We start from the raw sequence: 57,671 nt of genomic DNA, 5'->3' as shown, positions 1-57,671 counted from the left end.
TTAGAAGAGTCGCTGCGTGAAAGATTCAAAACGACAGTGAAGATTAAACAACAAAAAGATAAAGGTAAAATTGAGCTTCAATACTATAGTAAACAGGATTTGGAACGTTTGTTAGAGTTGCTTCAATACATGGCATAGACTTAACCAAACAATGGCATACCTAAGTTGTAATCTTGCTTTTGAAAGATTAAACTAAGGTATGCCATTGTTCTGATTAGATCACTTAGAAAGGTGTGGAATTTGTGAGTGAGAACGACCAATCAATCATATATTTGGACCATGCAGCAACTTCTTGGCCTAAACCTCCTTCGGTAACGGAAGCTGTTATAAATGCAATGTTAAATGACGCTGCTAACCCAGGCAGAGGCAGTCATGCTATGGCTGTTCGTGCTAGTCGTATCCTGTTTGAGACGCGTAAACAGTTGGCTAAGCTGTTTAATATAAAAAACCCCAATGATATTGCATTTACCTCAAATACGACAATGTCATTAAATATGGCGATAAAAGGTTGGTTGAAACCGGGCGATCATGTCATCGCTACTTCAGTAGAGCATAACTCAGTTAGAAGACCATTGTATTTTCTGGAACAAACGGTAGGTATTGAAGTGACTTATGTAGAGTCGGATGAACGGGGCAATATAAATATTGATGATGTTGCATTAGCGATACGACCCAATACAACGTTAGCCATTGTCAATCACAGTTCAAACCTATTAGGCACAATTATGCCTGTAGCGGAAATAGCTGAACTGACAAGGAAACACGGGATTAAGCTCCTTGTTGACGCTGCGCAAAGTGCAGGGATTTTGCCTATCGATGTAAGGTCGATGGGTATTCATATGCTGGCCTTTCCAGGGCATAAAGGTTTGCTTGGCCCTCAAGGCACAGGAGGCTTGTACATCGATCCTGAGCTCAATCTAGTGCCTTTATTGCATGGAGGAACAGGGAGTCAATCAGAGGCCCTTGAACAGCCTCAAGTGAGACCGGATCGATATGAGGCAGGCACGCAAAATACACCAGGCTTGGCGGGACTCAAAGCCGGTGTTCAGTATGTACTGAATGAGACGGTGCACAATATCCATACTAAGGAATGGATGCTTACTCAGAGGCTTATTCAAGCACTCGAACCAGTTAAGGGGATTAAAATACTGGGACCAAAACTTGGTGAACAGCGAACAGGAATTGTAGCCTTCAATATGGAAAGTGTTGATCCATCGGAATTATCTTTTATTCTAGATCAACATTATCGAATTGCTGTGCGAGCTGGTTTTCATTGCACACCACTCGCACATGCTTGTGCTGGAACATCAGAAACAGGTGCTATACGTGCAAGTGTAGGCATATTTACAACGAATGATGAAATTGATGCGTTAACAGATGCGATTAAAGAAATCGCATTGCAATATGGGGTTTAGTTATGAACTGGGGGCGGAATAGCTAAGATGGAAGATTGGACATCGAATCCAATGAATGCTGTTACGGTGGGCTTAGCTTTATTTGTCATCGTATTATTTATTTGGATAACAGTCATAGGCGGGCGGCTGAAAAAGCTGAGAAAGCAATATACAGCGGTCATGGGGAACACGGGAGTAACGAATATAGAGGACGTCATTGTTGATCTAAAGGAAGGTTTAACTGAACAGCAGGATGCAAATAAGCAGTTAAAGGCGCAGCTTATGGATATGCAAGCCGCTTTGGTACAGCAAAAAGGAAAAGTAGGAATCATCCGTTACAATGCTTTTGCCGAACATGGGAATAATCTTAGCTTCTCAATCGCCATTATCAATGAACAAAAAGATGGGGTTGTCTTTTCTGGTATCCATAGCAGAGAAAATACTTACATCTATGCGAAGCCGCTTGAAAAAGGTGAATCAAACTACCCATTATCCCCAGAAGATTATAAAGCTATTTTAGAAGCAAAATAGGTATCGCTATAATTTATAGGTTATCGGAAGCTGCGGTCTGATCACGAACGTCGGTTGTAAGATGAGCATTGTTGGCAATAGCAGTAAATAGGCTGAGTGAGATGATGTCGGACATTTTCATGACAAGATGAAGACGAGTATTTTGCAACACGAAATATTCCATAAACCCGCCTACATTAACGACACCTGTAATATGAATGTCGCCGACAGGCGGAAGATCCTTATTTACGCCAGCACCTGGTCGAACAGGGCCGACACCAACTTGAATGCTTCCAACGCTGGATACTTGGCCGAGGCAGGCATCAATTCCGATAACAAATGGTTTATGGAAACGACGATTGATCTCGATGAGAGTATCATCTAAATTCATAGCATGAACCGGATTTTCTAATGTACCAAATAGTGAAAAATGAGTGCTGCGATACTTCGATAATGAGGTACCAATAAGAGGTCCCAAAGCATCACCCGTGGAGCGGTCGGTTCCAACACAGACGACTACGATAGGGCGGTTAGCAGCCATCTCTTCGAGCATTACTGTAAGGCGGTTAACCAGCATACCAGTAACGTTTGCGGTGGTGTAGGGTACCTTCAAAGGCGTCTCTTTAATAAATGAAAGCTTCATAGAATCCCTCCGATTATACCGATATGCTACTAGTATATGGATAGGACAACCATTTTATACTTCAGATAGTTTTCATATTTTGATTGCTGAGTAAGTTAGTCATGATAATCTAATGGGGGTCGTGCTTGTGTTAATTGCTTTCGATTCAACTCAGCAAGCATTGCGTGCAGAAATGCTGCTCGAATACGCAGAAATTGAAATTGATATATGTCCTACGCCGAAGGAAATAACGGCAGGCTGTGCGTTATCGATACATTTTCCAGAAGAAGATTTATTGATGGTGAAAGAAGTTATTGTGCAGGAGAACGTAGAAGTTAGAGGTATATTTAAAGAAGTTGATAAGGGCTATGATCAAGTCGATATGTAGCTTAGATTTAGATTCAAGGTTGATGAGGAGGAATAGCGATGTCAATCACGGAACGATATAATAAAATTGTTGATTGGTTGACAAATAATGAAATATGGCAGGCATTCGGAAGCTCAGCGCTGCGTGTAGCCATGTTTTTATTCATTGGGCGCTTCGTCGTATGGGTGATACATAAAACCATTGACCGAATTATTTTAGAGCGTGAGAACAAAAGGTTGATCATCCATGCAAGGCGAATGACAACAGTGGGCAAGCTTTTGAAAAATGTAACCTCCTACGTCGTTTATTTTATTTCGGGTATGCTTATTTTAGCGGAATTCGGAATTAACTTAGGTCCATTGCTTGCTGGTGCTGGCGTGCTAGGATTAGCTATCGGCTTTGGCGCTCAAAGCTTGGTGAAGGATATTATTACCGGATTCTTCATTGTATTGGAGGATCAATTCGCGGTTGGCGATGTGATCCAGACGGGTCAATTTAAAGGAACAGTGGAAGTCATCGGTCTGCGTACGACCCGCATTCAAAGCTGGACTGGGGAAGTTCATATCGTTCCTAATGGTATGATTAATGAGGTAACAAATTTCTCGGTCAACAACACCATTGCGGTAGTTGATATTTCTATCGCATTTGAGGAAGAGGTTGATCGAGCTCTTGAAGTTATTCGCCATACTATGATAACGATGCAAGACGAGAATTTAATTAACGCACCAGAAGTATTAGGTATTCAGGCCATTGCTCCGACAGGGGTAACGCTTCGGGTAATTGCTGAATGTCGTCCGAATACGCATCCCATTGTGTCGCGTAAATTAAACATGGAGCTTAAGCGAGCATTAGATGCGAGTGGAATTGAAATTCCATATCCTCGAATGGTTACGTATCATCGCAATGAAAAGGGAGGCGAAAAGGATGGAGCGTAAGCAGTTTGAGCTAGGTGATGTTGTTCAAATGAAAAAACAGCATCCATGCGGCTCTAATGAAATGGAAGTCATTCGAATGGGGATGGACATCCGTATTAAATGCGTTGGCTGTAAACATAGCGTTCTAATACCAAGAGCGAAATTCGAGAAAAATATGAAAAAGGTGCTTCGTTCCAAAGCGTCTGAAGAAGGTTTAAATTAAGTGAAAGCATACGAACCAATAAACAATTTTTAGGAAATACTTGCGCCTTGATAAGCTCTATGATACAATAATTTTTACATGCGGAGAGGTACCCAAGAGGCCCAAGGGGGCTGACTCGAAATCAGCTAGGCGGGTCAAACCGTGCGTGGGTTCGAATCCCACCTTCTCCGCCATTATATTAAATATGTAACGGTTCCTTAAGAGGAACCGTTTTTTTGTGTTTAAATAATCGTGTGTGAATTAAAAAGGGTTAGACAATATAGAAAGGAGAGCTCTCGCGAGCTCTCCTTCTGACGGTGAATAATGGCTGAGTCGATCAATTCTCACTACAAGCTTATGAAACTCCATTCGTCAATCGGAACAAATCAGCAATAGCATCATTAAATCCTTTTGAGCACAATCATACGCGACCGGGTTAATGGTATGGCGTATCAATGCTCGAATGCGCGTGTGTTACAGACAAGTGTCTTTGGCACAACCCTCCGCTTCTCTACTGAGTGGACGAAATCCTCCTGCGCAGCGAGTGCTACTATGTCATAAGACAGTTATAGTCTCGGCGCTTGCCTGAATGGTTCAATGGAACCACACCTCTCTTGCACCGTCGATAATTAGAATGGCCAAAACGAAACTTTATTATTCATGAAATAAAAAAAAGTTAATGGCCCATTCGTTTCCATTTGCGCTCGTGATTAGTTGTGTCAGGGAAACGCTGCCCTTTGCTCAACTTGACCTTCTTCGGATTATTAATCCCCATATGAAATGAATTTACACCGTCCTCGATGTATGTGCCATCATTCGGAGCTTTGTCGCCCGGCGAAAACATTGTACCTTCACCCATCATGATCACCCTCCAGTGTATAATGTAGAGCGGACAGAAAGAATCGATTGATCTATCCCGTTATGTAGTATCTACAGCGAACAGTCATTGCATGAGTAGCAGATAACGGCTAAAAAATGCATTAGCTGCTTCCATATGTTACCCCTGCGGAATCTGCCGTGATTTCCGCTTGTAATAGGCGATTCGATTTGGTATAGTATAGAGATGCGAGCAGAAGCTCGTTCCTTGCTCCATTTATGGGGCCGTTAGTCCAAGAGGAGGTGAAACAATATGCGCAAATATGAAGTAATGTACATTATTCGTCCAGACGTTGAGCAAGAAAACCTTCAAGCTATCGTTGACAAATTCCATGGCATTATCTCCAATGGCGGAGAAGTCATTAAGCAAGATGTGAGCGGTAAACGTCGTCTTGCGTATGAAATCAACAAGCTACGTGATGGGTACTTTGTACTGGTACATTTCAACGCAACTACTGAAGTTGTGAATGAACTTGACCGCATCATGAAGATTACGGATGAAGTTATCCGTTCGTTGATCGTTAGAGACGCCGCTTAATCTAGGCTGGATTGTTCGATTGGGAGGTCAGAAACGATGTTGAATCGTGTTATACTAATTGGTAGATTGACGAGAGACCCAGAGCTTCGCTATACGCCTGCTGGTGTCGCAGTTACACAATTTACGTTAGCGGTAGATCGTCCGTTTACGAGCGGTGGTCAAGGTGAGCGTGAAGCGGATTTCATTCCGGTTGTAACATGGCGTCAACTGGCCGAGACTTGCGCAAACTATTTGCGTAAAGGCCGCTTAACAGCGGTTGAAGGTCGCATTCAAGTTCGGAATTACGAGAACAACGAAGGCAAACGTGTCTACGTGACGGAAGTTATCGCTGATAACGTTCGGTTCTTGGAATCCAACAAAGATGGCGGAGGTTCACGAGAAGAAGGCGGAAGCAGCTACAGCGGCGGTACAAGCACCGGTGGAGGATCTTTCGGCGGTAATGCTTCCCAAAGCGGCGGTAACCGTCCATCTGGTAATAATAACTCACGTAACGACAGCCGTGATCCGTTCCAGGATGACGGACGCCCGATTGATATATCAGAAGATGATTTGCCATTTTGATATTAGTGTAGCCTAGGCTGCACGTATCAATGGAGCAGTTGCACAGCCTTTATTGGAATATAGAGCTGTTGTGTAATTGTAATATTTTCAACGATAAGGAGGATACCTATCATGGCTTTCAAACAAAGAGATAATGGTGGAGACGAGCGTCCAGAGCGTAAGTTCAGCGGACGTAAAGGCGGACGTAACAAACGCCGTAAAGTATGTTTCTTCACTGTAAACAAAATTTCTAAAATTGACTATAAAGATGTTGATTTGTTGAAAAAGTTTATCAGCGAGCGCGGCAAAATCTTGCCACGTCGTGTAACTGGAACAAGCGCGAAATACCAACGCTTGCTTACTGTTGCAATTAAACGTTCACGTCAAATCGCATTGCTTCCTTACACGACTGAATAGGTCGTTGTTGGAACGGAAGAGCCTACTGAGCATGCTCAGTAGGTTCTTTTTTTTGTTTCTAATCGTCTGTATTTATACGAATAATACGCATATATTCACGAGGAAGATAAGGAATAAAGAGGGATCCAGATAATATGTGGAGTTAGATGTTGAAAATATTTTATAGTTTGTTATGGGTGATGTAACGAGCGGTTTACTCCGTCGTTTATCTAATTGTTTATCGAGCTGCCATGAACTAACGAAGATTAATATAAAGAGCAGCGAACTTACCGCTATTTTTAATTTCAGCATGATGATCACTCCTTTAGTAAGAGTAATCCCCATTCCATTGGTTTTCATTCTTTTAGCTAGGACATTTCCTAATTTGTTTTTGACAATATTAAACTCGAAAGCTATACTAAAGTGTAGTCAAAACACAACTAAATGAACTTTTTTATCGGAGGAGCCTGCCAACAGCGGGCTCTTTTTGCGTTTTTTAAGGTACCAGCCGCGATGTAAGTACTTTTATGGAAAAATGGAAAAGCTTAAGAGGTTATTTGTTTTGGAAGGGGAGATTGTCTTTGCTGTCTATTGTCATCATTTTACCATTTTTAATGGCCGCTATTAGTCCAATGCTGCGAAGACTGCTGCATGAGGTTCATACGGGATGGGTGATCCTTCCCTTGCCCGTACTGCTGTTTGGATATTTTCTATGGCAAATTGCTGCAGTCCAGAACGGAGAGAGCTTAACCGAGTCAATTCCATGGATTCCTTCGCTTGGAGTCGACTTTACCGTTTATTTGGATGGGTTAGGGTTATTGTTTTCACTATTAATTACAGGTATCGGCTCGCTAGTTGTTCTTTATTCGATTTACTATTTGGATAAGAACAAAGAGGCAATTACTTCGTTTTATGTTTATTTGCTTTTATTTATGGGGGCAATGCTGGGGGTTGTGCTGTCGGATAACCTCATCGTCTTGTATGGGTTTTGGGAGCTAACAAGCATTTCCTCTTTCTTGCTCATTGCTTTCTGGAATCAGAGAGAGAAATCTAAGTATGGTGCACTTAAATCTATGCTTATTACCGTATTTGGCGGTCTATCTATGCTAGCCGGATTTGTTCTGTTGTATGTCATGTCAGGAACGTTTAGCATTCGTGAGATTATCGGCAGTGTTGATATGCTAACGAGTCATACGTTATTTTTGCCGGCTATGCTGTTGGTTCTAGTAGGTGCATTTACGAAATCAGCACAGTTTCCATTCCACATCTGGCTGCCAGATGCGATGGAGGCACCAACTCCAGTTAGTGCTTATCTCCATTCGGCAACGATGGTTAAAGCAGGTCTATACTTAGTGGCAAGGTTTAGTCCGATCTTCTCCGGAGAAGCAGCCTGGTTCTGGCTTATATCCTGCATTGGATTATTAACGATGATTTATGGCTCTTTCCGAGCGATGAAGCAAAAGGATTTAAAGTCATTGCTGGCGTTCTCAACGATTAGCCAGCTCGGCCTGATTATGAGCTTACTTGGGCTTGGTTCAGCGGCAGCATTTTTCACGGGGAGCACAGACTCTCTCTTTTATGCCAAAGCAACAATGGCAGCGATATTCCACTTGATCAATCATGCCGTGTTTAAAGGCGCTTTGTTTATGGTTGTCGGCATTGTAGACCACGAAACAGGAACGAGGGATATTCGCAAGCTAGGCGGACTTATGTCACTCATGCCGGTGACCTTCTCTATTGCACTCATTGGAACCTTCTCAATGGCAGGCTTGCCACCGTTTAATGGTTTTTTGAGTAAGGAAATGTTCTTTACAGCGGTACTGAATATTAGGGAGCTGGATATTTTCAATGTATCCTCTTTGCTAGTTATCATCCCTGTCATTGCATGGGTCGCAAGCATATTTACATTTGTGTACAGCATGATTTTATTATTTAAAACATTTACGGGACCAGCACAATTGGAGAAGCTGCCGAGAAAACCGCATGAAGCGCCAATCGGGATGCTTATTTCCCCGGTAATACTTGCTTCCTTAGCGATTGTCATTGGTTTATTCCCAAATCTGGTTGCGTACTCTTTAATTGAACCGGCGATGGCAGCTATTCATCCAGCTTTGCTGCTTCCGGGAGAGAATTTTGTGGTGTCGATTGAATTCTGGCATGGCTGGACAACTGAGATCTATATGACCATCGGGGTCGTTGCAGCAGGTGCTCTATTGTTTAAACTTCATCATCGGATGAAATGGATCAATGAGCCGCTGCTCCATAACATATCGGTGAACCAGATGTATGATGGAGGACTTCGTATGTTGGACAGAGGTTCCAATCGGTTGACCAATCGTTATATGACCGGCTCCATTCGGCATTATTTAATATACATCTTTATGTTTCTCATCGTTTCGCTTGGCATAACGATGATTCAATCCAACGTGAACTTATTTGATTTCTCAGATTTTGCACCTATGTCTATATATGAAGCTGTTATTATCATCGTCTTGGTAATATCGGTTATTGCTATTCCATTCACGAAGTCGAGAATGATGGCGATTATTTTAACGGGTGCTGCAGGGTATATGGTCACTTTGTTTTTTGTCATCTTTCAAGCGCCGGATCTTGCTTTGACACAGATGATCGTGGAAACAGTATCGGTAACACTGTTTCTACTTTGCTTTTATCATTTGCCGAAGCTAAGTAAGGAAATAGCCGCATTGCGTTTTCGACTATCTAACTTTGTGATCGCGCTTGGTGTTGGGGTCATAATGACGTTAGTAGCTCTTGGAGCAAGCGGAAGCCGTTCATTCGATTCTATATCGGAGTATTTTTTGAAGGAAAGTTACCTCTTAGCTGGCGGTAAAAATGTCGTAAACGTTATTCTCGTAGATTTCCGCGGATTCGATACGATGCTTGAAATCGTGGTGCTTGCTATCGCTTCGTTTGGTATTTATGCAATGATCAAGTTGAATGTGGAATCAGAAGGCAACGGTGTATTGCTGCCAAAACATAGCCATAGAGGCAAGTTGGCATTTCCAGTCATAAAGAGTAATGACGTTATTCTGAAGACGATATCAAAAGTCGTTATTTTCATCATCCTAACGTTTTCGTTGTACCTGTTCTTTGCAGGGCATAACGAGCCAGGCGGAGGATTTATTGGAGCACTGATGGCGTCGGCTGCATTTATATTGCTGGCTATGGCTTTCGGATTGCAGACCATTCGTGAAGTTATCCCTATCGATTTCCGAAAATTGACCGCGATTGGACTTGTGATTGCTCTTCTGACGGGAATTGGATCTTTCATCTTTGATGTACCGTTTCTCAGTCATGCTTTTGGTCACTTCCAGCTGCCATTGCTTGGAGACACGGAGCTTGCTACGGCGATGCTATTCGATTTAGGTGTGTATTTGACCGTCATAGGTGTGGCAATGACCATCATTCTAACAATAGGGAGGGATAAGTAGCTATGGAATTATATATGTCGCTGGCAATCGGTGTCATTTTTACAGTAGGGGTCTATCTCATCCTATCAAAGAGCCTATTGCGTATCATTTTGGGAACCTCTATTCTTACACATGGTGTTCATTTGCTGCTGCTGACGATGTCTAAGCTAAAAACAGGTGCTGCGCCGGTTCTGGGGCAGAAAGCGGAGTCGTATGTTGATCCGCTGCCTCAAGCGCTCATTCTAACCTCTATCGTAATCAGCTTCGGCATCACTTCTTTTTTTCTTGTACTTGCTTATAAGGCGTACCTGAAGCTTGGTACTGACGATATGGAACAGTTAAGGGGGAATGAAGATGAATAATCTGCTCGTATTTCCGCTTCTCATCCCTTTATGTACGGCGGTAATCCTTTTGTTTATTAAAAATAATGTCATTGTACAGCGTTGGATTAGCTCGATTGGTATGCTGCTTAATGTGGCAGCGGCAACCCTTATCGTGTATCAAGTGAAAACGGCTGGCATTCAAACGCTGCACATGGGGGGATGGCTTCCTCCTTATGGCATCGTATTCGTAGCTGATATGCTTGCAGCATTGCTTGTACTAGCAACCTCTGTTATTGGATCGTGCTGCTTGTTCTTTGCTTTTGGTACGATTGGCAAGGAAAGAGAAAAATATTACTTTTATCCGTTTTTTCAATTTTTGTTAGTAGGGGTAAGCGGATCTTTTCTTACAGGGGATTTGTTTAATTTGTTCGTTTGCTTCGAGGTAATGCTCATTTCATCCTATGCTCTAATTGTACTCGGAGGGACGAAGCGCCAGCTTCGGGAAACCTTGAAGTATATATTAATTAATATTTTATCATCAACGTTATTTGTAGCAGCTGTAGCGTATTTATACGGTGTAGTTGGCACATTGAATATGGCGCACCTATCTCAGCGAATTGCTGAAGCGGGACAGACGGGTGTATTGAACGTGATTGCGATATTGTTCCTGATCGTATTCTCACTAAAAGCCGGCTTGTTCTTATTTTTCTGGCTGCCAGGCTCTTATAGTGCGCCCCCAGCAGCAGTATCTGCTTTGTTCGGAGCCTTGCTCACTAAAGTAGGTTTGTATGCACTCATACGCACATTTACACTCATTTTCTACAATGAACCAGCTATTACGCATGGTTGGATTGCTTGGATGGCGGCTGCCACGATGATATTAGGAGCGTTTGGCGCAGCTGCCTATTCCGATATTGGTCGTATTCTGAATTACAATGTCATCATCAGTGTAGGCTTTCTTGCATTTGGCTTAGCGGTCAGCTCGAAGGATGCATTAGACGGGGTCGTATTTTATATGCTGCATGATATGGTTGCGAAGGCACTCCTGTTTATTGTGGGAGGAATGCTCATGTATGTGGCAGGAACGGGTCAATTAAAGGAAATGGGAGGCTTAATTAAACGCTATCCATTGATAGGGTGGATGTTTTTTATAGCCGCATTAGCGATTGCAGGTATTCCTCCGCTTAGCGGGTTTACAGGTAAATTGCTTATGTTAATGGGCGGCTTTCAAGAAGGATACTACTGGTTAACTGCTATTTCACTTGCATCGAGCTTTATCGTTCTTTATTCCTTGATCAAAATATTTATGGCTGCCTTCTGGGGTACAGAGATGAAAAATGCGGCTTCACTGCCTGCGATTAATAAGGGGTTCATCGTCTCGGCTGCAGGATTGTGCATCATTGTGATCGTTATGGGTTTTGGCTCAGAATGGGTATACCAATTTGTTTCTGAGGCAGGGCATACGCTTGTCAATCCGGCGCAATATATTGATGCCGTATTAAAGGAGTAGTTGAGATGGCTTTGCAAATCTTATTAAACTTAATCATTTCTTTGGTATGGATGTTTCTTCATAACGATTGGTCGGCTCCAAGGTTTATTGTCGGCTACTTAATCGGTATTTTATTTATCGGATTGCTCAGCCGGTTCTGGCCGCATGACTTCTATATGAAGAGAGTATGGGCAATCATCAAGCTGCTTGTATTGTTCATTAAAGAATTATTTGTTTCAAGCTTTGTTGTAATTGGATTAATTATTCGTCCTAAGCTGGCGATACGCCCGGGAATCTTTGCGCTGCAAACTGAACTTAAATCAGATTGGGAAATAACGATACTATCCTGCCTCATTTGTTTAACACCAGGGACACTGACACTGGACGTATCAAGAGATGGACGGACATTGTATATTCATGCGATGGATATAGAAGATGCGGAAGTGATCTCTCAGCAAATTAAGGACTCTTTTGAAAAAGCGATTATGGAGGTGACTCGGTAATGCTAAATACGCTGCTTCTTGTATCGTTAATCATTTTATCACTGGCGATCTTAGGATGTATGTACCGACTGCTAAAAGGACCTTCGATAACGGATAGAATTGCTGCTTTAGATACGATCGGTGTTATTTTATTATCGATGATTGCGGTCATTTGCATGCTGCTTCAAACCAAAACTTATTTCGATATTATATTGTTGATTGGGATATTGACCTTTATTGGTACAACCGCTTTTGCAAGATATATTGAAAGAGGAGCTGTCTTTGAACATGGAGATGATAAGTAAGCTGGGTGAGCTGATTATTGGACTGATGGTATTGTTCGGTGCTCTAGTTGCCGCGTTAAGCGCATTTGGTCTTATTCGACTTCCCGACGTTTATTTAAGATCGCATGCTGCAACCAAAAGCGCTACTTTAGGGGTATTATTCATACTCGCAGGCGCCTTCCTATATTTTATGATTTACTTGGAGCATACGAGTGCGAAGCTGCTGCTCGGTATCTTATTCGTATTCATAACGGGACCGGTAGCGGGACATTTGAATGGAAGAGCAGCATACCGATCCGGTGTACCTTTATGGGACCAAAGCGTTCAGGATGATTTGAAGAGTAAGTATCAGAAGGAACAAAAATAAAAAAGCAGTATCCTTGATGTTGAGGATACTGCTTTTACTAATTTAAAAGGAGCTGCAAAGATTTCTTTACCGTCGTCGTGAGATTCTGCTTTTGCCAACCTTGACGGATGGTTTGGATGTTCGAGGCTTGGTGAATACTTTGCTCGAGCTGCTCTTTTTGTTATTGTCTTTCACGATCTTGCCTTTAGTAGCGGGTTTGGTCGTAATACTGTTCTTGCTTTCCTTGGCGGATGGGGATGGGGCGGTGACATTGGCATCCTTGGAGCGTCTCATTACCGAGCCTGTGCGATTAACAGTAGCGGGAGGCGCAACCTTCTTATCATCGACGGTAGGCACACGGTAAGTTGTCTTAGGCTTGTATGTATCCTTAGAAGAGTAGCCGCGGTACTTGCCGTTGCCGTATTTGCCCTTATCAAACAGATCATCGAGAACACTAGCTATTAGATAGGCTTGGAGAAAGCTGGAGCTATAATTTTGACGTACATATTCCGTAGAATTAATTTCAATTAACGTATCCTCCGATGCATCAGGAGCCTGCTGCAAATCGATGACTTCATCGGAGTAGACAAGAAACATCCGCTCTGTACTTGCTTCGCTCTGCTGCTTCGGTTTACGCTGCTCGACAAAATCTGAAGCAACATCAGGAACAGATCGATTATCGGCACGATACACGTAAGAAGTCTCATTGCCAGAGCCGTTGACTGATTCTAATGGATATTGCTCCTTAACCGTATCCGTTACGGCGCAAGCTGTGAGAAGAGGAACGATAAAGCTTAGAAGAAGCAAATATTTCAAAGATTGATGCCACCATTTGTTCATCGTTATCCTCCTATCCGCCGCGCAGCACGCGTACATCGGCAGGCAGAACACTTTCTCCTTCATAGAGCATGAAGCGCCCGTTTTGCCATTCGATACGAAGCAGCTTCATATCATCCGATTGGTATTGCCAGACGTGTTGTTCGCCTCCCTGCATGTAAGGCGTTTTGCCGACCGCTGTAATTAAACCGGAGAATTGCTCCTCCATATGATAAGTGCGTTCATCCAGTTCTAAGATGGTAGGGACTTCATCAATCGATTCTAAACGTCCGTCAATGGAGTCATATAGTGCAAACACCGTCTTCTCACGTTCCTCTATCGTCAAATAGCGGATCGTTATGCCATCCTGCAGCGTAAGGACAATAGCGTTGCGTGCACGGTTATGTGTTCGGCCTGTTACGTTATAGGTGATTAAGGAAACCTCGCAAGCGTCGCCAGGGGATAGGGTCATGATGCTCTTCTCAGCAATGGGCGGTTCCACGGGGGTGATCAGGTTCTTAATTCTTTTGAACAAACTCATCTTATAGGCTCCTTCTTCAAAGTTAAATAGACCCGATAATCAATGCACCGGCGACATGAAGGGAACCTGCAAAGAGGGCATAACTGACTTTGCCTTCATGAATACCTTGCTCCAGCTTCATACCGCTTATAGCGATGACGACTTTCTCGACGATCCACTCCAGCAGGAGCAATAGAACGAAGGAAATGAGCGAGATGGCGAGGGCTTCCCACATTTCACTTGATTTACTGATGGATTGGGACAAAATATACGCTTGGGCAAATAACTTGAGTGCAAAACGAGTCGTTACTGCGGTATTCCCTTTTTTTATTTCCTGCAAATCATTGTACTTCGTGAAGCGTGAATCCAAGAACATGATGATGACGAGTAAAATGGCTCCAGCACCTGTCCAAACCGGAATTCGAATAAGATCAATCCAAGACATCGTGAGTACCTCCAACGTTTCTAATTTATAAAAATAACCGCTGTCAGTTAAAACCGGCAATCCGATTCCTAACACCAGCGGTCACACTATACGATGTTTGTAATCAAAAGTAGTAGCTATTGCTTCTCGTATTGCTTCATGAGAGCCGCGAGCTCATCCTCGACGGCTTTGTCCTTACCGAGCTTCTCGAACTCATCATCAAGTGATTTCCCTCTGGAGCTCATTTCATTGCTCGCTTCGGCTTGTGCTTCCATTTGCAGCATTTTTTCTTCCATGCGCTTCATGCCTGCAGCAGCTGAATCGGTACCGAAGCCTGACATGGCTTTATTGATCTCTGTTTGTGCTTTGGCCGCGTTGTAACGAGCGACGAGCGTTTCACGCTTATTCTTAAGGTCGGTAAGCTGCTTACGCATCTCATCAAGCTTGCCGCGCAGATTATCCGCTAGCAATTTATTCTGATCAAAGCTTGCTTTGTATTCGGTAGACTTCTGCTCAGCTGATTTCTTCTCCTCAAGGGCGCGCCGTGCGAGATCAATGTTTTGGGATTGTGCTGCAAGGTGTGCTTGCTCGCCGCGCTTCTCTACAAGCTGAGCTTGCTCTTCATATAGCTGCTTGAATTTCTTCTCAATAGCAATCTGCGCCGCGACTGCTTTCTCCGCATCTGCAAGATCCTCTTGCATATCGCGAATATATTGATCGGTTAGCTTAACAGGATCTTCTGCTTTCTCAATTAAGGTATATACATTCGATAAAGTAAGGTCACGAAGTCGTTTAAATATAGACAATGAAATCCCTCCTAGAATCGTTGTTAACATAAGATATGATACGCGATGGAGAAGCGGGAAGTTGCATATAAAATGTTGTAAGCCTGTCATTCGCGTTTTTATTTAAAGTAATGCTACAATTAGTCAAAATAATCACTTGTATGAGAAGAACAGAGAGAGGGAGCATAACGATGGAAAATAACAGAACAGGAACCGAGCGGTTTAAACGATTTATTTTAAATAACAAATTCGTATTATTCCTGCTTGTTTTGTTACTCATTGGACTTAATATTATGGTGCTGACTAAAATTTCATACATTTTCACACCCGTAACGGTGCTGCTAAAAACGTTGCTGCTGCCTGTCATATTGGCAGGGATTGCTTATTATTTGCTCAATCCAGTAGTTGATTTTTTGGAGCGTAAGGGTGTAAAGCGGATATTCTCTATTGTTATGCTCTTCTTGCTTGGCGCAGGACTAATCACCATATTATTGGTCGCAGTTATTCCATTTCTTAATGGGCAAGCAGTAGGTTTCGTGAACAGCTTTCCTAAGTACGGGGAACAATTACGGCATAAATTTGAGGACTTTATGGACAGTGCGGGATTTATTCAGATGCAAGAATGGTTTAATTTAAATCCTGAGAAGTTAACGTCCAATATTACGGAGCAAGCGACTGCTCTGCTCAACGGAACATTAGCGAGCGTAGGCTCATTTGTAGGGGCGCTCAAGGAGGTTATTCTCGCAATATTGATGCTTCCGTTTATATTATTTTACCTGCTGAAGGATGGCAAAAAACTGCCGCAAACTATCGTCAGTGTCCTGCCAAGCAAGCTGCAGGAGCAAACGAAACGAATCATGGCAGAGATGAACGGTCAAATTAGCAGCTATATAAGGGGGCAAATCATCGTAAGCTTCTGTATTGGGCTGCTGCTATATATCGGATACCTGGTTATTGGACTGGAGTATTCACTTGTACTTGCCTTAGTTGCTGCCTGTACAAGCGTTATCCCATACCTAGGACCTGCAATCGCCATCACACCGGCCTTAATTGTGGCAATGGTTACTTCACCTGTCATGCTTCTAAAAATGGTGGTCATCTGGACTATCGTTCAGTTTATTGAGGGTAAATTCATTTCACCGCAAATTATGGGCAAAAGCTTGCAGATTCACCCAATCACCATTATTTTCGTTATTTTGACGGCAGGTAATTTATTTGGTCTCGCAGGTATCGTTCTTGCGGTTCCTGGATATGCGGTAATCAAGGTTATCGTGATTCACTTGTTTGATTGGTTCAAAAACCGATCCTCCCTGTATCATGAGGAGAAAAAAAGAGAACGGTCCTTAGATTAAGCGATATTTCATTAGCAGTTTGAAATAGATAAATACGATGCCGAAAGCGAGTAAATAGGATAGGAACTAAAAAAGGAGGGCACCGGAGTGGAGTGCCTTCCTTTTTTTGTTATTAGCCTGCTTTAGGTTCGAGTCGACGAAGGGCGGGGCCAATCGTTAGCTCTACTTTGTTGATACGATGCTTGCTTACTTCTCGAATGGTAAAGGTTAGATTATGAAATCCGAATTGTTTGCCCGGTTTAGCATCGTCCATTTCACTATAGAGCCAGCCGCCGACGGTATCGACTTCTTCACGCTCAAGCTCCGCACCGATGAGGTCGCCAAGCTCTACAAGTGAAACTTTACCGTCCAAAAGATACGAGGTATCTGACAGTATTTCGATATCTTTTCGCTCATCAGCATCAAATTCATCACGAATATCACCGACAATTTCTTCTAAAATATCTTCAATGGTTACAAGGCCGGATGTACCGCCATATTCATCAACGACGATGGCAAAGTGTACACGTTCCTGCTGCATCCGTTTCAACAATGTTTTTACAGGCAGAACTTCGGATACAGACATTACCGGCTGAATAAGTGTTTGCAAATCGATTTCTTTGTTTACTTGATATTGAAGAAATAATTGTTTCGTATTGATCATCCCGACAATCTGGTCTTTGCTGTCACCAGCAACAGGGAAGCGGGTGTACTGCTCCTTACGAATAATATCCATATTTTGTTGAAGTGTATTGTTCTTATATAGGACGGTCATATCGGTACGCGGAACCATAATTTCTCTGGCTAAAATTTCGTCAAAAGCAAAGATCCGATTTACGTAGCCATATTCCGTATTGTTAATTTTTCCGCTTTCTAGGCTGTCTGTCAGAATGATTTGAATTTCTTCTTCTGTATGAGCATTTTCATGCTCCTTGGCTGGTTTTAAGCCGAACAAACGAACCAAAGCATTAGCGGAGCCGTTCAATACCCAGATGAAAGGGTACATGATTTTATAGAAGAGAATAATTGGCTTTACGACAACGAAACTGACAAGCTCTGCCTTCTGAATGGCGACAGACTTTGGAGCAAGCTCACCTACAACAACATGAATAAAGGTAATGACTAGAAAGGCGATTAGAAACGACAAAATGTGACTGACATCATCGTTGAAATTCCAATGCTCGAATAAGGGAAGAAGAAGTTTTTCAACGGTAGGCTCTCCGAGCCAACCAAGTCCAAGCGCTGTAATCGTAATGCCAAGCTGACAGGCAGATAGGTATCCATCCAAATTGCTTGTAACCCGTTGAACGGCAATGGCGTTTCTCTTACCTTCAACGACTAATTGGTCGACACGGCTCGAACGAAGCTTAATGATTGCAAATTCAGTAGCTACGAAAAAAGCAGTTAACACAATTAGTAAAGCAAACAAAAACAGATTAAGTCCTATACCCATAATTAGTTTTCACAATCCTTCATCTTCATATTTTTTTGTTGTCACTTAATAGTACGAACTTTCTGCCTATTCATCAAACCGCTGAATAAGTGGTAAAAGGCTGCAAAAGCTCAATTTTACCGATTTAGAGTAGCTGGCTAATTGATATTAGCCGTTCTCTAGCATTTGCGAGTTAATTGGCATGGTTTATTGAGTAGTTCTTATGAACTTTTAGTTATAAATAAAAAAGAACGGCAAAGGCCGTCCATTTTTTGAGGTTGATAATTAGAACTTGCTCGCTTGCTGTTCTGACCAATCTCCGATTACAGGCAGTTTATTTAGCTTTCCTTGCAGCGTAAGAAGCATGAGACCGATCCACAAGACGAAACCGATCGGAATAAGCAGTATGCCTAGCAGCCAGCCGATAATTGGAATAACGCCTAATATTAGATTAGCAACGATGAAAACGACGGACACGACGATCGATTGTACGGCATGCAGTCTGACGAAGCGGCTTTTCTTCTCCAGCACAAGGAATAAAATGCCGGTAATAAAGCCTAATAGATAGCAAAGCAAGCCAGCAACTTTCGGGTCAAGTCCCGTTGATGAGTGGTCTGGATGTATGATTGGGGGTTGATTCAAGAGGTTCACCCTTTCTATTTTACCTACTCTTGCAATGATTGTATTCGTCATACGAATCCGATAGACCTCTTTGTTTTATTAAAAAATATCCAGAAATGGAATCAATACTTTGTAAAAGATTTGTAACTTGTTTCGACATATTATCGTCTAAACTTAGTATGCGTATTTATAAAAGAATTGATAAGATAGGAGAGGCCATCATATTATGAATAGACGTAAATGGTTATACACGGCATCCATTGCCGTGCTCATTCTTGGCGTAGTTGGTTTTTTTAATCGCGGGACATTGGCTATGCTAGGGTTTGACTGGTTCTTTGAGGGCAGTGTTAAGAAGCAATTAGAACAAACGTATAAACCAATCGATGGACGGGAGCCCGTTCCGGTTAGTACAATAAAAAAGAAGCAAGATCCATTCTCTATCCTGCTGCTTGGTGTCGATCAACGCGGCAAGGAAACGGGACGATCCGACACCATGATCTATACGGTCGTACGTCCGAATGACGGCGAGATGCTTATGGTCTCGATTCCTCGCGATACTTACGTGGAGATTGTCGGAAGGAACAAAGAGGATAAAATCACGCATGCTTACGCATTTGGCGGAGCAGGAATGGCGATGGATACGGTCGAAAAGTTTCTTGACTCGCCGATTCAGCATTACGCTTCTATTAACTTTGAAGGTTTCCGTGATGTGATAGACACGCTTGGAGGAATCGCACTCCCTATTGAAGAAGATATGGTTAATGATGATGCTGATCATGAGAAGTTTGTCATTAAAGCAGGCCAGGACACTTATAATGGCCAGGATGCGCTTAATTATGTACGATACCGTGAGGATGCTGGCGGTGACATAAATCGTACAGAGCGGCATCAGATTTTTTTGAATCAGCTAATGGATAAAGCGAAGCAAATGAATCAATGGTCCAAGGTGCCAGAGCTCTTCGATATTATGGGCGATAATTTCAGTACGGATATGCGTCCTCAGCAGCTAGTAGACTTAGGTCAGAGCATGCTGCAAGCGAAGGAGCGTCAGATCTACAGTCATTCGTTGACTGGTGAAGGGCGTCGTTTGCACAGCGGAGGGGCATGGTATTATTTTGCCGATGATGATGACTTGGCGAAGGTACAGACGATGATTAAGAACTGGTTAGACGCAGATACACCTGCATCCAGCCTTATATTGCCGGATAAGTACACAGTGGATAAGGTAGAAGAGGTAGATATGCTGTCGAGCAGCGAATCTACAACGAAGCAGAAATAATGCTGATTGCTCTGAACCGCGCTGTTGCCTTCGACCAATTGGAATGGAAACAGCAAACGGAACGGAGTGGTTGGAAAATATGAATATTGCGTTTTTTTTGTTGCCGAAGCAAGAGGTCGTATGTGTAACCCAGGATGTAACATTACGACAAACGCTTGAGCGTATGGAATACCATCGCTACACGGCAGTTCCTATCATTACTAATGACGGGGGATATGCAGGTACGGTTACGGAAGGCGATCTATTGTGGTATTTTAAGAATCATTCGGATATGTCGCTGGAGCAAACCAATAAGGTGAAGCTTATCGATGTACCGCTTCGATTGAATAATAAGACCGTGCGGATCGACGCCAATATGGATGATCTGATCTCGCTGGCGAAGGTGCAAAACTTTGTTCCCGTTGTTGATGATATGAACCGATTTATCGGAATTGTTCGCAGGAGCGAAATCATTGATTACTGTCAGAAAATTATTATGGAGCAGCATAAAGTGCTGCATGATCAATAAAAAGCGGCAGCTAATGCGTCCTTATTTAGGTACTATTTTCAAACTCAGCAGGGCAATATAATAAGATGTAAGGCGGAATAAGCTAGGCGTTCCGCCTTTTTCTTATATAGGGAGCTCCAAAGCAGCACGTTCGGCAAAAGAGTGTGCCTATGGGAATGTGCGTGATATGTACAGCTTTTATGTTATAATGAGTTGTAAAAGTTTCGTAAGAAACCAGATTAAATAAGCAAGAGGTGAACGGTTTGAGAACCGGCTTGAAACCAGTGCTGTGGAGCTTTACGGCACTCCTTTTATTATTGTCCCTTCTAGTACCGCTATTTAACATTATTTCAATGTTGCTGCTCATGGTGCCGTATGTCGTGCTTTATACGACGCTGTCGCCAAAGTCATTTGTGCTGCATTTGCTTCCAGTATGGGCGCTATCCTTCATTATCGGCGGACCAGCTACGCTTATTATTGGATTGTTTTTCCTCATACCGTCTATTGTGATGGGTCACTTGTTCAAGAAACAAGCACCCGCCTCTAAAGTCGTTCGGACGGTCAGCGTCGTGATTCTTGCTCAATTAATGCTTGAGCTTGTTATATTCGAGGTGCTCTTGAATATATCACTCATCAAAGAATTACGAGCATTTATCCGGTTAACTGTTGAGGAACTAATGACGAAGCAATACCTGCCTACAGAATGGAATTCGGACCTAACGGAAGCTGTTATTACCACGATGGTCAATTCTATTCCTGTAACCTTCATTATGATTGCGTTTGTTGTCACTGCTGTCTCGCAATTTGCAGCTCGCAGAGCTGTAAAGTGGAGCGGCGGACCGGACTTACCTAGATTTACGCGTGCTAGAGAATGGCGTTTGCCTCGCATACTCGTTTTTTTGTATTTAATTACTTATGTGATGGAGCTGTTCTCGTCGACGACGAACGATTCTTTTTTTTCAGTGGCTTTAATGAACTTGGTTCCTTTGCTTAGTTATGTTTTTGCGTTTCAGGCTGTCGGATTTTTCTTCTTCCTTGCTCATCAACGAGGATGGAATAAAGCGGTGCCGATTATTATTGCGATTCCGGTGCTTTTGATCCCGCCGCTCAGCTTAATTGGCGTGCTGGATACTGCTTTCCCAATCCGTAAGTCGTTTACGAAACCATAGCACAGGAGCGGATAGGAAATGCCGAAGTTTTTGGTTACACGCTGGCACGGAATGCATCAAATATGGGCATTTGCATTGATGGTGCTTATGACTGTAGGGCTTGCTTGGTTCGAGTGGCTGCTTGGTCTGCTCGGATTACTGCTCACAGGAGGCGTTTTGTTCTATACCATATTGGCAGAACGCGCTTTCCGCAAAGATTTGAAATCGTATTTAGGCACGTTGTCATACCGAGTTAAGAAGGTTGGCAATGATGTCGTCAGCGAGCTTCCTTTCGGAATTATTTTATATAACGAAGATCGAGTTGTAGAGTGGCATAACCCTTATATTTCCAGTGTGGTAGATAAGGAATCCGTTATTGGTATTCCGCTTGCGGAGATTTTCCCAACCTTACAGCAAGTTAAGGAACGTGAAGGCACGATTGAAGCGGCTGTGGGCTCACAGGTTTACCAGCTGATCTTTAAGCCGAAGGAACGTATTCTCTATGTGAAAAACATAACCGATCTCTGGCAGCTTGGCCGCAAATACGATGATGAGAAGCTCGTACTCGGTGTTGTGATGATTGATAATCTAGAGGAAGTTACGCAGGGCCTCGATGATCATCAACGCAGCTCCATGCTGGCCAAGGTTACGACAGAAATTACGGAATGGGCTCAAAAATATCATATTTTTTTAAAAAGGCTTACCTCAGACCGTTTTCTACTGGTGACAGATCAGAAAACGTTGAAGCAGCTTGAACAATCTCGGTTTGTCGTGCTCGATGAGGTTAGAGACATTACTGGTGATCACAAAATCCCAGTTACTCTAAGCATCGGTTTTGCAGCAGGGGCTGAGCATATTATTGAGCTTGGTCAATGGGCGCATATGAGTCTCGACATTGCGCTTGGACGAGGCGGAGATCAGGCCGCAGTGAAGGTTGGCAGCCGCCAGTCCTTCTACGGCGGAAAATCGAATGCAGTGGAGAAGCGGACACGCGTACGCGCACGGGTAGTCGCACATGCACTTCGTGATTTGATACGCGAGAGCCACAATGTAGTCATTATGGGGCACAAGATGCCCGATATGGATGCAATAGGGGCTGCCATCGGCGTCATGAAGGCAGCGCAGCTGTTCGGTAAAGAGGCATATATCGTGCTGGAGGGTGTTAACCCGGCGATTCAGAAAATGATGGAGCTCATCCGTGAAGACGAGAAGCTCTCTAAGCGGTTTGTCTCACCGGAGCAGGCTTCGGCATTAATAACGCCTCAGACGCTGGCTGTCGTAGTTGATACGCATAAAGTGTCCATGGTGAAGGAGCCTAAGCTGCTTACTCAAACCGACCGTATCGTCGTTGTCGATCATCATCGCCGCAGTGAGGAATTTATCGCGAATGCGATATTAATTTATATGGAGCCTTACGCTTCATCAACTTGTGAACTCGTAACAGAGCTTCTGCAGTATATTCATGACCGTGTCGTACTTGATGTACGGGAATCAACGGCGCTGCTTGCCGGCATCACAGTAGATACGAAGAGCTTCTCGCTTCGCACGGGTGCGAGAACGTTCGAAGCAGCATCCTTCCTGCGCCGTAATGGCGCAGACTCGATGATGATTCAGCGGATGCTGAAAGAGGATCTTGAGGAATACGTGCGCAAGGCGGAAATCATTAAGCATGCCGAGGTGCTATATGAGCACGTGGCCATTGCAGTTACCGAAAGCGGTCGTAAATATTCACAGCTGCTCATCGCGCAATCAGCGGATACGCTGCTGAATATGACGGATATACTCGCTTCCTTCGTAATCGGGGAGCGTTCCGATGGTCTGATTGGCATTAGCGCACGTTCGCTTGGCCATATGAATGTACAGGTCGTCATGGAGAGAATGGGCGGAGGCGGGCATTTAACGAATGCTGCTGCTCAGCTCGAAGGATCAGTAGTCGAAGTAGCCGAACGTCTGAAACAGGTTTTAGACGAAATTGAAACAGAAGAGGGGTTATTTGAATGAAAGTAATCTTTTTGCAGGATGTTAAAGGACAAGGAAAGAAAGGGCAAGTGAAAGATCTTTCCGAAGGATATGTACGTAATTTTCTATTGCCGCAGGGACTCGCGAAGTTGGCTTCGGACGGCAACCTGAAGACGCTTGAGGTGCAGCATGCATCCGAGCAGAAGCGCAAGGAGAAAGAAAAAGAAGACGCGCAGACACTTGCCAAGAAGATGGAAGATATGACTGTCGTGATTAAGACCAAAGCGGGCGAAGGCGGCAGATTGTTTGGTGCCATCACGAGCAAGCAAATCGGTGAAGCGCTGGCAGCGCAAGGCATTAAGGTTGATAAACGTAAAATCGAGCTTGAAGATCCGATCCGTACGCTAGGCGTTACACAGGTGCTTGTGAAGCTTCATCCTGAAGTGAAAGCGAAGCTGAACGTGCAGGCGTCTGAAGAATAGAAGGCAGGCTTACGAAGTAGGTTTTCGAAGAAAACCTTTGGCCTATGCTTACGAAGTAGGTTTGCTACGCAAACCTTAGCTTATGCTTACGATGTGGTTTTCTTCGAAAACCTGTAGGCCTATGCTTACGAAGTGGGCTTTCGAAGAAAACCTTTAGGAGGTACCCATGAGCAATGAATTGATGTTTGATCGTGTTCCACCGCAAAACTTAGAAGCCGAGCAAGCCGTCATTGGAGCCATATTGCTGCATGCGGAGGCCCTTATCACAGCAATGGAGCGGGTGCGCAGCGAAGACTTCTATAGCGGTCCTCATCGACAAATTTATGAAGCGATGGTCGAGATTGCAGAGAACAACCAGCCGGTTGACCTCGTGACCTTGACCGCGCATTTGCAGGATCAGCATTTGCTTGAAGAAATAGGCGGAGTCAGCTATCTGGCGAAGCTTGCTAATTCAGTGCCTACAGCAGCAAACGTTGACTATTATGCACAAATCGTAGAAGAGAAATCGATGCTGAGACGGCTTATCCGTACAGCAACTAACATCGTATCCGATGGTTATGCCAATTCGGAGGATGTAGGCGTACTTCTCGGCGATGCAGAGAAAAAAATTCTAGAAATATCGAATCGACGCTCAGGCAGCGGTTTTATCTCCATAAGAGATGTATTGATGGAGGTATTCGAGAAGGTCGAGCAGTTGTATCAAGATAAAGGTGGAACGACAGGCATTCCATCCGGCTTTACGGATTTGGATCGCATGACGGCTGGTTTCCAGCGAAGTGACCTTATTATCGTAGCTGCTCGTCCATCCGTAGGTAAAACGGCTTTTGCGCTTAATATCGCTCAAAATGTCGGTGTTCGTGCTCGTGAGACAGTCGCTATCTTCAGTCTGGAGATGTCAGCGGCACAGCTTGTACAGCGTATGATTTGTGCGGAGGCTAACGTTGATGCACAGCGCATGCGGACAGGCCATCTCGAAGGCGATGACTGGGAGAAGCTGACGATGGCGATTGGATCACTCTCGGAAGCACAAATTTTTATTGATGATACGCCAGGTATTACCGTCGCAGAAATTCGTGCCAAATGTCGTCGTTTGAAAAAAGAAAAGGGACTCGGCATGATTCTTATTGACTACTTGCAGCTCATTTCCGGCCGCGGAAAAGCAGGCGAGAATAGGCAGCAAGAGGTATCCGAAATCTCGCGGACCTTGAAACAAATCGCACGTGAGCTCGAAGTTCCCGTAATCGCTCTTTCACAGCTCAGCCGGGGTGTTGAGCAGCGGCAGGACAAGCGTCCAATGATGTCTGACCTTCGGGAATCAGGGTCAATTGAGCAAGATGCTGATATCGTATCTTTCTTGTACCGTGATGATTATTACGATAAAGAGTCTGAGAAGAAGGATATTATTGAGATCATTATCGCGAAGCAGCGGAATGGACCGGTAGGTACAGTGGAGCTTGTCTTCCTCAAAAAGTACAATAAATTCGTAAGTATTGATCGCGCGCATCAAGATCCGATGCAAGCATCTTGAATATCCGAACAATTGCATAGGTAGGTATGCAATTGTTCGTTTTTCGTTTGACTTCTAGAAGTCGGACTGCTACACTATTAATGCTGTCTTTTGACTTGTAACACAGTGCCTTTGTATAAACGAAAGCTTGTGTATACATAACATTGCGATGGTAATTTTCGGTGCTTATAAACACCGGACGGGGGTATAATTATGTCTACGGTTGTTGTAGTTGGTACACAGTGGGGAGACGAAGGTAAAGGCAAAATCACTGATTACTTGGCAGAGGGAGCCGACGTCGTCGCTCGTTACCAAGGAGGAAACAATGCCGGACACACCATCCTTATTGATAACAAAAAATATAAATTGACGATGATTCCATCGGGTATTTTCAATCATGATAAAACTTGCGTCATCGGTAACGGAATGGTTATTAATCCGGAAGCGCTGATCGACGAAATTAACTATATTCACGACAATGGTTTCTCAACGGATAACTTGAAAATTAGTGATCGTGCTCATGTCATTATGCCTTATCACCTTGTACTTGATGGTCTTGAAGAAGATCGTAAGGGCGATAACAAAATCGGCACAACACGTAAAGGTATCGGCCCTTGCTACATGGACAAAGCGGCTCGTAACGGTATTCGTATCGCTGATCTGATGGATGCTGAAGAGTTTGAAACAAGAGTTCGCAGCATTATTATCGAGAAAAACCAACTGATTGAGCAAGTATACGGCGGAGCGCATCTTGATGCTGATTCCATCGTTAGCGACTATCTTGGTTATGCAGAGGTGCTTCGCAAATATGTAACCGATACTTCTGTTATCCTAAACGATGCTATTGATGCAGGTCAGAAAGTATTGTTCGAAGGCGCTCAAGGCGTTATGCTTGATATCGACCAAGGAACATACCCGTACGTAACGTCCTCCAACCCATCAGCTGGCGGCGTGTGCATCGGATCTGGCGTTGGTCCATCCAAAATTCAACAAGTAATCGGTGTTGCTAAAGCGTACACGACTCGTGTAGGCGATGGTCCTTTCCCAACCGAGCAAGATAACGAAATCGGTCAAATGATTCGTGACAAAGGTCATGAATACGGTACAGTAACAGGCCGTCCGCGTCGTGTAGGCTGGTTCGATACGGTGGTTGTACGTCATGCACGCCGTGTTAGCGGTATTACTGGTCTATCGCTCAACTCGCTGGATGTTCTTACAGGTCTTGAAACGGTTAAAATTTGCACAGGCTACAAATTGCGCGGCGAGGTTATCGATACTTACCCAGCTAGCCTCAAAATGGTTTCAGAGTGCGAAGCGATTTACGAAGAGTATCCGGGTTGGTCAGAGGATATCACTGGTGCAAAAACGCTTGATGATCTTCCAGAAAACACGCGTAACTACTTGAACCGTGTATCCGAGCTTACAGGTATTCCAATTGCGATCTTCTCAGTTGGCCGTAACCGTGAGCAAACAAATCCAGTTCGTCCGATTTACGAATAGAATATATAAAAGAAAAATGGGTGGCCTTCGGGTCATCCTTTTTTTGTTGTGCTTTCGTTTTGAATTTTTGAAACAAAAATTAGTGCATTAAATGGATAAAAACGTACGTAGATTGGGAATTTAATAGGTTTGGGAGAATGACAGCCCTTAATGTTGACCATAATGATATATAACAGATTATGGAGAGTCTAGCTGTTAAAGAGAATTTTGTCAGCTGCGGAACGAAGGGGTTGGTGTGAGTATGTTGAAAAAAATAGAATGGCTGGCGAAGATTGTCGCAGCAGGTTTAATCGTAAGCTTCCTATCTATTTGGACGACCGGGTATATTGTGACAAGTTATGTTGAAACGATATTAAAACAATTCAATTTGCCGCTTGAAGTACCGCCTATGGCGATGTCAGGGGTATGGGGGAAGTTATGGGGAGCAGATCCGCTAGTGAAAACGGATTTAGTAGAAAAAGAAGAGAATAAGGCGCCAGCTGAGGATACTCCAGAAGCAGAAGCGAATACGGGTAATAGCGATGAGGCTGAGCCTCCGGCGGCAATAGATGCGTTTGGTCAGGCAACGGACCCTCCGCTTACAGATATAGGTATAGGAGGCGGCAGTGAGGCAGGCAGCAGTGCTGCGACTGAGGCTGGGAGTGTTGAAGAAGGAACATCAGGTGTCGATAATACGGAGACAGCCATGACGACAGAGGATTTAACCGAGGTAAAGGATCAAATAAGCGATGAGGATAAGGAAAAATTGTTTGAACTTCTGATGAGTAAATTACCGCAAGAATCGTTGCAAACCATCTCTCAATATATCGAAAATGGACTGACGGAACAAGAACTGACAGCGATTCAACAAATAATGGCACAACATCTCGACAAGACCGAATACGGTCAAATGATGGAGATTCTGAAAAAATATTAATATTGTGAATGGCGTGTAAAGGTTGCTCCAATTGTTGGGCGTATGATAAAGTATTAGGCGAACGATCCGACAGGATTACTCGTCTTTTTTTATGTCGGATTTCACAAAAATAGTTGCATTAGCGCGAAAAGGAGACAATCATGACCGTTTTCAGGGACAAGGGTCGGATTCAGAAAGTATGGAATCAAGCGATTCATTACTTTCGGCATGACCGATCGCAACCAACGAATGGCAAGACACAGCAACAATCCGCAAATGATTTGGTAAAAACGCCTTTTTGGCGAAAAAAGCCGGTTCAGTTAGCGGGCGGGGCGCTCGTACTCCTCACAATAGCCGGATTTAGCGGAATCCAATACCTCCAAGCAAACACAGTCGAATTTTATAACGTATATATGAATGGAACAGCAGTTGGAACCGTAAGTGATCCAGAAGAAGTAGAGCAGCTAGTTTTGTTAGAAACCGAACAGGTTCAGCAAGCTAACCCAGGTATTAATATGGTGCTTGATACAGGAACGATTACCTATGAGCTTGATCAAGCATTCAAAGCAGTTCCTGAAACCGATGTAACGCTGGACAAGCTCGAAGGTTTGTTTACTTCTCATGCGGTTGGCGTCGAAGTCAAGGTTGACGGAAAAGTAGTGGGTATCGCGAAAGACCAACAGACTGCGGATGATATTTTGCTGCGCGTACAAAGCAAGTTTGCCCCTAAGCTTGCCGCAGCTAAGAAGAAGGAAAAAGAAGTAAAGTCTCTATCGTTTAATAATAGAGATGCGAATGAACCTGCGATTGCATCTAAGGCAGCAGAGAAAGTGCCAGGACGCGAGGTTACAGAAGTTGAATTCATTGAAGCTGTTATGATGGAATCGGTGGATACGGATCCGCAGCAAATTATGGAAGCAGAAGCAATTTACAAAATGCTCGTTCAGGGCAGCATTCAACCAACTAAATATACGGTACAAGCAGGCGATTGTGTAGGCTGTATCGCACAGAAATTTGATATTTCCCCTGAGGTTATTTATAAGAACAACGCGTGGATTGAAGATGATAAGCTTACGGTTGGCGATGTGCTCGACCTGACGGTGCTGCAGCCAGAGCTAACAGTAAAAACAACAGAAAACTTAATTGAAGTTGAAACGATAGATCCGCCAGTTGAAATAAAGAAAAATGAAAGCATGCGTGTCGGCGAGTCGAAGACATTGTCTAATGGTACACCGGGTTCTAAGCGTATGACTTATCGTATCGTGAAGCAAAATGGTTATGTCGTTACCGAAGAGCTTCTTTCAAAGGAAATTATTAAAAAAGCAACTCCAAAAATCGTTGAGCGTGGAACGAAGGTCGTTTTGGGTGAAGGATCAGGGCATTTTGCAATGCCTGTTACAGGCTCAAGATTGACAAGTAAGTATGGACAGCGCTGGGGACGTATGCATAACGGCATTGACCTCACAGGAAACAAGAACATTCATGCTTCTGATACAGGAAAAGTTGAGTTTGTAGGCACCAAGCCAGGTCTAGGCAAGACGGTTATTATTAATCACAAAAACGGATACAAAACCGTATATGGTCACCTCAGTTCTTACAAGACTAGTGTAGGAGATATTGTTGAGAAGGGTGACACAATCGCTATTATGGGCAGCACAGGCAATTCTACCGGTGTTCATTTACATTTTGAAGTGTACAAGAATGGTTCTTTGCAGAACCCATTAAAGTACTTATAATTTATACCCCAATTAAATCGATAAGAAACGCTTTCGCATTTGCGAAGTGTTTCTTTTTTTTGTTTGGCGTTAAGAAATAGCGGGGAGAAACGAGCCTTTTCTGCTGGTTTGACGCATTGGAGACAAACATAGGAAAAACCGTGCAACATGAGGGAAGTTTCATTGTGAAGGAAGGGATAACGTGTGCTAAAATAGAAGATATAACAAAGGACAAGCGACGGGCGGGTGTAACGATGCACGGAAAAATATTAGTGGTCGATGACGAACAGCCGATTGCAGATATAATAAAGTTTAATTTGGAGAAGGAAGGGCATCAGGTAATTTGCGCTTTCGACGGCGGTGAGGCGGTACGGCTTGCTTTCGAGGAGCTGCCTGACCTGATTTTGCTGGATTTGATGCTGCCTGTAAAGGACGGAATGGATGTATGCCGCGAGGTTCGTACTAAGCTGCAAATGCCAATTATTATGCTGACAGCTAAGGATACGGAGATTGATAAGGTGCTAGGCCTTGAGCTAGGCGCCGATGATTATGTGACGAAGCCGTTCAGCACAAGGGAACTGCTGGCAAGGGTGAAGGCGCATTTGCGTAGACAGCAGAAGCCTGGCGGTGCGCTGGGCAGCGATACTTCAGGCGGCGCTTCGGATAGTTCGGTAGAGCAAGAACAGCAGGGCTTTAAGCTGTTCAATCTATTTGTAGATACGGATATGTACGTAGTTTATAAAGATGGTGTACCGCTTGATCTTACTCATCGCGAGTACGAGTTGGTATATTATATGGCCCGCAACAGCGGTAAGGTTATGACGCGTGAGCATTTGCTTCAGGCCGTATGGGGATTTGAGTATTTCGGGGACGTGCGAACCGTTGATGTTACAATTAGAAGACTGCGCGAGAAAATTGAGGATGACCCAAGCCGCCCAGAGTATATTATGACTAGACGCGGTCTTGGCTATATGATGCGCAATTCCAAATCCGGGGGCATCGGCTCAGGATGAAGGGCAAAAGTTTTTTTCGCACAATTCAAGTAAAGCTGGTTATTATTTATTTGCTGCTTATATTAGTGGCGATGCAGTTAATCGGTGTTTATTTTATTAGTACGGTCAAAAACTCTTTAATCGACAGTTTCACGAAAAATTTGAAGGAGCAAGCGGATATTTTATCTAAGTTTGCTGCTCCGAGCCTAGCAGCTAAGCCTGATACGGAGGGGAATTCCGCGGAAAGCACGACGGAGGACCTCAGCTTAGTCGTTCGTAATCTGTTCAGTATTAGCGGAGCAGAGGTGCAGGTGCTTGATTCAAATGGAAGAATGGTGGCGACGTCTGTTCAAAGCAATGAGGCCTATATTGGCCAAAAGAACAAATCACTCGCCGTAAGCAGGGCGCTTCAAAACATTACCGATAATGAGCAAGAAATTATAGATGATGATAATACACGCAAGAAGATGATCGCTCAGCCAGTAACGATTAACGACAACAAAGTCGTAGGGGTCGTATATGTTGTAGCGTCTATGAATGAGCTGTATGAGACTGTGAATAGGGTTAATCAAATCTTTTTCTCGGGGACACTCATCGCGCTGGGATTGACCGGCGTGCTTGGCATATTGCTTGCACACACGATTACAAGCCCGATTAAAGGTCTGACAAGACAAGCAGAAGCCATTTCGCAAGGAAAATTTGATCTTCAGGTGCCGGTGCTCGGCGATGATGAGATCGGCAGCTTGAGCATCGCCTTTAATGATATGACGATTCGGCTCAAGGAAGCCCTATCGGTTAATGAAGAGGAGAATGAGAAGCTTGCTTCGGTGCTCTCCAACATGAGCGATGGTGTCGTCGCGGCAGATGAGAACGGAAAAGTAATCGTATGGAATCGTCGAGCGTTGGAGCTGCTTGATGTACATTCCTGCGAAGGACTCGAATTATCTGAGCTGTTCGAATTGTCGGAGCAGAAGCTGAACGAGCTGCAGCAAGGACGCGGACAAACGCTGCTCATTGAACGTGTTGCTGATGAGCGGGGGATGGACGATAATGATGAAGGTCTACTGAGAGTGACCTTCACACCTATTCATCGTCGTGATAAGGGGATAACAGGAACCATTGCACTCCTTCAAGATGTAACGGAGCAAGAAAAGCTGGAGCAATCACGGAGACAGTTCGTTGCGAATGTCTCACATGAGCTGCGGACACCACTTACGACGATTAAGAGTTACGCAGAAGCACTTAATGATGGTGCGCTTGAGGAACGGGAATTGTCGGAGCGGTTTGTTGGTGTTATTCGAAATGAAACGGAGCGGATGATCAGGCTCGTCACCGACCTGCTGCACTTGTCGCGGCTAGATTCCAATCAAGCCCCGTTGCGACGCAGACAAACCAACATTCATGACATGCTTGATGAAGTAGCTGATCGCTTCTCATTCCAGCTGAGACAGAAATCGATTAGAGCTGCAGTGAGTGTTGATCAAGGACTAGATTCCGCCTGGCTTGATCGCGATCAAATCGATCAAGTGCTGGATAATTTATTTTCTAATGCGATCAAATATACGCTCGATGGCGGAACGATTGAATTGACGGCTAAGAAGCAGGGCGATTCAACGTCGCTCGCCATTAGTGTGAAGGATACTGGTATTGGTATTCCGAAGAAGGATTTGAATCGTATTTTTGACCGGTTCTATCGGGTAGATAAGGCTCGTTCACGCAATATGGGCGGTACCGGCTTAGGACTTTCGATTGCCCGGGAAATTGTAAAGGCGCATAGCGGTACGATTTCTCTGCATTCTGAGCTTAATGAAGGTACTACGGTTACATTCACTCTCCCGCTGCTGCAGGAAGGGGGCGAGCTGGCATGAAAGAGAAAATAAAGACGACTACGCTTATTGCGCTTGTCGTGCTTAGCCTTCTGCAAAGCTACTTGCTTGCGTATAGCATGCCTGGACTTGGTGCTACGGTAAGGAGCGATCAAGATTATGTTAATGCTGAACCAATGGGGAAGGCTGCGAGTGTGGAGAGTGTTATTTTTCCAGAAGCGCTTGTTATCCATTTGGGAGGCAATAAGCATACCATTATTTATCCGGGTACACAGTTCTATGAGATGATTCTTAATCAGCGTATACAGGGCAGGGAATTTAAAGGATTTCAACGGAGTCCCTCGGATGTGCTGAACTGGGAAGAGATTCGGAAAAACGATATTGGAATTGAACTGCGGTTCGATCATGGTATTCCAGTGGAGCTTCTACAAAAGCTGCTGAAGCTGGAGGGGGATCTGTTGTTTCTGAACGAGACAATAGATCGGATTTGGATATTTAAGACGACAGGTACGGAGGAAATCCGCACCTTCTTCTTTAGTGCAGATGGTGAAATGGTCTATGAGTCAGTTCGGGCCGATCTAACGGTTCGTGATGTACAGGATTATGTTGAATTTGGACAGTTCCAGCCTAAATACTCTATGACAGCGGACGGTCTATACATTCCTCTTGCACCGATTCAGGCGACGGATATGGTGTTTCCTTATGAGACCTATTCGCCAGATTTGATGAAACGAAGCTTGTTCTTCGATCCCAGCACGACAAGAGCGATTGAAGACCGAGGCGGCTCACAAATTTATACCGATGGCAAACGTGGATTGCAGGTAGAGCAGAATGGAAAGTGGATTAGCTACACGGACCCAAGCGCGCCGCAAATTACGGAAAACCTGCTTAGTGATAACGTATATGCCTCTGTAGACTTTGTAAATCAGCATGGAGGCTGGGATGGTACCCATCGTTTTGTGAACGCTCTGCCAGGTGCCGAAGGCAAAGAGATTCGTTTTAAACAATATATCGAGCAGTATCCCATTATGGAGGCAAAGCCGTTCCGCTTCGGATATATGGAGCTTAGTCTTCAACAAGGTGTGGTAACGGAATATTCAAGATCGCTTATTACGCTTAGTCCACAGTCAGAATCGCGGAGTGTTCGGTGGTTGCCTGGAGGAGAAGAGCTGATGAGAGAACTAAGCAGTTACGCTAGACGCAGTGAGATTGTGGCTTTGTTCCCAGCACTGCAAGCGGCTCCGATCGATGACAAACGAATGCGGTTCAGACCGATCTGGGCTGTCCGCCTGACAGATGGTACAGAAGAAATGTTGGTTGAGGCTTTTCCAATTGGATATACGCCTCCTGTGCAGAAGGATGAGACTGCTATACAAGGCGGAGCGGCCAATGGTAAAACAGACACTCCGGATGAAGCAACAACTGCTAGCCATGCAGGAGCTGTAGCCTTATCAGTAGGTGGCGCGGGCATAAAAGGTTCTCTAAACAAGCCTTAAAATAGGATACAGGGTTAGGGGGTGAAGGCGATTGGATTGGGGACGAGCGAAAAATGTGCTTATTATTTCGTTTTTGCTGCTCAATGTGTTACTTGGCTATCAGCTTTGGCTGGATATCAGGGAACAGCTGAACATAAATGTGAATACGGCTGAGCTGCCGCAGGATAAGGTGCTGCTTATGCAGCAAAAGCGCATTTCGTTAGAGGCCAATCTGTCGCTGGAAACGCCTGAGCTAAAGGATTTAACGTATTTGCTTCACTCCGACAGCCGTAAAAATGCGGAGCCGGTCATATTGGACGAGCCAGTGGATAGTACGATTGTTTATTCCAGTAAAGAGTTGTTAAAGACGCTCGGAGGCCGTATTCCTGAGCTTGACCAATATGTGTTCGATTTGCTAAACAGCAGCGTAGGCGAGTTTGTTTTTTACCGAGTAGTCGAAGGACGTCCTATGTTTGATGTGAAGCTGAAGCTGTTTATTAAGGACCAGAAAATAACATCATTTCTGCAGGACCGTGTAGAGCTGCTCGGATCGGGCGAAGCGAAGCAGGTGCTGCCAGCGGCGAAGGTGGTAGCGAGCTTGATTGAAACTTATTTGCCAGATGGCGCAGTTATCACCGATATTCAGCTTGGCTATAAAGGTCAAATCTTTGATTCGGAGAGGCAAGTGTCGGTACCATCTTGGCGGGTTATGCTGGAGGATGGCCATATGTTTTATGTACATGCCATCAGCGGCGAGGTTGCAACGGATGACGAGCAAGAGGAAGCGGCAGCGAACGGTTTACGTTAACGGGAGCAGGAGAAGGGACAGGAATAAGTAATTATGGGACTTCGATTTACAGTACTAGGAAGCGGCTCGACCGGCAATGCGACCATTGTGCAGGGAAATGATAAGATGATGATTGTAGATGCAGGTATGAGTGCGAAGAAGCTGGATGAGCTCATGCGTGAGCGCGGAGTGACGGGTCATCAATTGGACGGACTGTTCGTCACGCATGAGCATTCCGATCATATTAAAGGTTTGGGTGCTTTTGCCCGCAAGTATGATTTACCGATTTATGCTAACGAGGCAACATGGGCTGCTATGGAAAGACATGTCGGAACGATTGCTCCAGAGAAGCGCGTGTTTATGGAGACAGGTGAAGAGATGACTTTCGGTTCTATGGCGGTACAGTCGTATCCGATCTCGCATGATGCGGCAGAACCTGTAGGCTATTGTTTTGTTGAAAATGGTGAGAAGCTGAGTCTTGCAACGGATCTTGGGTATGTAAGTGAAAAGGTTAAACGTCATATTATTGATTCCGATGTACTTGTGCTGGAGTCTAATCATGATACGGAAATGCTTCGAATGGGCAGGTACCCATGGAATACGAAGCGCCGCATATTGAGCGATGTTGGCCATTTATCCAATGTGGCTGCAGGCGAAGCTTTGCTTGAGCTTATGACGGATCGAACAAAACGTGTCTATTTGGCTCATTTGAGCCTTGATCATAACCAGATGGATTTGGCAATGTTGACCGTGAATACTATATTAGAGGATCATGGAATATTTTATAAGAAAGAAGAGCATCCGCTGCGCGCAACCTATTACGACAGACCTACGTCATGGGATGTAGTGAAGCAGAAATAAGTGATTCCAGCTGCGCGTCGAGCGCATCAGCCTTGGCACTTAGTTCTTCTCTTGTAATAATGCCCTTATCTATGAATAACTCTAGCATGGCACTTAAGGTGAGAACGGTACGGTAATGATCATCCTTTAAATCTGCTAGCTTTGCTGCAAGCTGAACATGCTCCCAAGCGACAGGGGTTTTGGCTTTCATATTAGCATTTCTCCTTTGGTGGAAAGAGTTTTTAATATAAATAAAATCTTTTTTTATAGCTTTGTTTGAATCTATTATTATTTTAGTCAATTGTTCCGAAAACATTCCTAGATTGAAAAAATAGTCTTGATGGCTAAGTCATTGAGAGGAGCGATAGTAATGAGCTTATTCGACGACGATTTTTATTCGACCAAAGTATCCAAGCGTGCTGCTCGCGAGAGTAAGAAGGGAGACTTTGCTTTTCCATATAAAAGCCGAGATGGCAAGTGGTCCAACGTCCGTATTGCATTTGTATCCTCGATCACAAGCGCGGTCGCAGCAACACTGTTGTTTGGTGTCGTATTTGGCGGCGGTGATGGGGGCACGAGCAACGGCCGCGGAGCTGCTTCGGCTACTGGAGGTATTCAATTAGTTGATCCGCTTGAGCGTCCTATACAGGCTTCAGCGAAAGTAAGACCGGCCGTCGTAAGCGTCATTAATCAGCAGATGTTTTCTCTCGGAATTGGGAATGGCAAAGCGGACCCGGAGCTTGAGGAAGAAAAGGGTACGCTGCGTGAAGCAGGTGTTGGCTCTGGTGTCATTATTAGCAAGAAGGATGGCAAAGCTATCATTATTACGAATTACCATGTCATTGATCAGGCACAGGAAGTAAAAGTTGTATTGATGAACGGAGAGGCGCGTGAGGCACGCGTTGTAGGCAAGGATCAAATTACGGATCTTGCTGTGCTTGAAATTGATGCTAAAGGTATTGATGTTGTTGCAGAAATTGGCGATTCATCAACGCTTCGCCCTGCTGAATATATTATCGCGATTGGAAATCCGTTAGGACTCGGGGAGTCTGTCACAACGGGCAGTGTGAGCAAGACGAAACAAATCGTGCCGGTATCGCTCAATCAAGATGGTGTGTATGACTGGGAGCAAGAGGTTATTCAGATTGATGCCTCCATAAACCAAGGAAACAGCGGCGGACCGCTTATTGATTTGAATGGTCGCGTAGTTGGAATCAACAGTATGAAAATAGCTGATCTCGGCGTAGAGGGCATTGGCTTTGCAATTCCAATTAACCTGGCTATGCCAATCGTTGAAAGCTTAATCAAACTCGGACATGTGCCTCGTCCATATCTTGGCGTATACACAATGGACCTGGAGCAGTATTGGGAGCAGCAGGACTTTGAGGACGCGTACGGAAACGCAGGCGAAGAAGGGATTTTGCCGGAAGGTGATGTTCCGCATGAGGATGAAGATGCTGATGCCAGTGATGAAGAGCTTTTTGAGGGTGGACAGAAACTTGTCTTGCCAGATGAAATCTTTGATGGCGTAATCGTGCTCGAAGCGGTTGGCCCCGCTAAGGATGCAGGCCTGCTGTTCAATGATGTGATCATTAAGCTGGATGGTCAGTCGATTGGCAGTACGATGGAGCTTCGTAAATATTTGTACCATAAGAAAAAGATCGGTGACGAGATCGAAATTAGCTTTTACCGTGACGGGAAATTGAAGGTTACGAAGTTTAAGCTGGCTGAGAAGGCGGATGAGGAATAGGTTGAACAATTCAGGCTTGCTGAGAGAGAATGAGGCATAGCTTGAAATGAACCGTGGTGTGCAAATGGGAACCCATTTGTGCGCTGCGGTTTTTTTGTATGAGTAGAGGCGGGGAGCAATATTGTGAGGGGACTGTGTAAAGGGGAGGGCGGAAATACTGAAAAAAAGAGAAACGTGTAAGCTGATTTTCTTAACGTGTGCGAAATTTGTCGTCTTCACACGGAGAGGCGTTTTCTGATATGCTGTGTATAGATAATTTGGACGACCATCAACTAGGGATAGGAAGCGTGTATACGATGTATTGTGTATGTAAAGAACATATTGAGAAGGCATTGGACCGTTTTGTAGATGAATATGAAGATGCACCAGATGTAGTGGATTTGAAAGAAACACAATTTGCGGATTGGGATCCACCGCGCAAATGTGATTTTTGTGAAGAGCCAGCTACTTTTTTGGTGGTTTAGCGAATCGGAGAAAAGGATCGTATGAGTGATGTCCGAATAGCTTGTCGGATTGAAAAGAAGATCTGAGATATAGAGGGATCTGAAGGAATTGATGTCCGAATAGCTTGTCGGATTGAGAAGAAGATCTGAGATATAGAGGCAACTGAAGGACTTCATGTCCGAATAGCTTGTCGGACTGAGGAGAAGATCTGAGATATAGAGGGATCTGAAGGACTTCATGTCCGAATAGCTTGATGGACTGAGGAGAAGATCCGAGATATAGAGGCATCTGAAGGACTTCATGTCCGAATAATTTGATGGACTGAAGTGAAGATTCGAGATATAGAGGCATCTGAAGGACTTCATGTCCGAATACCTTGTCGGACTGAAGGAAAGATCCGAGATTATAAAGGGAAGTGTAAGTCATGCATATACAGATAGCTGCTGTTGGTAAGCTGAAAGAAAAGTACTTAGTGCTCGGCATAGCGGAATATGCCAAGCGATTAGGGCCTTACGTGAAGCTTACGCTCACGGAAGTGGCCGATGAGAAGGCGCCGGAGACGATGAGTCCGGCGGAGGAAGCAATTGTACGCGAGCGAGAGGGCGAGAGGCTTCTAGCGCAGCTGAAGCCTGATGCGCACGTAGTCGCGCTCGCGTTAGATGGCGAGCTCTGGTCAAGCGAGGATCTCGCGGGCCAGCTCGATAAATTAGCCACGTATGGGCGCAGCCACGTGGCTTTTGTTATTGGCGGGAGCACGGGTCTTGCTCCCGCTGTGCTTAAGCGCGCCCAGCAGAAGCTGAGCTTTGGGCGCATGACCTTGCCGCACCAGCTGATGCGTCTGGTGCTGATTGAGCAGATTTATCGCGGAGTGAAGATAAATCGGGGGGAACCTTATCACAAATGACAGCTAAATATATTTTGGTATAGCGTTGGGACTGTAAAAGAGATGAAGAGTGGATTGTAAAATGAGTTAGATCAGGCCGATAACGAGAAGAATAACTCACTCAATAAATTGTTAATTCCAATCTGAGTATAGCTTCTCAAGCGGAACTTTGGAACAACATCTTATTGTTCTCGTACCAAATCTGCGTTTCGGCCAGGGGGTTGTTTTGAGGGTCTTTCTGCATAGGGAGCGGTTGCTGCAGCTTAATGCAATGCTGATTCAACCTACTTGGCAAGACGGCTGCCGTTTGCTTCCTTATCATATGCACTTCAAACGAATTGATTAAAACGGGACATGTTGTTTCCTTAAGAAGCTGTTTGATATGGACTCGTTTGATTCCCATTATAAGATTCCAGAAAAAGAAGAAAATTGTTTTCATGTTTTTCATTCCTCTCAATTGTAAATTGGTTAACCAAGTCACACCATTAGTAATTCACAGTCTATGTCTTATAATGCAACAATTAGAGCGATCTAACTTTACGTTAACGCTAAGCGGTGCTCTGGAACAACATTTTATTATTGTCGCACCAAATCTGCCATTCGGTACGCGGGTTGCGTTGCGGGCTTTTCTGTATGGGGATGAACGGTTGAAATGGCTCATTATTCTTTTGACTATCTGGCAATATGGATATGGATTGCTTCTCAATCAAGTACGCTTCAAACGAATAGATTATGCCAAGACAGGCTGGTTTACCTTTATCGGTCTGATTTGCATTTTCCCATTTGAATACCATCATTAGATTCCAGATGAATAATAAAATAGCTTCCACTCTTCCATTCCCCCCAACCTAGTATTAAGAGTTAACTAGATTATATCAAGCTTGCAATAGAACTTCTGTCGAGTTGTAAACCAAATACATAAAAATATTTAGACAAAAATCTTTGCCCAAATGTCAACCCTGGAGCAAGGTTGATTCATTTCAAAAGGTGACAAATAATATGAGGAAAAGGCTTGATAGTGTTGACTTTATCATGTTTCACTAACGATAAACGATGACGCGCTGGTAGCCAAATAGTTTGGAATGGTTTGAAGCATTTAAACAAAAATCGAGATCTTAATGTAGTAATGTGTTGTAACATTATGTTGGAAAAAGAGTGTTGGTATTTCAATGATCGTTTGAAAATGAATGAATCATTATGCTCCTGCATTACTTGCTGTATAGAACGATGTGAAGATTGGAAGATAGTTTATCTCCTCCCTGATGTAAATTATTTGAGGAGTGTAGCCAGCATCCTTGTCCTGAATTAACTCGCACTGAAGCTGAATAGGGATGAAATTTTGTGCTTCCGGGCATGTTAGGGAAAAACATCGAGGGGAGTGCTGCATGATGGCAAGAAGAAGGAGAAAATATGCGGTGCCAGGGGTCGAACAGGGAATGCAAGCTTTCAAAGCAGATGTAATGAAACGCGAAGGATATGCCGTGAATCCAAATCGACCGGACGATGTAAAATACGAAGTGGCGAAGGAGCTTGGTGTACCTCTGTACCCTGGAAACAATGGTCAACTGACTACGGAATCAGCAGGCCATGTCGGCGGCAAAATTGGCGGTTCCATGGTTAAGGAATTGATCCGTCTCGCCCAGGAACAAATAGCGAACAGGGAGTAATCCTGAAGCTTTCTGAGATTGTGGATGAATATCGCTGAGCACTGACTTGAAATAACATCCTGTAGTTTTAATGACGATAACTTACCCCTTTTCACAAGTGGGGTTTTAGGCCGCAGTCCATATGATGGCTTTTAAGCACGCATGTGTTCTTACAGCCCCAAAAGTAACATAGCAGAACGTCTGTAAGAACATATATGTTCTTACGAAGCCCGCCTAGCATGCTGCCGACGTCGATATGATGGCAATATGGATGGGGATTCGGTTTAGGAGGAAAGGTGAATTCGGTAACCATAGTACTGATATGGATATCGATTAGTTATTTCCAATTAAATTTTGATTCCATATTTTGAATAGGAAGAATGTCGGGTCATGGGATGCAGCTAATCGCGATCATTTTAAATTGACGGGTTGTTGTTGTGTAACACAATGAATCATACCGCCATCTTTATAAAGTTCTCTCACGTCAATTCCAATAACCTCACGGTCAGGGTATAGTTTCTGAATTGCATCGTTTGCTATTTTGTCATTAGGATCACTATAATTTGGAACTAATACAACGGTATTTCCAATGTAATAATTGATATATGAACCTCTGTACCCCAAGTTCTTTCCGTTATCTAACACGACATTGTTTTTGGTAATGGGTAAATACACAAACTGATAAGGCTTGTCAAAGGCATTCTTAGCGTTCATTAATGTGTTTATATCCTTATTTGAGACGCCCCATTCTTCTAAATCCTCTTCTTTCATTGTAATTAGTGTAGACTTATTATAAAACTTAGCAAAACCATCAATATGGAAATCTGTAATATCCAGACCTGGCATACCGTCTAACCAAATAAAATTCGTAGCACCCAGATTTCCTTCTATTACTTCTTCAATTTCTGCTTCTGATAATTTAGGATTTCTATTCTTATTTGTAACCGCACTACGTGTGAATAAAAATGTACCATTACCATCTAATTCAAATGCGCCACCTTCAAGTACTACATCATTTAGATTAATTCTTTCCATACCCAACTGTTTGCTTAGTTTGGTCGCAATGGCGGCATCTTTTGTATACGGAGTTTTCTTGCCCCATCCATTAAAGCCCCAGTCCATAAGTTTAAGATTTTTATCTTTGTCGTATACAAAAATCGGAGCTGTATCTCTTGCCCATACATCGTCCGTAGGAATAATATAGAAGTCGATTTTGTCCATACTTATACCCTCATCATATAGAAGATCATAAATATATTCTTTTTCATATTTATCATATGCGATAATATGAACATTTTCCCCTTCGCTTAAAGCGCTTGCCATCTCGATCCAAATGGATTCAAGCTTTTCTTTATGACCGTTACCATAGGTAAAGTTATGGGGCCATTGCAACCAAGTACCTTCATGCTTGCTGCTCTCATCAGGCATGGTGTAGCCTATATTTTGTTTTTTCATGTTTTGTCCCTCATCCGCTTTACTTTGCGTACACCCTAATAAGATCCCAGCCATTAATAAAGTCCCAGTGCACAATACAACCATCTTATTCATGTCCAAAACTCCTTAAGTTCTAGTTGCTTTCTCTTGTAGTAGAATAAGCTTTGACATTGTGTCAAGGTCAAGCAATTATTGTCTGGCTTTGTTGATGACGGGAAAACAGACTTGTGTCACATACTCCTCCGCAGGACAATCACATTCTGAACCCTTCAAGTAGGTTTCATAAGGCGCCCCATTCAAGAAGTAGCCATTACTTTTTATCCATTCTTCAAGAGCCATATGCGCGTATCCAATATAGTCATAACTTCCGATATGCAAGGTAGTAGCAATAAACTTTACGGGGAGTGTTTTTATTTTCCAATCACTTGATGCATCTTCGTCATTACGATGTACAATCGGGATCATCAATTCAATATCGCTGTGGTCTGGGGTATATTCTTCATCAAAAAAAATAGCAGACGGAACACCAAGCAACTGAATATTACTCTCTTCTGCTGTTTCGTACAAGGAATCAATATACTTGTCCATGTTGTCAATATTCATCTTCACTCTTTGACTTAGGACACGTATCTCGTTTCTCATGCCAAGCAGTATATCATAAGATTTTTTTTCTCCTGGAACAAAATCCACATTGTCTTCAATCATCTTTTGCATTTCTACAATAACCTGTTTAAATTTATTCATCTCATTTGATAATTCATGGATTTTCGAGCGAATCAATCCGGTCAACGATTCTCTGTCTGATGTCTGAAGGATCGTTTTAATTTCCGGCAGGGAGAATCTATATTCTTTCAGTTTCTTGATCCATAATGCCGTTTCTAATTGATTCTTCTCATAATATCTATACCCGTTCGTTGTATCTACATATACTGGTTTTAAAAGTTCTTCCTTATCATAGTGTCGTAACATGCGTGCACTCATTTTGCAAAGCTGAGAAAATCTGCTGATCGTGTACATATTTCTCTCTTCCTTCGTATGGTATTTCATCATTATATTATAAGAGAACAAATTGACCGAAGCGGAGCCCTAACTATGAAGATAGCGGCAGAGAACATGAGTTTCTACGTGGACTTGATCTGGCAATTTGGGTATGAAGTCAAAGTAGTGGCCCCTACTGAGGCCACGGGATACATCAATCAAAAAATCGAGTCTATGCCGTATCTTACAATCGCCCTAAGTTCTGTACACTAAAGGAATGCCTATTGCCTTTGCTCAACGTCAGCATATCATGATCAAGTAACTTGTTGAAGGGAGATGAAGATATGTTAGATCCAATCAAGAGTATAAGCAGCCAGGAAAAAATAGATGTCTTGATCCCTGCAATCGCAAAGGATTTAAAGACTCTGCCTTATGTGATTGATGCCGTTAGAAAACAGGTTAAGCATCCTATTGGCAGCATCCTAATCGTGGCTCCGATGCAGAATAAGATACAGGAAATGTGCATACGAAAAGGATGCACATTTATCGATGAAAACACAGTTCTTCCCATTACGAAGAAGAACATTCACTATCGTTCTAAGAAATGGGAACGGTCAGGGTGGCTTTTCCAGCAATTGTTGAAAATGAGCGGCGATACCTTATGTACATCGAAATATTTTTTAGTTATTGACGCAGACACGGTGTTAATTCGACCGCATGTTTTCAGAACAGGCAATAAGACATTATTTTATTGCAGAAAATGGAGCCAGCCTGAATATTTTAAAACCTATAGAAAGCTATTAGGGAAAAAAGCTGCGGCACCCTTGTCTTTTGTTACCCACTATATGTTGTTTAAGAGGTCGAAGCTGCAGCAATTGAAGAGGAAAATTGAATCAAAACATCACATGAAATGGTATTCGGCGATAATAAGGAAGATGAACAAGTCGAAGAAATTTGCATTCTCAGAATTTGAAACCTACGGAAACTTCCTCTATTCTAAAAAACCAAGCGGACTAGTTCTCAGGAATGCGCTAAACAAGAGCTTAGGTATGAACATTGAGCAAATCACACAAAAACAAATTAAGAAGCACTCACGACGATATCGATCACTCTCTTTTCATATGCGTAGAGATTATGTAAGAAAGGCCAAGATGCGATAATGACTCCAAATCAAATCGTATGGAGAGGGCCTGTGGGCAGAGCTTCCGGTCTTGGAATCGCGAGCAGAGAATATGTTCGAGCGTTAAAAGGGCAAGGAGTTAATGTCAAAGTTGAAGCTGCGAGGACACGGTCACCCAAAAATTCAAAAAGACCAAGAGTTTTAATTTATCACTACTCCCCTGATACGATTAATATGAAGAAGGAAAGAAAGCATTTTAACGTTATTATCATGAATACCGTCTGGGAGACGACACGAATCCCTAAGCGATGGCGGAGCCCTCTCAATCAAGCTGATGCTGTATGCGTCCCTTCGTATCAAAACAAGCAGGCTATGAGAGACAGTGGAGTGAAGGTTCCAATTTTTATTGTTCCTCATGGAGTCAACGTCCAATCTTTTACCCCAAACAATAAGAAACTGCCCATAAAAAATGCAGATGGTAAGTTTACTTTTATTTCTGTATTCGGCTTTCAGCACCGTAAAAACCCCGAAGCTTTATTAAAGGCTTATTGGGAAGAGTTTTCTTCCTCAGACAACGTGCTTCTGATTATCAAAACGAACGGATATGCAAAGTTTGAAAACGAAAAATGGATTCGTAGCCAAATCCAAACCTACAAAAAAAGACTCGGAATTCGTAAGAAACCAGCACCGGTCATCATTATGGCAAGGCGTCTAAGTGCCAAGAAGTTGAGAGGAATTTATTCCCGCGGTCATGCATTTGTTCTACCTACTAGAGGTGAAGGAGTAGGCTTACCGTTCTTAGAATCAATGGCCAGCGGCATTCCCGTAATCGCAACCGGGTGGGGCGGACACATGGACTTCTTAACAAGTGAAAACTCATTCTTAATTAACTATAAATTACGAGCCCCAGTCACCAGTATGAATCGAAAATCCTCGATATCACGTCAATTTCGCAATTTGTTTGTTGAAAAAGGACAACGTTGGGCAGAAGCGGATATTGGAAATTTAAAGAGACAGATGAGAACAGCGTATGAAAACCCTCAACTATGCAAGGAGAAAGGGGAGCGAGGAAGACGTGATGCGCTTAACCTGTCTTGGAACCGTGCGGGTCGTACAATGAAAAGCGTGATAGAAAAGGTAATTCAGACTAAAAGATAATCACTTAATCCATTCTTTAGAAAGGGGGAATGTAATTGCGAATTATAATATTGGGTGGTGGTTCCGGAAAAAGACTATGGCCCTTATCGAACGAGATCCGATCGAAAATATTTCTAAAGCTCCTGCCTACGGATGATGGCGGCAAGGAATCCATGATTCAGAGGATATGCAGACAATTGGATGAAGCAGGATTGCTTCCATGCACCTCTATTGTTGCACATAAAAGCCAAGTGGAAATTGTACAAAATCATGTGGGAGACAAAATTTCATTTATTGCTGAGCCTCATAGAAGAGGAACCTATACAGCAGTTGCTATAGCTTCAAGTTATTTGCATACCAAGCTGCTGGCGGCTCCAAATGAAACGGTATGCGTGATTCCTGCCGATCTCTTCGTTGAGCCCGATTTTTTCAATTTGCTTCGTAAATTTCCCGATGTCCTTGCTCAATCGGGTTCTGAGCTGGCCCTTCTTGGAACGACTCCCAAGCATGCCTCCAGCCAATTTGGCTATATTGTACCGCAGCATTCGAGCGATAATTTATCGAAGGATTATTTTTCGGTTGCTCAATTCGTTGAAAAACCTGATGTAGAGAAAGCACTCCTATTGATGGGCAATAGTGCCATGTGGAACTGCGGTGTGTTTGCTTTTCCGTTATCTTTTATGCTTTCTAGTTTGAAAAGTAAAGGTCTACCCTCAGCATACGATGATCTAATTGACTGCTACGAGCATCTTCCAGAAGCTAGTTTTGATGTAGAGGTTGTGGAGAAAACAAGGCCTTCGGTGGTCATTCCATACGACAATGCTTGGAAGGATCTAGGCGACTGGAGTGTGCTTCCGGACTTTTTTGAAAATAGCGTCATCGGTCTAGGAGAGATTTCAAGTGATTCCATTCATACGCATTTAGTCAACGAGCTTGTTTGCCCGATTCACGTTATTGGGGTTTCGAATCTTATCGTAGCTGCTAGCGCAGATGGTATTCTTGTTGCTAATAAAGACAAATCCAATCAAATCAAAAGTATACGAAACAGCCATCAAGTACCCATGCAGGGGGAAAAAAGATGGGGAACTTATCGAATATTTGATTATTCGAAGGCGGAAATACAACCGGAAACTTTAACGAAGAAAGTAGAATTGTTGCCGGGGAAAAATACAAGCTATCATTTTCATCAGAAGAGAAAAGAAATCTGGATCATCATTTCCGGGACCGGAGAGTTCATTATGGAAGCGGTGAATGTCCAGATTCAAACTGGTGACGTTCTGCAAATTCCTGCTGGAGCCAAGCACGCCATTAAGGCGATTACGCCGATCGAATATATTGAAGTCCAGATAGGGACCGATCTGCTTGAAGAAGATATCGTACGTATAGCCATAACCTGGGAGGAGATAAGTAAGCTCTGCAAGGGGGATAAGAGTTAAGAATTCCATCAGGTAACTGGGAAAACCGCCCTACTTATGATGCGCTGAACCGTATCACAAGTAGGGCGAAAATGCTGTTTTGAGGACTGTGGATGTAACAACAAAAAACTGACCTTTTGAGGTCAGTCAGAATTGTCGAGATCCCTTCTAACCGGCCTCAATCGGAAAAATAGGGGTTTCTCAACAGCCCAAGCCGCTATACACGCGGTTTTTGTTTTGTAATAGAAGAGGGCGATGACATCGATCTGATGCTCAATACTTTGTTGAAATTAAACGACATTGCCGTCCACGCGGGCTTCGATTCCAACTCCTACTTCACGACCCTTTCAAGAAGATGACGGGGATGTCTCCGATGCAGTACCGAAATTCGTATAGGTAAAAAAATTGAAACAATTGTAAACAAATTGAAATTGCAAGCGCTTTCTAGCGAGACCTATAATGAATTCAAGGATCCCTTAAGACAGGCAAACGATCATCTAGAGGAAGCTTGCAAATGAAAAGGTATAAATCTTGGAGTGTAATCGTCTCGTTGTCCCTTATGCTTTCCGTGACAGCGACATGCTCGAGCAAAGACGGAAACAAAAAAGGAGCGTCTTCGTCCCCGTTCATATCCCCTTACGGCGGTGGCGGAGCCGATGGCCGCGCGAAGAGAAGCGTTTTGGGAGCGCCATGGGCTGCCGGAGCATCGAGTCTTCGCGTATTGGGACAAGCTATTTGCCGAGCCGACTCTGGCCGACGCTGTCATGATCTGTACCCAGGATCAGCAGCAGTTCGAGCCTACGTTGAAGAACGGTTATTGAACAACATTAGATCAAGGAGGAGTATGCTATGAATCGGAAACTCGCACGCAGAGGACTGTCCCTTACCCTCGCCATGATAATGGCGGTCACCTCGTTTTCCTTCGCCTTACCTCCCGCGTCGGCGGCGCCCGGTCCCGGCTCGGCTCTGTATGTCGGTAGGGATATTTACACTACTGATACGGTAACAGGACTAAAAGCTTTAATAGGAGAGGGGCACAGCGTGGTCGATACACCGGAGCGCCAAGCAGCCTTGGACGGGTCGCCCGGTTTAGCGGACTTCACAAGACCGAACATCCTTGACTGGATTCACTATGTCAGCAGAGGTAGCACCAACGTCGCGAACGGAGAAAACGTGACCGGCGCCACGAGCCTTGTTAAGCATGTCAAGAGCGGAGTGACAGGCGACCGTTTGGACATCAGCGGGAACGACGGCTCGGTGAAAAACGGTGGCAACTATGCCGATTTAGGGCTATTCGGTCCTAAATACACGGATGGGATCGTATTGTCCAGCGGTGACGCCATGAACTCCACCACGAGCGTGAACATGCGCAGGGCGAACGCCGCCTTTGCCTCGACCGGCGCCACCGCCACTTTTACTGCTCCATCCGCGGCCGGCCGGTCCCGCACGCTGGAGATCTATCTGGCCGTGAACGGCGGACAAAACGTAACCGCATCCGCTACCATGAATGGCGTTTCGGTGGCGACCGTCCCCTCCTTTGACAGAAGAGTAGAAGATACCACCGCCACAACCAACAGCCTTACCGGGATAAAATATGTGTTCACCTACACGGGCGACGAGAATGAGTATCCGCTGGTGGTTACTTTTACTTTGGTTGGCGCCGATAACGGGAACTGGAGCGGCATACGCCCTGTGGCCGCGAGCATCCTTGATGGGACTACAAATTCCCTCAGCATGACCGGCGGCACGGCGGCTTACAATAAACCGCTCAGCAGGCCGGGCACCGTCCCTGCGGGCCAGTTCCTGTCGGGCCAAGTCCTTACGCTTACCGCCGCCGCCGCGCCTTTCGGCCAAGTGTTTGACGCGTGGACGGGCGCGGACGCGTCGTTGTTTGACAACGTAAACAGCGCCACGGCCACTTTCACTATGCCCAACCATACCGTGGATCTCACCGCTACATATAAGAATGTTACGACGAAAACCGTCAAGGTGACCGGCGGTACGGCGGCGGAGGTTGGCGGGTCCGGCTCGGACGTGACCATCAACGCCCATGTGGGCAGCACGGTCACACTCACGGCCGATGCGCCGCCCGAGGGCTTTCGTTTCAAAAATTGGAAACTGACCAACGGCGCCTCCGGCGTTTCCTTTGCCAATCCCATCGCCGGCACAACGACCTTCGTGATGCCTAATGTGGACGTGGAGATCGGAGTCGATTACCATGTGCTGGGCACGGCTGAGCCGGGGATCAAGGACAACGATGATCTCCAGACGGGCACGAAGAAGTACAACGACTATCTATTCTCAAAATGGTCTGCGGGCGAAACAAGGCATCCGTGGGCTGGGACGACCGCGTTCTCCAGCGTGTCCAACAACACCGCGGTTCCGGGCGTACCGCAGATCGACGACAACCTGAGCGCCCCCAACGTCCTCGACTGGATGCGCTTTACCAACGACGGCACCGGCGTAAAGACCAACCGCAAGGACAGCGCCAACTTGCTGACAGCGACCTTCGCGGGCACCGTGAGCAACACCCGCGTCCACGGGCAGAACGAGGAGCGCAAAAATATCCGCCTGGCCTATTTTGACGGCACAAGCCCGGCGGAAGACAGCAGCAGCTGGAGCGTGGTGCGCACCGGGACGACAACCGCTCAGTTTACAGCTCCGTCCGCAGAGGGCATCGAACGCACACTGGATGTCTATCTCACGTTCCAGGCCTCAGCCGCCCGGACGCTTACCATCAGCGCCACCATGCCCAAGCAGGGAGGTGGGGAGTACACCTACACCAAATCCGAGAGCCTGGCTTCCCAGAACGCCTCCGACAAAATTAGCGGGCGGTACGCCGTCAAGTTCTCGTTCACCTACGCGGGTGATGCGGGCGGAGCGCCGCTGACCGTCAAATTCTCCCTGAACAACACCAGTGGGAACATGGGCATCAACGGCGTTCGGCTCACCGAGGGGACGCCTACACCGCAGATCTACATGACCGTGCCCGACCTAAATAATAACAAGTATGCGATCACCGTGCCCGACTCGCTGTTCCAGCGGCGCTATCTCCCCGTCAAGGTAGTTGACACGACCGGCGCGCTGGTGAGCGACCCGGCGGTCACTTATTCCTACAGGGGCGCGTCCTCCAATGTGGACGGGCAGACCAACATCCCCGGCGTCACCATTGAAAGCGATGGGATGCTGTACGTCCGCCCGGATACCGCTGCGACGATGACGATTGCCGTCACCGCCTCTGTGACGGTGAACGGGACGCCTGTGTCCGTGACGCGCAATGTGCGGATCATCAAGGACGCTAAAATTAAGGATTGGCCGACCCGCAACGCAGAGGATGGCCCCGAAGGCAAGAATGCTACCGACTGGAAGCTGTTCTTCAACGATGATTTCGGCGGGCCCGAGCTGGATACCACCGCTTGGATTCCTCAGTACCTGCAAAGCTGGGCGATTAACAAGGACAACAGCGAAGCCAAATATGAAATAGTGAAGGACGAGACCGGAAACGGCTATCTGGCGCTGGGGGCCAAGGAGCAACGACCTGACTTCAGCGAGGGCTTCAACGGCACCAACGACGGCGGCGACCAGCCCATCGTCGCGCTCTATTCCCGCGACCGCCACCACCAGCACCTGCTAGAGGACGGACGCGGCAACGCCCTGGACCCGGACCTGCCCGATTTTGATGGCCTCGTGACCACCAAGTACGGCTACTTTGAGACTCGCCTGCGTCTGCCCAGCACCGGCGACGGTGCACACTTCGCTTGGTGGATGATCGGTGCGCAGGACGACTCGCACCCGACCCAGGCTTTGTCCGGGCCGGAACCGAGCGGCACCAGGCACGGGGCCGGAACCGCGTCCGCGATGTACGACTTCGGTCCCGGCGGCTGGGGCAACTATGTATTCTACACCACCGACCAGGGCGTGGAGTATGACATTTTGGAGATTACGGCCGACAAGAACAGTCCCAACGGCGAATACAACCGCTGGCTGCCGGTCATCCACAAAAACGGTTCCCGTTCGTCACCGTCCAACCCCACCGCCGGGCGCTGGTGGGCTGGCAGTAACGTAAGCACGATGCCCGACCCGACGACAAGCCCTTACGGACGTTATAATTACACCACTCACACCGAGGACGGCTACACTGAGGGTCGCGACGCGTATCAGGAGTTCCATGTATACGGCTTTGAGTGGGACGAAACCGGCACGAGAATGTACATCGACGGCCATCAGGTCTATGCCTCCACTCGCACCGCCGACTACCGAATGCTTACGATTCTCAGCATCTATCTGGGGCGCAACGGTGAAGGTGACGGCTATGGGCACGACCACGGCTACTGGCCTAAGGAAGCCATGTTCGACTACTTCCGCATTTACAAAAAGACGGCTCCGGTTCCCACTGCCATTGTGATCAACGGCCTGCAAGACGCGGAAGGCAACCCTGTGGAAGGCCGCCACAACACTTCGTGGGACTACTTCCAGCAGGGATCGACCGTTAATCTGTCCGCGACGGTGCTGGACCAGTTCGGGAAGCCCTATGACATCTCTGGAAACCCTAACCTGTCCATTAAGTGGCGCTTCTCCAACGACATCGGTGGCTCGAAGGCGCTGTCGAGCGGAAGCGTAGCTCTGGTCGGCGGGGCCAGCGTGACCTACCCCGCGGGTTCCAGTGCGACCACAATAAACGGTCTTACCCTGAATGCGGACACCGGCGCGCTGACCGTCACGGCCGACGCCGCCACGAATCAGGACATCTTCCTGACCGCCTACCTAGCTGATTCTGGCAACTCCAGCGGCTACTACAGCGGCAAATTTACGGTCATCGGCGAAGGTGCCGACAATGAAGGGCACCGCGACCGGGCCAAGTTCCAGGAGACCAAGCATATTAAAGTTTCCAGCGAAGCGCCCAAACCGCACCGGATCTTCTTTGACAACCCGGTGATGGCCATTGCGCCGGGCGAGACCCTCAGCGTGAAGGCGATGGTGTATGACCAGTACAATAACCCGATGCCCGACCAAACCCTGCAGTATGTCCTCACCAAGGACGTCACGCTCCGTGCGACTGTGGATCTGAGTGGCAGCGGCTTAACCCTGGCAGGCAGTAACCTGACCGCCGCGTCGAACGCCACGCTGGGCAAACAGATTATGGTCCGCGCCCAGCTGAACGGCGATGTGTACCAGAATCTGGCGCTGAAAGTGGAAGGCACGCCGCTAGTGGACGCGGAAACGCCTGTGATCAGCGGCCAGCCGGCAGCCGGCGCTTATACCCAGGGAGATAGCGCAGCGGCGCTGACGGTCACGGCGAGCGTGAGCGATGGCGGCACGCTGAGCTACCAGTGGTACAAAACGAGCAACAGTGACGGAAGTGGCGGCACGGCGATCAGCGGCGCGACGAGCGCAAGCTATACACCGACGACGGATGCGACGGGCACGACGTATTACTACAGTGTGGTAACCAACACGAATTCCGGCGCCACTGGAGCCAACAAGATAGCGGCAACCACAAGCAACATCGCCGCCGTGGTGGTTAACTCACCCGTGCCGTCTTATACGCCTCCTTCCGACTCTACCGTCACGACAACGAAGAATGAGGATGGCAGCACCACCAATACCGTCACCGACAATACCACGGGCACCGTGACCGAAACTACTACTTGGCCCAACGGGGACAAAGCAGTGGTGGAGACTAAGAAGGACGGCACGGTAACCATTACCGAGACCAGGGATGATGTAAAGACCGAGACCGTGACCAAACCCTCTGGTGAGACCACCGCCAAGGTGACCTTACCTGGGGACAAGGAGAGCGCTACGGTCACCATCCCCGTGACGAATGCCACCTCTGGCACCGTGGCGGTCCTCGTGAACGCCGACGGCACGGAGACTGTCGTATCAAAGTCCGTTGTCACTAAGGATGGCGTGGCTCTGAATGTGACAGAGTCCGTGAACATCAGAATCATCGACAACAGCAAGAACTTCTCTGACGTTGCGGCAAACAACTGGGCCTATGGCGCAGTGCAGTTCGCGGCCAGCCGCGAGCTCATGGGCGGCACTGGCCGGGATGCCTTCACACCGGGCGGCAACATGACCCGTGCCATGCTGTTCACCGTTCTGGCTCGCCTGGACGGGCAGGACACCGCGGGCGGAGCGATCTGGTACGAGAAGGGTCTGACCTGGGCTGTGGAAACCGGCATCTCCGATGGCACCGCACCCGAAGTAGGCATTACCCGCGAGCAGCTTGCCGCGATGCTGTACCGCTACGCGGGCTCCCCCAAGACGGGCGGCGTGTCCCTGAACGGGTTCTCCGATGCCGGCAAGGTTTCCGGCTGGGCCGAGAGCGCCATAAACTGGGCTGTGGAGACCGGCATCCTGACTGGTAAGGGCGGCAACGTGCTCGACCCGACCGGCAGCGCCTCCCGTGCGGAGGTCGCCGCTATGCTCCAACGCTTTATAGAAAAAGCAATGTAATTCAACTGGTCCATGTACGAGGAAGGCGAACGAAGCAACTGAGGATCAAGGTCCCGCCCCTGCCTCCCCACTGAGGGGAGGCAGGGGTTTCGCTTTCATGAATTTTTAACAGAACAAAACCATATGCAACAATCTTGCAGAAGAGTGGGACATTGAGGATATTGTTTGTGAAAGGTTCCACCAGTTGAACGAAGCACGAATAAAAGTAAAAAGACAGTCCCCATTAAACTTAGTTTAGAAATAGAATGTATATTTAATAAATGAATGGCCGATTGAGTGATAAGGAGAACCCTATCATAAGTGACGCAAATTTTTGTTAAAAACAGGGAAGAGCCCAATAAACATGGGCTCTTCCCTGTTTAATCTGCCTGATTTACTAATTGCTGGATGTATAAATCTTCTTTAGAAAAAGAAGTAGCAAATGATATTGACAATCATTATCAATAGGTGCTAAGATGCTTCCTAGGTTAAAAAAGAACGAGAATGTTATAAGTATAAGCCCCTGATCCCGATGTTCATTTGAACGGTCCTCTGGAAGAATAGCCGAAGAGGTTTTGATAAACAGTTCCCGTCCATCTGCGTTAAAGAGCATTACTACACCAGGTATCAGAGGTACAACAAACAAAGGGGATGAAAGAAATGAAAAAATTATTATTGACTAGTTTAATAGGCAGTGTGGTATTAACTGCTGTAGGTTGCCAAAGCACGGACGATAACCAAAAGGATAAGGGAAGTGCAAGTGAGGACAGTGCAGCAGTAACAATTGTTGACGGCAGAGGCAAAGAGGTTGTTCTTGAGAATGGATATGCCAAATCATTCGTACTGTTTCCAGCCGAGGGATCTGAAATGCTTTCTATTACACAATCCGCTGAACCATACTTAGGCATGGTAAAAGCTGATCAAGATAATAATATTGCAGGCGGTGTCGTCGCAAAAAAATATCCAGACATTCTTAATGTCAATTCTGACATCATGCAAGGTGATTGGTCAAAGCCAAATGTTGAAAGTATTTTAAAGCTGGCTCCTGATGTTGTTTATCAATGGAATTTTGGAGAAGAAGGAATTAAACCGCTAGAAGATGCCGGCATTGATGTTATAGCTGTAAACTGGGGTAAATATGCTGACGATATTGAAAGATATACATTGTACGGTAAAGCTCTAGGAAAGCAAGATCGAGTAGATGAGGTTTTTGCACACCACGAGAAATCTAAACAAGCCGTTCTTAAAGTAACCGAAAGCCTAACAGAAGATGAGCGACAAAATCATGTTTTTATAGGCAATGTGGCTGAAAATAAAATCACAGTATGGGGAACAGAACTCCCTCACACTGCTGTACATAAGGTAGAAAACCTTACCTATACAGTGGGTAAATTTGATACGCCAGATGCTGAGATTAATGCAGAAACCTTGCTGCAATGGGATCCTGATATGATCGTTATTGGCGATTTCCAAAAAGATATAACTCCCGAATATTTCTTTAACCATCCTGTCCTTAAAAACCTGACAGCTGTAAAAGAAAAAAGAGTGTACAAAGCCCCGGCAGCATCTCAACTTGATAATCCAGGTATTACCTGGTATTTCTATGCTTTCTTAGCGACTCCGGAGAAGTTCAAGGACTTTAGTATGCGCGAACAGGTCCGTGAAGATTATAAACTGTTATACAATATCGATGTAACCGAAGAAGATATTGACCAAATTCTAAATGTTGAAGAGAACAAAAATAGCAAATACTTCGAAATGTTTATGCAATAAGGAGAGGTTTAGATGGTAACAGTTAGACAAAGGCGTCTAAGGAACTTTTATGTATTATCCTCTCTTACCTTGTTTATTTTGATGGTGGCGGCGATTTGTATCGGAAGATACACAATCGCCCCGCTAGATGTTTTCTATTCGATCTTTAACCCAGATTCTTTCTCAGACTCAAAGATTTCAGTAGTCGTTCATGAAGTTAGACTTCCACGTGTACTATTAGCTGTCGTTATCGGAGCTGGAATTGCTGTTTCTGGGGCTGCTTTGCAGGCTACTTTTGGTAATCCGCTCGTAAGTGAGCATATTTTGGGCGTATCATCAGGAGCCAGCTTTGGTGCAGCTCTTGGCATAATAACAATTGGAACCACGCTTGGCACGCAGTTTTTTGCTGTACTCTTTGCATTTGCAGGGATGTACCTCACCTATATCATTGCAAGAAGACGCGGGCGTCTTACTGTGCTTATGCTCGTTCTTGCAGGAATTATTACTAGCGCATTATTCGACTCTGGCGTCTCCATACTAAAGTATATGGCCGATCCCAAAAATGAACTTCCTGCGATCACCTTTTGGCTGATGGGCTCACTTGCCGGACCTTCGAAGGAAACCATTATTAGAACGATGCCTAGTATTTTGATTTCTTTAATTGTCCTCTATAAATACAGATGGCAGCTAAATCTTCTTTCTCTAGATGAGGAGGAAGCGACTTCGCTGGGCATAAACGTGAAAAAAGCACGTATTATTATTATTTTTTTCACAACAGTCATTGTCGCAGCGATTGTATCTATTGCTGGTATTATTAGTTTCGTTGGGCTTATTGTACCGCATTTTACTCGGATGATCGTCGGAACAGATAATAGGCATTTAGTGCCAGCTAGTATGATTATGGGTGGTATTTTCTTGCTAATTACAGATACACTTGCAAGATCCATAACAGCAGCAGAAATTCCTCTATCTATTATAAGCTCGCTTATTGGCGTGCCATTCTTTATCTATTTGCTTAAAAGAACAGGAGGAGTGTGGGATGATTAGTGTTGAAAATCTTAATTTTCACTACCCTGGCTCAGACAGGCAGATTTTTAAAGATTTATCCTTTAACGTAAACAAGGGTGAAACATTAGCCATATTAGGAGCAAACGGGATTGGTAAGACAACATTTGTCAAATGCTTATTGGGATTTTTAGAGTATAAATCAGGTGATATATGTATCAATGGTGAGTCGGTTAAACAAATGTCTGCTAGTAAGTATTGGAAACTAGTTGCCTATGTTCCACAATCGAAAAGAATGGCATTTGGATTTACAGGACTTGAAATGACCGTTATGGGCTTATCTCCTCATGTAAAAATGGGCAGGCTTCCAAAAAAAGAGGATTACGAGAAAGCCTATGAGCAATTAAGAAAGCTAGGTATTGAATATCTAAGTGAACGAAATTGCAACAAAATGAGCGGCGGCGAGCTGCAAATGGTTTTAATTGCACGAGCTCTGATCAAAAATCCAAAAATACTTATCATGGACGAGCCTGAATCGCATCTTGATTTGAAAAATCAACTAAAGGTATTGAATGTTGTCGAAGAGTTAAATGCACAAGGGGAATATTCGATTATTATTAACACTCATTTCCCTCAGCATGCCTTTCGTATAGCACAATCAACGTTGCTCCTAGGAAAAGATAAGTTTATTTTCGATAAAACTGAAAATGTCGTTAACACGACGAATCTACGAAATTATTTTGGAATCAATTCTGAAATACTATCGTTTGAGCAAGCGGAGAAATGCTATTCAACCATCTTACCAATCGATCTACATCAATAATAAGAGGTAAATATGAAAATCAATCCTTTTAAAGTGGCTTATTTGCAAACGACAGCGTTTGACTCTGAGAATATGCCTTCATATTTAGCACAAACCTTTGAAGGCACAGGCGGACATATCGAATACTATGGCGTTCGTCCTATTCCGGATGAGGTTTGGGACTGTGATATCATCTATTACCCTGGTCTAGGTGACAATATCTATATGCAACGATACTCGGATAGAATGATGGAATATGTCAAGAATGGCGGACAACTCATATTAAATATAGAAGTAGCTGTATGCTGGCTGCCATTTTTAAAGCCATTCCAAACGGTGCCGCCAACTCCCTATACGAATATCAAGGTAAGAGTAGAAAATGATCCATTTGAATTTTTTAAAAATATGCCAGATGACTTTGATGGATGGAGCGGCATAATAGGGCAGTATTCAAGAGGATTTACGCAATTACCTGAAAATGCTATAGGTCTCACATCCATAGGGGCAGAAAATGCAAAATATGCATCGGATTATATATGGCAGTATCCTACATTAGATGGAAGCGGCGGAAAGGTATTCGTGCATAACGGTGATAATATGGTGCGATATCCTGATCACGGAGAGCATAAAGAATGCCTTGTTCGTGATATTTGTGTAGGTCTAATGAAATATCGCAAAGTAGTTGTGCCTCTTGCTGGGGTACAAGTTAAAGAATGAAATGGTTAGGAGGCTAAGATGAAAAAAATCGCTTATATTACTACGGGAACAAGTGCCCAGCTAATCAGCTATTGGGATTTTGCTCATCAAATGGATCAATTCATATATGCGGAGGACCTGCCTAACTTTAACTTGGATGAATTTGGCGCAGTCATTATTTCTTGTCATAGTCACAGTGACCGCATTCTGCTTCATAAAAAACAGCTTAATGATTATGTTAGAAATGGCGGATTTCTACTCATTTTTGCACTTGATAAAGCTGATCAGCTATTAGACGTTGTAAATATAGAGTGGGTTGATCGTAACATTAAGGATTGGCTATGGTGGACGAAACCAGAACGTAAAATAGAACTATATGTTCCCGATCATGGAAACCACTCCTTGTTTGAATATGTGAAGCCTGAGCATTTACATTGGCACTGGCATGGTGCATACAAAGGAAACCATAACGGGAATACATTGCTTGCGATAGAAGATACTCATGAGTCGGTTGTTATTGATTTTAAGGATTTAGAAGGCGGGGGTAGAGTTTTTATCACAACACTTGACCCTCATAGTCATAACGGTCAACGGTTTATGCCAACAACAACTAAAATGCTTCAAGTGTTTTATCCA

General features: G+C 44.9%; 56 protein-coding genes and 1 tRNA gene (2 of these 57 cut by a window edge). 45 read left to right on the top strand and 12 right to left on the bottom strand.

Going from position 1 to position 57,671, the window contains the following annotated elements:
- From AC0YN6_RS23290 to AC0YN6_RS23280, 3 genes are all read left to right on the top strand, one after another.
- On the top strand, positions 1–138 hold the end of the coding sequence (locus tag AC0YN6_RS23290) for a ParB/RepB/Spo0J family partition protein (protein WP_475749775.1). It extends 714 nt beyond the left edge of the window; 138 of the gene's 852 nt are visible here — the last part of the coding sequence; its start codon lies off the left edge, out of view; its stop codon occupies positions 136–138.
- A 104-nt stretch (positions 139–242) separates the two neighbouring features.
- Complete coding sequence (locus AC0YN6_RS23285; RefSeq protein WP_475749774.1) at positions 243–1,415, top strand: aminotransferase class V-fold PLP-dependent enzyme; 1,173 nt, start codon at positions 243–245, stop codon at positions 1,413–1,415.
- A gap of 27 nt (positions 1,416–1,442) precedes the next feature.
- Positions 1,443–1,925 carry a DUF4446 family protein gene (locus tag AC0YN6_RS23280; RefSeq protein ID WP_475749773.1) on the top strand — a complete coding sequence of 161 codons (483 nt, stop codon included), beginning with the start codon at positions 1,443–1,445 and terminating at the stop codon, positions 1,923–1,925.
- Between the two features lie 13 nt (positions 1,926–1,938).
- On the opposite strand, the gene yyaC is transcribed toward AC0YN6_RS23280, so the two are convergent.
- Positions 1,939–2,547 (bottom strand): spore protease YyaC, encoded by a 609-nt coding sequence (gene yyaC, locus AC0YN6_RS23275; RefSeq protein ID WP_475749772.1) that lies wholly within the window; start codon positions 2,545–2,547, stop codon positions 1,939–1,941.
- A 127-nt stretch (positions 2,548–2,674) separates the two neighbouring features.
- Here yyaC and AC0YN6_RS23270 point away from each other — a divergent pair, with 127 nt between their 5' ends.
- The 4 genes from AC0YN6_RS23270 (at position 2,675) to AC0YN6_RS23255 (ending at position 4,203) form a co-directional block, all read left to right on the top strand.
- Entirely contained in the window at positions 2,675–2,914 is a 240-nt protein-coding gene (locus AC0YN6_RS23270) for a putative Se/S carrier protein (RefSeq protein ID WP_475749771.1), read from the top strand.
- A gap of 38 nt (positions 2,915–2,952) precedes the next feature.
- Complete coding sequence (locus tag AC0YN6_RS23265; protein WP_475749770.1) at positions 2,953–3,828, top strand: mechanosensitive ion channel family protein; 876 nt, start codon at positions 2,953–2,955, stop codon at positions 3,826–3,828.
- The gene (locus AC0YN6_RS23260) at positions 3,818–4,030 is read left to right on the top strand and encodes a DUF951 domain-containing protein (protein WP_475749769.1); all 213 of its coding nucleotides are present in this window, start codon (positions 3,818–3,820) and stop codon (positions 4,028–4,030) included. Before AC0YN6_RS23265 ends, AC0YN6_RS23260 begins: the two co-directional genes overlap by 11 nt.
- 82 nt (positions 4,031–4,112) lie before the next feature.
- Positions 4,113–4,203: transfer RNA gene (locus AC0YN6_RS23255), tRNA-Ser, on the top strand.
- A gap of 482 nt (positions 4,204–4,685) precedes the next feature.
- On the opposite strand, the gene AC0YN6_RS23250 is transcribed toward AC0YN6_RS23255, so the two are convergent.
- Positions 4,686–4,868 (bottom strand): YjzC family protein, encoded by a 183-nt coding sequence (locus AC0YN6_RS23250; protein ID WP_054025759.1) that lies wholly within the window; start codon positions 4,866–4,868, stop codon positions 4,686–4,688.
- Positions 4,869–5,138: 270 nt separating this feature from the next.
- Between AC0YN6_RS23250 and rpsF the strand changes: the two genes are divergently transcribed.
- From rpsF to mnhG, 9 genes are all read left to right on the top strand, one after another.
- Complete coding sequence (gene rpsF / locus AC0YN6_RS23245) at positions 5,139–5,423, top strand: 30S ribosomal protein S6 (RefSeq protein WP_475749768.1); 285 nt, start codon at positions 5,139–5,141, stop codon at positions 5,421–5,423.
- Between the two features lie 36 nt (positions 5,424–5,459).
- The gene (gene ssb, locus AC0YN6_RS23240) at positions 5,460–5,984 is read left to right on the top strand and encodes a single-stranded DNA-binding protein (protein ID WP_475749767.1); all 525 of its coding nucleotides are present in this window, start codon (positions 5,460–5,462) and stop codon (positions 5,982–5,984) included.
- 111 nt (positions 5,985–6,095) lie between these two features.
- Positions 6,096–6,380: a 30S ribosomal protein S18 gene (gene rpsR / locus AC0YN6_RS23235; RefSeq protein ID WP_475749766.1), complete on the top strand. Its 285-nt coding sequence runs from the start codon at positions 6,096–6,098 to the stop codon at positions 6,378–6,380.
- Positions 6,381–6,934: 554 nt separating this feature from the next.
- Positions 6,935–9,811 (top strand): Na+/H+ antiporter subunit A, encoded by a 2,877-nt coding sequence (locus AC0YN6_RS23230; RefSeq protein ID WP_475749797.1) that lies wholly within the window; start codon positions 6,935–6,937, stop codon positions 9,809–9,811.
- 2 nt (positions 9,812–9,813) lie between these two features.
- The gene (locus AC0YN6_RS23225) at positions 9,814–10,152 is read left to right on the top strand and encodes a Na(+)/H(+) antiporter subunit C (protein WP_475749765.1); all 339 of its coding nucleotides are present in this window, start codon (positions 9,814–9,816) and stop codon (positions 10,150–10,152) included.
- Positions 10,145–11,623, top strand: coding sequence for a Na+/H+ antiporter subunit D (locus AC0YN6_RS23220; RefSeq protein WP_475749764.1), 1,479 nt, complete (start codon positions 10,145–10,147; stop codon positions 11,621–11,623). The genes AC0YN6_RS23225 and AC0YN6_RS23220 overlap by 8 nt, the downstream gene beginning before the upstream one ends.
- A gap of 5 nt (positions 11,624–11,628) precedes the next feature.
- Positions 11,629–12,105 (top strand): Na+/H+ antiporter subunit E, encoded by a 477-nt coding sequence (locus AC0YN6_RS23215; protein ID WP_475749763.1) that lies wholly within the window; start codon positions 11,629–11,631, stop codon positions 12,103–12,105.
- On the top strand, positions 12,105–12,389 hold the full coding sequence (locus AC0YN6_RS23210; protein WP_475749762.1) for a Na(+)/H(+) antiporter subunit F1: 285 nt from the start codon (positions 12,105–12,107) through the stop codon (positions 12,387–12,389). Before AC0YN6_RS23215 ends, AC0YN6_RS23210 begins: the two co-directional genes overlap by 1 nt.
- Positions 12,379–12,735 carry a monovalent cation/H(+) antiporter subunit G gene (mnhG, locus tag AC0YN6_RS23205; RefSeq protein ID WP_475749796.1) on the top strand — a complete coding sequence of 119 codons (357 nt, stop codon included), beginning with the start codon at positions 12,379–12,381 and terminating at the stop codon, positions 12,733–12,735. Before AC0YN6_RS23210 ends, mnhG begins: the two co-directional genes overlap by 11 nt.
- Positions 12,736–12,801: 66 nt before the next feature.
- Here the strand turns inward: mnhG and AC0YN6_RS23200 are convergent, their stop codons facing one another.
- From AC0YN6_RS23200 to AC0YN6_RS23185, 4 genes are all read right to left on the bottom strand, one after another.
- Positions 12,802–13,554 carry a DUF4247 domain-containing protein gene (locus tag AC0YN6_RS23200; RefSeq protein WP_475749761.1) on the bottom strand — a complete coding sequence of 251 codons (753 nt, stop codon included), beginning with the start codon at positions 13,552–13,554 and terminating at the stop codon, positions 12,802–12,804.
- 10 nt (positions 13,555–13,564) lie between these two features.
- A complete protein-coding gene (locus AC0YN6_RS23195) occupies positions 13,565–14,071 on the bottom strand; it encodes a DUF4178 domain-containing protein (protein ID WP_475749760.1) in 507 nt (168 codons plus the stop codon).
- 22 nt (positions 14,072–14,093) lie between these two features.
- A complete protein-coding gene (locus AC0YN6_RS23190) occupies positions 14,094–14,495 on the bottom strand; it encodes a DUF350 domain-containing protein (RefSeq protein WP_475749759.1) in 402 nt (133 codons plus the stop codon).
- Positions 14,496–14,611: 116 nt separating this feature from the next.
- Positions 14,612–15,280 carry a PspA/IM30 family protein gene (locus tag AC0YN6_RS23185; RefSeq protein ID WP_475749758.1) on the bottom strand — a complete coding sequence of 223 codons (669 nt, stop codon included), beginning with the start codon at positions 15,278–15,280 and terminating at the stop codon, positions 14,612–14,614.
- A 170-nt stretch (positions 15,281–15,450) separates the two neighbouring features.
- On the opposite strand from AC0YN6_RS23185, the gene AC0YN6_RS23180 reads away from it, so the two are divergent.
- Positions 15,451–16,611 (top strand): AI-2E family transporter, encoded by a 1,161-nt coding sequence (locus tag AC0YN6_RS23180; protein ID WP_475749757.1) that lies wholly within the window; start codon positions 15,451–15,453, stop codon positions 16,609–16,611.
- A 112-nt stretch (positions 16,612–16,723) separates the two neighbouring features.
- On the opposite strand, the gene AC0YN6_RS23175 is transcribed toward AC0YN6_RS23180, so the two are convergent.
- Positions 16,724–18,043, bottom strand: a complete 1,320-nt coding sequence (locus tag AC0YN6_RS23175; protein ID WP_475749756.1) for a hemolysin family protein — start codon at positions 18,041–18,043, stop codon at positions 16,724–16,726.
- 264 nt (positions 18,044–18,307) lie between these two features.
- Complete coding sequence (locus AC0YN6_RS23170; protein WP_475749755.1) at positions 18,308–18,715, bottom strand: DUF4870 domain-containing protein; 408 nt, start codon at positions 18,713–18,715, stop codon at positions 18,308–18,310.
- Between the two features lie 154 nt (positions 18,716–18,869).
- On the opposite strand from AC0YN6_RS23170, the gene AC0YN6_RS23165 reads away from it, so the two are divergent.
- From AC0YN6_RS23165 to AC0YN6_RS23100, 14 genes are all read left to right on the top strand, one after another.
- A complete protein-coding gene (locus tag AC0YN6_RS23165) occupies positions 18,870–19,922 on the top strand; it encodes an LCP family protein (RefSeq protein WP_475749754.1) in 1,053 nt (350 codons plus the stop codon).
- A 79-nt stretch (positions 19,923–20,001) separates the two neighbouring features.
- Positions 20,002–20,430, top strand: a complete 429-nt coding sequence (locus AC0YN6_RS23160) for a CBS domain-containing protein (protein ID WP_475749753.1) — start codon at positions 20,002–20,004, stop codon at positions 20,428–20,430.
- Positions 20,431–20,672: 242 nt separating this feature from the next.
- The gene (locus AC0YN6_RS23155) at positions 20,673–21,578 is read left to right on the top strand and encodes a DUF2232 domain-containing protein (RefSeq protein ID WP_475749752.1); all 906 of its coding nucleotides are present in this window, start codon (positions 20,673–20,675) and stop codon (positions 21,576–21,578) included.
- Positions 21,579–21,596: 18 nt separating this feature from the next.
- The gene (locus AC0YN6_RS23150; protein WP_475749751.1) at positions 21,597–23,558 is read left to right on the top strand and encodes a DHH family phosphoesterase; all 1,962 of its coding nucleotides are present in this window, start codon (positions 21,597–21,599) and stop codon (positions 23,556–23,558) included.
- On the top strand, positions 23,555–23,998 hold the full coding sequence (gene rplI, locus AC0YN6_RS23145) for a 50S ribosomal protein L9 (protein ID WP_475749750.1): 444 nt from the start codon (positions 23,555–23,557) through the stop codon (positions 23,996–23,998). The genes AC0YN6_RS23150 and rplI overlap by 4 nt, the downstream gene beginning before the upstream one ends.
- 166 nt (positions 23,999–24,164) lie before the next feature.
- Complete coding sequence (gene dnaB, locus AC0YN6_RS23140) at positions 24,165–25,526, top strand: replicative DNA helicase (protein WP_475749749.1); 1,362 nt, start codon at positions 24,165–24,167, stop codon at positions 25,524–25,526.
- Between the two features lie 192 nt (positions 25,527–25,718).
- Positions 25,719–27,005 (top strand): adenylosuccinate synthase, encoded by a 1,287-nt coding sequence (locus tag AC0YN6_RS23135; RefSeq protein WP_475749748.1) that lies wholly within the window; start codon positions 25,719–25,721, stop codon positions 27,003–27,005.
- Between the two features lie 241 nt (positions 27,006–27,246).
- Positions 27,247–27,921, top strand: a complete 675-nt coding sequence (locus AC0YN6_RS23130) for a hypothetical protein (RefSeq protein WP_475749747.1) — start codon at positions 27,247–27,249, stop codon at positions 27,919–27,921.
- A gap of 140 nt (positions 27,922–28,061) precedes the next feature.
- Positions 28,062–29,636 carry a LysM peptidoglycan-binding domain-containing M23 family metallopeptidase gene (locus tag AC0YN6_RS23125; protein ID WP_475749746.1) on the top strand — a complete coding sequence of 525 codons (1,575 nt, stop codon included), beginning with the start codon at positions 28,062–28,064 and terminating at the stop codon, positions 29,634–29,636.
- Between the two features lie 233 nt (positions 29,637–29,869).
- Positions 29,870–30,628, top strand: a complete 759-nt coding sequence (gene yycF / locus AC0YN6_RS23120; protein ID WP_475749745.1) for a response regulator YycF — start codon at positions 29,870–29,872, stop codon at positions 30,626–30,628.
- Positions 30,625–32,475 (top strand): cell wall metabolism sensor histidine kinase WalK, encoded by a 1,851-nt coding sequence (gene walK / locus AC0YN6_RS23115; RefSeq protein WP_475749744.1) that lies wholly within the window; start codon positions 30,625–30,627, stop codon positions 32,473–32,475. The genes yycF and walK overlap by 4 nt, the downstream gene beginning before the upstream one ends.
- Positions 32,472–33,929 carry a YycH family regulatory protein gene (locus AC0YN6_RS23110; RefSeq protein ID WP_475749743.1) on the top strand — a complete coding sequence of 486 codons (1,458 nt, stop codon included), beginning with the start codon at positions 32,472–32,474 and terminating at the stop codon, positions 33,927–33,929. The genes walK and AC0YN6_RS23110 overlap by 4 nt, the downstream gene beginning before the upstream one ends.
- A 31-nt stretch (positions 33,930–33,960) precedes the next feature.
- Positions 33,961–34,716 (top strand): two-component system regulatory protein YycI, encoded by a 756-nt coding sequence (gene yycI / locus AC0YN6_RS23105; protein ID WP_475749742.1) that lies wholly within the window; start codon positions 33,961–33,963, stop codon positions 34,714–34,716.
- 33 nt (positions 34,717–34,749) lie between these two features.
- On the top strand, positions 34,750–35,556 hold the full coding sequence (locus AC0YN6_RS23100; protein WP_475749741.1) for an MBL fold metallo-hydrolase: 807 nt from the start codon (positions 34,750–34,752) through the stop codon (positions 35,554–35,556).
- On the opposite strand, the gene AC0YN6_RS23095 is transcribed toward AC0YN6_RS23100, so the two are convergent.
- On the bottom strand, positions 35,525–35,746 hold the full coding sequence (locus AC0YN6_RS23095; protein WP_475749740.1) for a hypothetical protein: 222 nt from the start codon (positions 35,744–35,746) through the stop codon (positions 35,525–35,527). The genes AC0YN6_RS23100 and AC0YN6_RS23095 overlap by 32 nt on opposite strands.
- Positions 35,747–35,905: 159 nt before the next feature.
- Between AC0YN6_RS23095 and AC0YN6_RS23090 the strand changes: the two genes are divergently transcribed.
- From AC0YN6_RS23090 to rlmH, 3 genes are all read left to right on the top strand, one after another.
- Positions 35,906–37,285 (top strand): S1C family serine protease, encoded by a 1,380-nt coding sequence (locus AC0YN6_RS23090; RefSeq protein WP_475749739.1) that lies wholly within the window; start codon positions 35,906–35,908, stop codon positions 37,283–37,285.
- 296 nt (positions 37,286–37,581) lie between these two features.
- The gene (locus AC0YN6_RS23085; protein WP_063847536.1) at positions 37,582–37,749 is read left to right on the top strand and encodes a CxxH/CxxC protein; all 168 of its coding nucleotides are present in this window, start codon (positions 37,582–37,584) and stop codon (positions 37,747–37,749) included.
- Positions 37,750–38,153: 404 nt separating this feature from the next.
- Positions 38,154–38,633, top strand: coding sequence for a 23S rRNA (pseudouridine(1915)-N(3))-methyltransferase RlmH (gene rlmH / locus AC0YN6_RS23080; protein WP_475749738.1), 480 nt, complete (start codon positions 38,154–38,156; stop codon positions 38,631–38,633).
- Positions 38,634–39,160: 527 nt separating this feature from the next.
- On the opposite strand, the gene AC0YN6_RS23075 is transcribed toward rlmH, so the two are convergent.
- On the bottom strand, positions 39,161–39,442 hold the full coding sequence (locus AC0YN6_RS23075) for a hypothetical protein (protein ID WP_475749737.1): 282 nt from the start codon (positions 39,440–39,442) through the stop codon (positions 39,161–39,163).
- Between the two features lie 555 nt (positions 39,443–39,997).
- On the opposite strand from AC0YN6_RS23075, the gene AC0YN6_RS23070 reads away from it, so the two are divergent.
- Positions 39,998–40,279, top strand: coding sequence for an alpha/beta-type small acid-soluble spore protein (locus AC0YN6_RS23070; protein WP_475749736.1), 282 nt, complete (start codon positions 39,998–40,000; stop codon positions 40,277–40,279).
- A 390-nt stretch (positions 40,280–40,669) separates the two neighbouring features.
- Here the strand turns inward: AC0YN6_RS23070 and AC0YN6_RS23065 are convergent, their stop codons facing one another.
- Both AC0YN6_RS23065 and AC0YN6_RS23060 read right to left on the bottom strand, forming a co-directional pair.
- Positions 40,670–41,806: an agmatine deiminase family protein gene (locus AC0YN6_RS23065; RefSeq protein ID WP_475749735.1), complete on the bottom strand. Its 1,137-nt coding sequence runs from the start codon at positions 41,804–41,806 to the stop codon at positions 40,670–40,672.
- Between the two features lie 75 nt (positions 41,807–41,881).
- The gene (locus AC0YN6_RS23060) at positions 41,882–42,709 is read right to left on the bottom strand and encodes a MerR family transcriptional regulator (protein ID WP_475749734.1); all 828 of its coding nucleotides are present in this window, start codon (positions 42,707–42,709) and stop codon (positions 41,882–41,884) included.
- Positions 42,710–43,014: 305 nt separating this feature from the next.
- Here AC0YN6_RS23060 and AC0YN6_RS23055 point away from each other — a divergent pair, with 305 nt between their 5' ends.
- The 10 genes from AC0YN6_RS23055 to AC0YN6_RS23010 form a co-directional block, all read left to right on the top strand.
- Positions 43,015–43,830, top strand: a complete 816-nt coding sequence (locus tag AC0YN6_RS23055; protein WP_475749733.1) for a DUF6492 family protein — start codon at positions 43,015–43,017, stop codon at positions 43,828–43,830.
- A gap of 32 nt (positions 43,831–43,862) precedes the next feature.
- Positions 43,863–44,948 (top strand): glycosyltransferase, encoded by a 1,086-nt coding sequence (locus AC0YN6_RS23050; RefSeq protein ID WP_475749732.1) that lies wholly within the window; start codon positions 43,863–43,865, stop codon positions 44,946–44,948.
- A gap of 35 nt (positions 44,949–44,983) precedes the next feature.
- Positions 44,984–46,363: a sugar phosphate nucleotidyltransferase gene (locus AC0YN6_RS23045; protein WP_475749731.1), complete on the top strand. Its 1,380-nt coding sequence runs from the start codon at positions 44,984–44,986 to the stop codon at positions 46,361–46,363.
- 493 nt (positions 46,364–46,856) lie between these two features.
- The gene (locus AC0YN6_RS23040) at positions 46,857–47,195 is read left to right on the top strand and encodes a hypothetical protein (protein WP_475749730.1); all 339 of its coding nucleotides are present in this window, start codon (positions 46,857–46,859) and stop codon (positions 47,193–47,195) included.
- A complete protein-coding gene (locus AC0YN6_RS23035; RefSeq protein ID WP_475749729.1) occupies positions 47,192–52,801 on the top strand; it encodes an S-layer homology domain-containing protein in 5,610 nt (1,869 codons plus the stop codon). Before AC0YN6_RS23040 ends, AC0YN6_RS23035 begins: the two co-directional genes overlap by 4 nt.
- Positions 52,802–53,440: 639 nt before the next feature.
- Positions 53,441–54,553 (top strand): ABC transporter substrate-binding protein, encoded by a 1,113-nt coding sequence (locus tag AC0YN6_RS23030; RefSeq protein ID WP_475749728.1) that lies wholly within the window; start codon positions 53,441–53,443, stop codon positions 54,551–54,553.
- A gap of 12 nt (positions 54,554–54,565) precedes the next feature.
- Entirely contained in the window at positions 54,566–55,579 is a 1,014-nt protein-coding gene (locus tag AC0YN6_RS23025) for a FecCD family ABC transporter permease (RefSeq protein WP_475749727.1), read from the top strand.
- Positions 55,572–56,360, top strand: a complete 789-nt coding sequence (locus AC0YN6_RS23020; RefSeq protein WP_475749726.1) for an ABC transporter ATP-binding protein — start codon at positions 55,572–55,574, stop codon at positions 56,358–56,360. Before AC0YN6_RS23025 ends, AC0YN6_RS23020 begins: the two co-directional genes overlap by 8 nt.
- A gap of 12 nt (positions 56,361–56,372) precedes the next feature.
- Positions 56,373–57,056: a hypothetical protein gene (locus AC0YN6_RS23015; protein WP_475749725.1), complete on the top strand. Its 684-nt coding sequence runs from the start codon at positions 56,373–56,375 to the stop codon at positions 57,054–57,056.
- An 18-nt stretch (positions 57,057–57,074) separates the two neighbouring features.
- Positions 57,075–57,671: the 5' end (the start) of a hypothetical protein gene (locus AC0YN6_RS23010; protein ID WP_475749724.1), read on the top strand. The gene runs 711 nt beyond the window's last position; only the first 597 of its 1,308 coding nucleotides appear in the window; the start codon lies at positions 57,075–57,077; its stop codon lies beyond the right edge, outside the window.

Source organism: Paenibacillus sp. J22P15 (assembly GCF_056269345.1).
This window is presented reverse-complemented; position numbering and strand designations above follow the sequence as displayed.

What these genes read in the sequence shown, in the direction of transcription:
- AC0YN6_RS23280 (WP_475749773.1), top strand. Translation starts at nt 1,443, where the DNA reads ATGGAAGATTGGACATCGAATCCAATGAATGCTGTTACGGTGGGCTTA.
- yyaC (WP_475749772.1), bottom strand. Translation starts at nt 2,547, where the DNA reads ATGAAGCTTTCATTTATTAAAGAGACGCCTTTGAAGGTACCCTACACC.
- AC0YN6_RS23265 (WP_475749770.1), top strand. Translation starts at nt 2,953, where the DNA reads ATGTCAATCACGGAACGATATAATAAAATTGTTGATTGGTTGACAAAT.
- AC0YN6_RS23260 (WP_475749769.1), top strand. Translation starts at nt 3,818, where the DNA reads ATGGAGCGTAAGCAGTTTGAGCTAGGTGATGTTGTTCAAATGAAAAAA.
- AC0YN6_RS23250 (WP_054025759.1), bottom strand. Translation starts at nt 4,868, where the DNA reads ATGGGTGAAGGTACAATGTTTTCGCCGGGCGACAAAGCTCCGAATGAT.
- rpsF (WP_475749768.1), top strand. Translation starts at nt 5,139, where the DNA reads ATGCGCAAATATGAAGTAATGTACATTATTCGTCCAGACGTTGAGCAA.
- ssb (WP_475749767.1), top strand. Translation starts at nt 5,460, where the DNA reads ATGTTGAATCGTGTTATACTAATTGGTAGATTGACGAGAGACCCAGAG.
- rpsR (WP_475749766.1), top strand. Translation starts at nt 6,096, where the DNA reads ATGGCTTTCAAACAAAGAGATAATGGTGGAGACGAGCGTCCAGAGCGT.
- AC0YN6_RS23225 (WP_475749765.1), top strand. Translation starts at nt 9,814, where the DNA reads ATGGAATTATATATGTCGCTGGCAATCGGTGTCATTTTTACAGTAGGG.
- AC0YN6_RS23220 (WP_475749764.1), top strand. Translation starts at nt 10,145, where the DNA reads ATGAATAATCTGCTCGTATTTCCGCTTCTCATCCCTTTATGTACGGCG.
- AC0YN6_RS23215 (WP_475749763.1), top strand. Translation starts at nt 11,629, where the DNA reads ATGGCTTTGCAAATCTTATTAAACTTAATCATTTCTTTGGTATGGATG.
- AC0YN6_RS23210 (WP_475749762.1), top strand. Translation starts at nt 12,105, where the DNA reads ATGCTAAATACGCTGCTTCTTGTATCGTTAATCATTTTATCACTGGCG.
- mnhG (WP_475749796.1), top strand. Translation starts at nt 12,379, where the DNA reads ATGATAAGTAAGCTGGGTGAGCTGATTATTGGACTGATGGTATTGTTC.
- AC0YN6_RS23200 (WP_475749761.1), bottom strand. Translation starts at nt 13,554, where the DNA reads ATGAACAAATGGTGGCATCAATCTTTGAAATATTTGCTTCTTCTAAGC.
- AC0YN6_RS23195 (WP_475749760.1), bottom strand. Translation starts at nt 14,071, where the DNA reads ATGAGTTTGTTCAAAAGAATTAAGAACCTGATCACCCCCGTGGAACCG.
- AC0YN6_RS23190 (WP_475749759.1), bottom strand. Translation starts at nt 14,495, where the DNA reads ATGTCTTGGATTGATCTTATTCGAATTCCGGTTTGGACAGGTGCTGGA.
- AC0YN6_RS23180 (WP_475749757.1), top strand. Translation starts at nt 15,451, where the DNA reads ATGGAAAATAACAGAACAGGAACCGAGCGGTTTAAACGATTTATTTTA.
- AC0YN6_RS23175 (WP_475749756.1), bottom strand. Translation starts at nt 18,043, where the DNA reads ATGGGTATAGGACTTAATCTGTTTTTGTTTGCTTTACTAATTGTGTTA.
- AC0YN6_RS23170 (WP_475749755.1), bottom strand. Translation starts at nt 18,715, where the DNA reads ATGACGAATACAATCATTGCAAGAGTAGGTAAAATAGAAAGGGTGAAC.
- AC0YN6_RS23165 (WP_475749754.1), top strand. Translation starts at nt 18,870, where the DNA reads ATGAATAGACGTAAATGGTTATACACGGCATCCATTGCCGTGCTCATT.
- AC0YN6_RS23160 (WP_475749753.1), top strand. Translation starts at nt 20,002, where the DNA reads ATGAATATTGCGTTTTTTTTGTTGCCGAAGCAAGAGGTCGTATGTGTA.
- AC0YN6_RS23150 (WP_475749751.1), top strand. Translation starts at nt 21,597, where the DNA reads ATGCCGAAGTTTTTGGTTACACGCTGGCACGGAATGCATCAAATATGG.
- rplI (WP_475749750.1), top strand. Translation starts at nt 23,555, where the DNA reads ATGAAAGTAATCTTTTTGCAGGATGTTAAAGGACAAGGAAAGAAAGGG.
- dnaB (WP_475749749.1), top strand. Translation starts at nt 24,165, where the DNA reads ATGAGCAATGAATTGATGTTTGATCGTGTTCCACCGCAAAACTTAGAA.
- AC0YN6_RS23135 (WP_475749748.1), top strand. Translation starts at nt 25,719, where the DNA reads ATGTCTACGGTTGTTGTAGTTGGTACACAGTGGGGAGACGAAGGTAAA.
- AC0YN6_RS23130 (WP_475749747.1), top strand. Translation starts at nt 27,247, where the DNA reads ATGTTGAAAAAAATAGAATGGCTGGCGAAGATTGTCGCAGCAGGTTTA.
- AC0YN6_RS23125 (WP_475749746.1), top strand. Translation starts at nt 28,062, where the DNA reads ATGACCGTTTTCAGGGACAAGGGTCGGATTCAGAAAGTATGGAATCAA.
- yycF (WP_475749745.1), top strand. Translation starts at nt 29,870, where the DNA reads ATGCACGGAAAAATATTAGTGGTCGATGACGAACAGCCGATTGCAGAT.
- walK (WP_475749744.1), top strand. Translation starts at nt 30,625, where the DNA reads ATGAAGGGCAAAAGTTTTTTTCGCACAATTCAAGTAAAGCTGGTTATT.
- AC0YN6_RS23110 (WP_475749743.1), top strand. Translation starts at nt 32,472, where the DNA reads ATGAAAGAGAAAATAAAGACGACTACGCTTATTGCGCTTGTCGTGCTT.
- AC0YN6_RS23100 (WP_475749741.1), top strand. Translation starts at nt 34,750, where the DNA reads ATGGGACTTCGATTTACAGTACTAGGAAGCGGCTCGACCGGCAATGCG.
- AC0YN6_RS23095 (WP_475749740.1), bottom strand. Translation starts at nt 35,746, where the DNA reads ATGAAAGCCAAAACCCCTGTCGCTTGGGAGCATGTTCAGCTTGCAGCA.
- AC0YN6_RS23090 (WP_475749739.1), top strand. Translation starts at nt 35,906, where the DNA reads ATGAGCTTATTCGACGACGATTTTTATTCGACCAAAGTATCCAAGCGT.
- AC0YN6_RS23085 (WP_063847536.1), top strand. Translation starts at nt 37,582, where the DNA reads ATGTATTGTGTATGTAAAGAACATATTGAGAAGGCATTGGACCGTTTT.
- rlmH (WP_475749738.1), top strand. Translation starts at nt 38,154, where the DNA reads ATGCATATACAGATAGCTGCTGTTGGTAAGCTGAAAGAAAAGTACTTA.
- AC0YN6_RS23070 (WP_475749736.1), top strand. Translation starts at nt 39,998, where the DNA reads ATGATGGCAAGAAGAAGGAGAAAATATGCGGTGCCAGGGGTCGAACAG.
- AC0YN6_RS23065 (WP_475749735.1), bottom strand. Translation starts at nt 41,806, where the DNA reads ATGAATAAGATGGTTGTATTGTGCACTGGGACTTTATTAATGGCTGGG.
- AC0YN6_RS23060 (WP_475749734.1), bottom strand. Translation starts at nt 42,709, where the DNA reads ATGTACACGATCAGCAGATTTTCTCAGCTTTGCAAAATGAGTGCACGC.
- AC0YN6_RS23055 (WP_475749733.1), top strand. Translation starts at nt 43,015, where the DNA reads ATGTTAGATCCAATCAAGAGTATAAGCAGCCAGGAAAAAATAGATGTC.
- AC0YN6_RS23040 (WP_475749730.1), top strand. Translation starts at nt 46,857, where the DNA reads ATGAAAAGGTATAAATCTTGGAGTGTAATCGTCTCGTTGTCCCTTATG.
- AC0YN6_RS23035 (WP_475749729.1), top strand. Translation starts at nt 47,192, where the DNA reads ATGAATCGGAAACTCGCACGCAGAGGACTGTCCCTTACCCTCGCCATG.
- AC0YN6_RS23030 (WP_475749728.1), top strand. Translation starts at nt 53,441, where the DNA reads ATGAAAAAATTATTATTGACTAGTTTAATAGGCAGTGTGGTATTAACT.
- AC0YN6_RS23025 (WP_475749727.1), top strand. Translation starts at nt 54,566, where the DNA reads ATGGTAACAGTTAGACAAAGGCGTCTAAGGAACTTTTATGTATTATCC.
- AC0YN6_RS23020 (WP_475749726.1), top strand. Translation starts at nt 55,572, where the DNA reads ATGATTAGTGTTGAAAATCTTAATTTTCACTACCCTGGCTCAGACAGG.
- AC0YN6_RS23015 (WP_475749725.1), top strand. Translation starts at nt 56,373, where the DNA reads ATGAAAATCAATCCTTTTAAAGTGGCTTATTTGCAAACGACAGCGTTT.